The sequence below is a fragment of the Granulosicoccus sp. 3-233 genome (genome assembly GCF_052681095.1).
The window spans coordinates 148,909-196,375 of record NZ_JBQYLE010000010.1 but is presented as its reverse complement, the minus strand read 5'-3'; the positions used below and the strand labels follow the sequence as shown (position 1 = coordinate 196,375).

Annotated in this window: 38 protein-coding genes; 21 read left to right on the top strand and 17 right to left on the bottom strand. The window is 56.7% G+C overall.

Annotated features, from left to right (window positions below; genetic code table 11):
• Positions 1–365: 365 nt before the first annotated feature.
• The 7 genes from ACUNV4_RS23075 (at position 366) to ACUNV4_RS23045 (ending at position 9,525) form a co-directional block, all read left to right on the top strand.
• A complete protein-coding gene (locus ACUNV4_RS23075) occupies positions 366–1,415 on the top strand; it encodes a LacI family DNA-binding transcriptional regulator (protein ID WP_430880993.1) in 1,050 nt (349 codons plus the stop codon).
• A 99-nt stretch (positions 1,416–1,514) separates the two neighbouring features.
• Complete coding sequence (locus ACUNV4_RS23070) at positions 1,515–2,777, top strand: ABC transporter substrate-binding protein (protein ID WP_430880992.1); 1,263 nt, start codon at positions 1,515–1,517, stop codon at positions 2,775–2,777.
• 68 nt (positions 2,778–2,845) lie between these two features.
• Entirely contained in the window at positions 2,846–3,763 is a 918-nt protein-coding gene (locus ACUNV4_RS23065) for a carbohydrate ABC transporter permease (RefSeq protein WP_430880991.1), read from the top strand.
• Positions 3,760–4,590 carry a carbohydrate ABC transporter permease gene (locus tag ACUNV4_RS23060; RefSeq protein ID WP_430880990.1) on the top strand — a complete coding sequence of 277 codons (831 nt, stop codon included), beginning with the start codon at positions 3,760–3,762 and terminating at the stop codon, positions 4,588–4,590. Before ACUNV4_RS23065 ends, ACUNV4_RS23060 begins: the two co-directional genes overlap by 4 nt.
• Positions 4,591–4,671: 81 nt before the next feature.
• Positions 4,672–5,673, top strand: coding sequence for an ABC transporter ATP-binding protein (locus ACUNV4_RS23055; RefSeq protein WP_430880989.1), 1,002 nt, complete (start codon positions 4,672–4,674; stop codon positions 5,671–5,673).
• A gap of 25 nt (positions 5,674–5,698) precedes the next feature.
• On the top strand, positions 5,699–8,095 hold the full coding sequence (locus ACUNV4_RS23050; protein ID WP_430880988.1) for a glycoside hydrolase family 3 N-terminal domain-containing protein: 2,397 nt from the start codon (positions 5,699–5,701) through the stop codon (positions 8,093–8,095).
• Between the two features lie 320 nt (positions 8,096–8,415).
• Positions 8,416–9,525: a hypothetical protein gene (locus ACUNV4_RS23045; protein ID WP_430880987.1), complete on the top strand. Its 1,110-nt coding sequence runs from the start codon at positions 8,416–8,418 to the stop codon at positions 9,523–9,525.
• Positions 9,526–9,749: 224 nt separating this feature from the next.
• Here ACUNV4_RS23045 and ACUNV4_RS23040 read toward each other — a convergent pair whose 3' ends face one another.
• From ACUNV4_RS23040 to ACUNV4_RS23005, 8 genes are all read right to left on the bottom strand, one after another.
• Positions 9,750–10,598: a DUF1206 domain-containing protein gene (locus ACUNV4_RS23040; RefSeq protein ID WP_430880986.1), complete on the bottom strand. Its 849-nt coding sequence runs from the start codon at positions 10,596–10,598 to the stop codon at positions 9,750–9,752.
• Complete coding sequence (locus tag ACUNV4_RS23035; RefSeq protein ID WP_430880985.1) at positions 10,595–11,290, bottom strand: phosphatase PAP2 family protein; 696 nt, start codon at positions 11,288–11,290, stop codon at positions 10,595–10,597. The genes ACUNV4_RS23040 and ACUNV4_RS23035 overlap by 4 nt, the downstream gene beginning before the upstream one ends.
• Positions 11,291–12,196, bottom strand: a complete 906-nt coding sequence (locus tag ACUNV4_RS23030) for a diacylglycerol/lipid kinase family protein (protein ID WP_430880984.1) — start codon at positions 12,194–12,196, stop codon at positions 11,291–11,293.
• Positions 12,197–12,645: 449 nt separating this feature from the next.
• Positions 12,646–15,267: an aconitate hydratase AcnA gene (gene acnA, locus ACUNV4_RS23025; RefSeq protein WP_430880983.1), complete on the bottom strand. Its 2,622-nt coding sequence runs from the start codon at positions 15,265–15,267 to the stop codon at positions 12,646–12,648.
• 18 nt (positions 15,268–15,285) lie between these two features.
• On the bottom strand, positions 15,286–16,290 hold the full coding sequence (locus tag ACUNV4_RS23020; protein WP_430880982.1) for a TRAP transporter substrate-binding protein: 1,005 nt from the start codon (positions 16,288–16,290) through the stop codon (positions 15,286–15,288).
• Between the two features lie 82 nt (positions 16,291–16,372).
• Positions 16,373–17,695, bottom strand: a complete 1,323-nt coding sequence (locus tag ACUNV4_RS23015) for a TRAP transporter large permease (protein ID WP_430880981.1) — start codon at positions 17,693–17,695, stop codon at positions 16,373–16,375.
• Positions 17,692–18,231 (bottom strand): TRAP transporter small permease, encoded by a 540-nt coding sequence (locus ACUNV4_RS23010; protein WP_430880980.1) that lies wholly within the window; start codon positions 18,229–18,231, stop codon positions 17,692–17,694. Before ACUNV4_RS23010 ends, ACUNV4_RS23015 begins: the two co-directional genes overlap by 4 nt.
• Positions 18,232–18,368: 137 nt before the next feature.
• Positions 18,369–19,289: an SMP-30/gluconolactonase/LRE family protein gene (locus tag ACUNV4_RS23005; protein ID WP_430880979.1), complete on the bottom strand. Its 921-nt coding sequence runs from the start codon at positions 19,287–19,289 to the stop codon at positions 18,369–18,371.
• Between the two features lie 80 nt (positions 19,290–19,369).
• On the opposite strand from ACUNV4_RS23005, the gene ACUNV4_RS23000 reads away from it, so the two are divergent.
• A complete protein-coding gene (locus ACUNV4_RS23000; RefSeq protein ID WP_430880978.1) occupies positions 19,370–20,290 on the top strand; it encodes an amidohydrolase family protein in 921 nt (306 codons plus the stop codon).
• A 195-nt stretch (positions 20,291–20,485) separates the two neighbouring features.
• Positions 20,486–21,436: a GntR family transcriptional regulator gene (locus ACUNV4_RS22995; RefSeq protein ID WP_430880977.1), complete on the top strand. Its 951-nt coding sequence runs from the start codon at positions 20,486–20,488 to the stop codon at positions 21,434–21,436.
• A 127-nt stretch (positions 21,437–21,563) separates the two neighbouring features.
• Here ACUNV4_RS22995 and otnK read toward each other — a convergent pair whose 3' ends face one another.
• Positions 21,564–22,886: a 3-oxo-tetronate kinase gene (gene otnK / locus ACUNV4_RS22990; RefSeq protein WP_430880976.1), complete on the bottom strand. Its 1,323-nt coding sequence runs from the start codon at positions 22,884–22,886 to the stop codon at positions 21,564–21,566.
• A gap of 124 nt (positions 22,887–23,010) precedes the next feature.
• On the bottom strand, positions 23,011–24,075 hold the full coding sequence (locus ACUNV4_RS22985; protein WP_430880975.1) for an isocitrate/isopropylmalate dehydrogenase family protein: 1,065 nt from the start codon (positions 24,073–24,075) through the stop codon (positions 23,011–23,013).
• 379 nt (positions 24,076–24,454) lie between these two features.
• On the opposite strand from ACUNV4_RS22985, the gene ACUNV4_RS22980 reads away from it, so the two are divergent.
• From ACUNV4_RS22980 to ACUNV4_RS22970, 3 genes are all read left to right on the top strand, one after another.
• The gene (locus ACUNV4_RS22980) at positions 24,455–25,414 is read left to right on the top strand and encodes a Bug family tripartite tricarboxylate transporter substrate binding protein (protein WP_430880974.1); all 960 of its coding nucleotides are present in this window, start codon (positions 24,455–24,457) and stop codon (positions 25,412–25,414) included.
• An 83-nt stretch (positions 25,415–25,497) separates the two neighbouring features.
• A complete protein-coding gene (locus tag ACUNV4_RS22975) occupies positions 25,498–25,971 on the top strand; it encodes a tripartite tricarboxylate transporter TctB family protein (RefSeq protein ID WP_430880973.1) in 474 nt (157 codons plus the stop codon).
• 75 nt (positions 25,972–26,046) lie between these two features.
• A complete protein-coding gene (locus ACUNV4_RS22970; protein WP_430880972.1) occupies positions 26,047–27,582 on the top strand; it encodes a tripartite tricarboxylate transporter permease in 1,536 nt (511 codons plus the stop codon).
• A 347-nt stretch (positions 27,583–27,929) separates the two neighbouring features.
• Here the strand turns inward: ACUNV4_RS22970 and ACUNV4_RS22965 are convergent, their stop codons facing one another.
• The 3 genes from ACUNV4_RS22965 to ACUNV4_RS22955 form a co-directional block, all read right to left on the bottom strand.
• Entirely contained in the window at positions 27,930–28,691 is a 762-nt protein-coding gene (locus tag ACUNV4_RS22965) for a sulfotransferase family 2 domain-containing protein (protein WP_430880971.1), read from the bottom strand.
• A 443-nt stretch (positions 28,692–29,134) separates the two neighbouring features.
• Entirely contained in the window at positions 29,135–31,045 is a 1,911-nt protein-coding gene (locus ACUNV4_RS22960) for a TRAP transporter large permease (RefSeq protein WP_430880970.1), read from the bottom strand.
• A 72-nt stretch (positions 31,046–31,117) separates the two neighbouring features.
• Positions 31,118–32,089, bottom strand: coding sequence for a TRAP transporter substrate-binding protein (locus tag ACUNV4_RS22955; protein ID WP_430880969.1), 972 nt, complete (start codon positions 32,087–32,089; stop codon positions 31,118–31,120).
• 1,129 nt (positions 32,090–33,218) lie between these two features.
• Here ACUNV4_RS22955 and ACUNV4_RS22950 point away from each other — a divergent pair.
• From ACUNV4_RS22950 to ACUNV4_RS22920, 7 genes are all read left to right on the top strand, one after another.
• Complete coding sequence (locus ACUNV4_RS22950; RefSeq protein ID WP_430880968.1) at positions 33,219–33,401, top strand: hypothetical protein; 183 nt, start codon at positions 33,219–33,221, stop codon at positions 33,399–33,401.
• A 603-nt stretch (positions 33,402–34,004) separates the two neighbouring features.
• The gene (gene pqqA / locus ACUNV4_RS22945; RefSeq protein ID WP_088922039.1) at positions 34,005–34,079 is read left to right on the top strand and encodes a pyrroloquinoline quinone precursor peptide PqqA; all 75 of its coding nucleotides are present in this window, start codon (positions 34,005–34,007) and stop codon (positions 34,077–34,079) included.
• 108 nt (positions 34,080–34,187) lie between these two features.
• Positions 34,188–35,105, top strand: coding sequence for a pyrroloquinoline quinone biosynthesis protein PqqB (pqqB, locus tag ACUNV4_RS22940; RefSeq protein WP_430880967.1), 918 nt, complete (start codon positions 34,188–34,190; stop codon positions 35,103–35,105).
• 42 nt (positions 35,106–35,147) lie between these two features.
• Positions 35,148–35,900 (top strand): pyrroloquinoline-quinone synthase PqqC, encoded by a 753-nt coding sequence (gene pqqC / locus ACUNV4_RS22935; protein ID WP_430880966.1) that lies wholly within the window; start codon positions 35,148–35,150, stop codon positions 35,898–35,900.
• A gap of 43 nt (positions 35,901–35,943) precedes the next feature.
• Entirely contained in the window at positions 35,944–36,219 is a 276-nt protein-coding gene (gene pqqD, locus ACUNV4_RS22930; protein ID WP_430880965.1) for a pyrroloquinoline quinone biosynthesis peptide chaperone PqqD, read from the top strand.
• 1 nt (position 36,220) lies between these two features.
• A complete protein-coding gene (pqqE, locus tag ACUNV4_RS22925; RefSeq protein ID WP_430880964.1) occupies positions 36,221–37,393 on the top strand; it encodes a pyrroloquinoline quinone biosynthesis protein PqqE in 1,173 nt (390 codons plus the stop codon).
• Positions 37,394–37,582: 189 nt separating this feature from the next.
• Positions 37,583–38,143, top strand: a complete 561-nt coding sequence (locus ACUNV4_RS22920) for a prolyl-tRNA synthetase associated domain-containing protein (protein WP_430880963.1) — start codon at positions 37,583–37,585, stop codon at positions 38,141–38,143.
• A 28-nt stretch (positions 38,144–38,171) separates the two neighbouring features.
• Here the strand turns inward: ACUNV4_RS22920 and ACUNV4_RS22915 are convergent, their stop codons facing one another.
• The gene (locus ACUNV4_RS22915) at positions 38,172–39,041 is read right to left on the bottom strand and encodes an aldose 1-epimerase family protein (protein WP_430880962.1); all 870 of its coding nucleotides are present in this window, start codon (positions 39,039–39,041) and stop codon (positions 38,172–38,174) included.
• Positions 39,042–39,383: 342 nt separating this feature from the next.
• On the opposite strand from ACUNV4_RS22915, the gene ACUNV4_RS22910 reads away from it, so the two are divergent.
• A complete protein-coding gene (locus tag ACUNV4_RS22910) occupies positions 39,384–44,357 on the top strand; it encodes a hypothetical protein (protein WP_430880961.1) in 4,974 nt (1,657 codons plus the stop codon).
• Positions 44,358–44,405: 48 nt separating this feature from the next.
• Here the strand turns inward: ACUNV4_RS22910 and ACUNV4_RS22905 are convergent, their stop codons facing one another.
• Positions 44,406–45,164 carry a hypothetical protein gene (locus tag ACUNV4_RS22905; protein ID WP_430880960.1) on the bottom strand — a complete coding sequence of 253 codons (759 nt, stop codon included), beginning with the start codon at positions 45,162–45,164 and terminating at the stop codon, positions 44,406–44,408.
• Positions 45,165–45,262: 98 nt separating this feature from the next.
• Between ACUNV4_RS22905 and ACUNV4_RS22900 the strand changes: the two genes are divergently transcribed.
• Positions 45,263–46,162, top strand: a complete 900-nt coding sequence (locus ACUNV4_RS22900; RefSeq protein ID WP_430880959.1) for a LysR family transcriptional regulator — start codon at positions 45,263–45,265, stop codon at positions 46,160–46,162.
• 178 nt (positions 46,163–46,340) lie between these two features.
• On the opposite strand, the gene ACUNV4_RS22895 is transcribed toward ACUNV4_RS22900, so the two are convergent.
• Positions 46,341–46,577: a hypothetical protein gene (locus tag ACUNV4_RS22895; RefSeq protein ID WP_430880958.1), complete on the bottom strand. Its 237-nt coding sequence runs from the start codon at positions 46,575–46,577 to the stop codon at positions 46,341–46,343.
• A gap of 430 nt (positions 46,578–47,007) precedes the next feature.
• Positions 47,008–47,322 (bottom strand): hypothetical protein, encoded by a 315-nt coding sequence (locus ACUNV4_RS22890; RefSeq protein ID WP_430880957.1) that lies wholly within the window; start codon positions 47,320–47,322, stop codon positions 47,008–47,010.
• Between the last annotated feature and the right edge of the window lie 145 nt (positions 47,323–47,467).

Genomic DNA, 47,467 nt, shown 5'->3' with positions numbered 1-47,467 from the left:
CTCGGGAAGCTCGGGAAGCTCGGGAAGCTCGGGAAGCTCGGGAAGCTCGGGAAGCTCGGGAAGCTCGGGAAGCTCGGGAAGCTCGGGGTGATATGAATAGTCGACACTTCCTGCTGAATCGAATCGCCAGGATCTTCAATGAGGAGATCTACATCAGAAATGATGGGATCACATCATTTGAGGGATGTCATCGAAGAATCGACAGATAGATGTTCTAAAGGCCTGTTTTCAAGCCGCTTAACGTGTGTCTGGCAATGCAGTTATCAATTACTGATTGATAATTTGAGCTGAATCAATCAAAAAAAGATTTGATAACGTCAAATCGTGTGTTATGTTCGCATCACTCTCTGTAATCAGGCATCCCGATGTCGAAGCCCACCCTCCAGGACGTCGCTTCTCGCGCCGGTGTCAGCATGGCCACCGTGGACCGCGTGCTGCACGCACGCGACGGAGTCAGTGAACGAGCGCGTCGCAATGTTGCGGAAGCCGTTCGTGCGCTCGGTTTCGGCCGTCTGGATGGTATCGAGGTCGGCAAGGTTCGCGACTCTATGCGCTTTGCCTTCCTGCTGCCAGAGCACGACACGGGCTCGGGTTTCACCAAAGCCATGCACGCGGCCGTGGAGCACTCACCGGCGGCCGTCATGGACGTGGACGTACTGCCGCAAGTGCATGAATTGCCAGTCGGAGACGGTCAGGCGGTTGCAGCGGCGCTTGACGCGCTCGATCCACGCGAAGTGGATGGCGCAGCCGTATTCGCCGTCGATACGCCTGGCGTTCGCCAGGCCATCAACGCCGCCGTCGATCGCGGCATCCCTGTTGTCACGCTAGTCACCGACATCCAGGGATCACGCCGCCAGCGTTACGTTGGTGTCGACAATCTGTCGGCAGGTCGTGTCGCAGGCACCTTGCTCGGGCGCTTCGCCGGAGAACGGCAAGGACCGGTCGCACTGGTCACCGGCCCACGTCGCCAGCGCGACCAACTCGAGCGCCAGCTCGGCTTCGAGCAGGTCATCGAGGAGCGGTTTGCCGGGCTGAAGGTATTACCCGTCGTGCAGGGCGATGCGCGCGGCGACGTCAACCGCAAGCTGGCAATCAAGCTGCTCGAACGCCATGAAGATCTTGTGGGAATCTATTCGCTGGCCGCCGGCAATGCAAGCCTGCTCGAGGGCTTGAGCGACGGCATGGCTGCTTCGGGGGCCGAGCGCAGGCAGCCGCTGTTCATCGCGCACGAGCTGTCGCCGGCGATGCGCGCCGGGCTGCTCGATGGTCGCGTTGACGCGATCCTCGCCCAGAGTATCGACCACATCGCCAGAAGCGCCGTTCGAGTGCTGCGCGCGTGTTCCACCAACGCAAACATCATTGATTCTCAGGAACGTATTCGTATCGACGTCTACTTCGCAGACAACCTGCCTTGAACCAACGCGTCACGGCCTGATAGCCGAAGGGGTCCTGGATGCCCCGACTTCTTCCACCACCACAAGCCAGAACCTTTCCACAGAGGAGTACCAACTCGCATGAAGAAATGCAATTGCGCGATCGGCGTCGCCGTCGCTCTCACCGCTCTGACCCTCACTCCGGTCATGGCCGATACCGAAATCACGATTCTCGCCGTCGAGCTCGATGACCAGGCACAGAAGCAGTATTACGCCGATATCGCAAAGAGTTTTGAAGAGGCGAATCCGGGGATCAGCGTCAACCTCGAATACATCGCCAACGAGGCCTACAAGACGAAACTCCCGACGCTGTTGCAATCCGATGCTCGCCCCGATGCATTCTACAGCTGGGGAGGTCTGACACTGAGTGAACAGGCCGAGGCCGGCTTCACGAAGGACATCTCGACGATAGTGAGCGAAGATCTGAAGGCATCGATACCGGACGGTACGCTCGACGCGTTTCGGGTCGACGGTAAACTCGTCGGTCTGCCACTGTACGTCTCGGATGTACTCTTCTGGGTCAACACCAGGCTCACCGAGAAAGCCGGGGTTGACCACAAGGCGATCGAGACCTGGGATGACTTCCTGGAAGCGGTGAAGACACTCAAGGCCGCTGAGATCACACCGATCATCGTTGGTGGTCAGGACAAGTGGCCCCTGCACTTCTACTGGAGCTACCTGGCGTTGCGAATGGGCGGTGGTGATGCGTTGCCGATGGCAGTGTCCGGTGAGGGCGAGAACTTCACCAGCAAGCCATTCGTCGAAGCAGGCGAAAAATTCGTTGAACTGATCGAGCTCGAACCCTTTCAGCCGGGTTTCATGTCCGCGAACTTCGACACCGCCGGTACGCTGTTCAGCAATGACGAGGGCGCATTTCATCTCATGGGCGGATTTACCTACCCCGGCATCATCAAGCAGGCAGAGGAAGGTGCGCCTCTGACAGACGAGACGCTCGACGTGATCAGCTTCCCGACGGTCGAAGGTGGTGCCGGCGGTGATGTGACTCTCGGTGGTGTCAATGGCTATGTCGTGACACCGGGTGCACCTGATGAGACGGTTGCCTACCTCGAGTACATGCTCAGCATCGACAACCAGAGAAAAGGGGGAGCGAGCGGTTTCTGGCTGCCTATTGTCGAGGGGTCTCAGGATGCCATCGAGAACCCCTTCTTCCGTAAACAGGCCGATGATGTCGCTGCCGCGTCGCACCACCAGATCTATCTCGACCAATACCTCGGAGCCTCGGTAGGCGCTACGGTGAATGACATATCGGCAGATCTTGCTGCCGGTGCAACCACCCCCGAGGAGGCCGCAGAGCAGATTCAGGAAGCCTGGGACTTTCGCTAAAGGCCTGCTCGATGCGTTCGCCCTTGCGCCGAGCGCATCGAGCCCCCTTCGACTCAAGAGAGCCAGACATGTCATCAACAACAACGGAGTCGTTCCCCGAGCGACTGGGGCGTACGCTGCGAGACGGCCGCTTTACGGCAGTTGTCCTGCTGCTTCCGCCTGCACTTGTATTATTCAGTCTGTTTGTCATCGTGCCGCTCGCCGAGTCCGGCCGCTATGCCTTCTTCGACTGGAATGGCTATGGTGAGCCTGCAGACTGGGTGGGAATCGAGAATTTCGAGCGCATGTTCGGGCACTCGGTGTTCCATCAGGCTGTCTGGAACACCATCAAGCTGGTACTGGTGTCCTTGCTGGTGCAAATGCCGCTCGCTCTCGCCCTGGCACTCATGATCTACCGAAAGACACCAACCAATGCCGCGTTTCGGTTGATTTTCTTCCTGCCCTTCATTCTTGCAGAGATTGCCGCTGGTCTGATCTGGAGCTTCGTGTTCGATGGCAACTATGGGGTTGCAGCGGGTATCACACACGCCTTCGGCGGGGAGCCCTACTTCGTTCTGGGTGATCGCACCTGGGCGTTTGTCGCGATCATGACCGTGATCGTGTGGAAGTACTTCGGTTTCCACATGATGATCTACATCGCCGCCTTGCAGGGAGTACCGCACGATCTGGTGGAAGCGGCGAAGATCGAGGGTGCGAAAACGCTCGACGTCGTGCGCCACGTGCAGATCCCGCTGATCAAGCCAGCCATCATGGTCAGCGCCTTCTTTGCCATCATTGGCGCTCTGCAGGTGTTCGATGTCATCATCCCGCTGACCAACGGGGGGCCATCGAACAGCACGCAGACCGTGGTCACCTATCTCTATACCTTCGGATTGTCGCGCCTGAAGATAGGCTTCGGTAGTGCCGTCGGAATTGTATTGTTCGTGGCGGCGGTGCTGATTGCCGTGTTCTACCAGCGTTTTTCCAACCGAGCGGTGTCGACATGATGAAAGGCGGCTTGGCGCGCGAGCTCATGCGCTTGACAGTGTTGTGCATCGTGGCGGCCTTTGTGCTGGGCCCGCTGATTGCCACAGCACTGGGTGGCTTCAAGAGCAATCTGGAAATACGTACCAATCCGATGGGATTGCCTGCCTCCTGGGAGCTGACGCACTACCTCAGCATCATTCGCGATCCGAGCTTCTGGAGTTATCTGGGCAACTCGCTCGTGATATCGCTGTTGACTGTTTTGCTGACGCTGCTGGTCGGCGCGGCGGCTGCCTATGTTTTTGCGCAGATTCGATTCTTCGGCTCTCAGATGCTGTTCTCCTACCTCCTGCTCGGACTCATGTTTCCGTTTGCGACAGCGATACTGCCACTGTTTCTGAAGGTGCGCGATCTGGGCATCCTTGACACCTACTGGGCGGTCATTCTTCCGCAGACCGCATTTGGTCTGAGTCTTGCGATTCTGCTTTTCCGTACCTTCTTCGAACAACTTCCCAGGGAGCTTTTCGAGGCCGCCTATGTCGATGGCTGTGGATACGTGCGTTTCTTCTTTCGATTCACTCTGCCACTGTCCACACCGATTCTTGCAACGGTCGGCACCTTCGTCTTCGTGCAAAGCTGGAACAACTTCCTGCTGCCGCTTGTGGTGCTCAATTCTCGCGAGGCCTTCACCTGGCCACTGGGCATGATGCAGTTTCGCGGCGAGTACATGACCGCCTGGAACCTCGTGCTCGCCTTCGTGACGCTCACTATCCTGCCCGCGATCGTGTTCTTCCTTGCGGCCCAGAAGTACATCGTCGCGGGTTTGACCGGCGGCGCGGTGAAGGGATGATGTGCATGCACCGTTGTACTCAAGCACGTCAATCCCGTGCCGTTGTCCGCCTCTTTTCCACTCTCAATGGAGTCGCATTCCATGGCTGATGTACAACTGAGGCAGATCGCCAAGAGCTTTGGCTCTGTCGAGGTGATCCCCGGACTCGATCTTGATATTCCCGACGGTTCTTTTACCGTACTCGTCGGACCTTCCGGCTGTGGCAAGTCGACGCTGTTGCGCATCATCTCGGGACTGGAGCGCCCGACTGCCGGAAACGTCAGCATCGGTGGGCGCGACGTGACGCGTGATGAACCGTCGAAACGCGGCATATCGATGGTGTTTCAATCCTACGCCCTGTACCCACACATGACCGTTGCGCAGAACATCGACTTCGGGCTTCGTCTGGCAAAAATGCCCGCCGACGAGCGAGAACGACGGGTGGCCGAGGCCGCCCGGATTCTGCACCTCGAACCGTTGCTCGACAGGAAGCCCGCCGAGCTTTCCGGCGGTCAGCGTCAACGGGTGGCCATTGGACGCTCCATCGTGAGAGAGCCCGGTGTATTCCTGTTCGACGAGCCGTTGTCGAATCTTGATGCAGCGCTTCGAACGCAGATGCGCATTGAACTTGCTCAGCTGCACGAGCGCTTCGACGCAACAATGGTTTATGTGACGCATGATCAGGTCGAGGCGATGACACTTGCCGATCAGATTGTCGTCATGAATGGCGGCAGCATCGAGCAGGTTGGCGCGCCCATGGAGCTTTATGAGCGTCCCCGCACCGAGTTCGTCGCAACCTTCATCGGCTCGCCGAAGATGAACCTCCTGCCGGCGAGGGCAGTGGGCCGCAACGACGCCAGGAATGCGGGCGTGCGCCCCGAACACATCCGCCTCGACGAAAATGGCGGTGACTGGCTTGCCGAGGTTGTCGTCGTGGAAAATCTCGGCAGTGATACCGTCGTCTATCTGGAGTCCGAGGACTTCGGCCCCCTGACGGTACGGGTTGCGGGCCACCAGAGCCTTGCGACTCGCGCTCGCGTCTGGCTCACTCCCGAGCCCGGGCACGTGCACCTGTTCGACGCCAACGGCGTACGCTTACCATAACCTTTCCGAAGAGCTTCCGACAGAAATGACGACCTACACCTACCTTGACTCCGCACAACCAATCGAGGCGCGTGTGGAGGATCTTCTCGCGCGCATGACAGTCGATGAGAAGATTGCTCAGATGCATGCCCTGTGGCTGTTTCTTTCCGAAGACGGTCGCCATGAGATACGGTCGGACCAATTCACCGGCGCTGGTGGCTCGGACACGGCCGAGCGCATGCTCGAACACGGACTCGGCCAGATAACGCGTCCGCTTGGAACTGCAAGTGTAGACCCTCGGTCAGGTGTGCGTGCACTGAACCAGCTGCAGAAATTCCTCGTCGAAGAGACCCGGCTCGGCATCCCGGCACTCTCCCACGAAGAGTGTCTGACCGGGCTCATGGCGCGCGATGCAACGCTGTTTCCCTCGGCGCTTGCGTTCGGCGCAAGCTGGGATCCCGAGCTGATCGAGCGTGTCGGGGCTGCAATCGGCGATGAATCGGTATCGATCGGAGCGCACCAGGGGCTTGCTCCGGTGCTCGACGTGATACGCGACGCTCGCTGGGGGCGTACTGAAGAGGCGTTCAGCGAGGACCCTTGGCTCACGGGCGTGCTCGCGACTCGCTACGTGCGTGGTCTTCAGGGACCGGACCGGCGTCTGCTTGCCACGCTCAAACACTACGTCGGGCATTCGTCCAGCGAAGGTGGCAGGAACCACGCCCCCGTTCATCTCGGCCCTCGCGAACTCGCCGATGACTTCATGCTACCGTTCGAGATGGCCGTGAAACTGGCCGACGCGGGCTCGATCATGCCAGCCTATCACGACATCGACGGCGAGCCGGTGCATGCCTCCAGGCGCCTCCTGACCGAGGTACTCAGGGATGAATGGGGCTTTGATGGGATCGTGGTCGCCGACTATATCGGGGTGAGCCTGTTGCACAAGCATCATGGCATCTCTGCCAGCGAAGCAGAATCGATAGCCTTGGCCGTACGCGCGGGACTCGACATCGAGTTGCCTGGCAGTGACTGCGCAGTACACCTGAAGCATGCGCTTGAGCGCGGACTGATCACCCTTGAGGTTATCGATCTGGCAGTGTCGCGAGTACTGCGCGAAAAGTTCCGGCTCGGCCTGTTCGAGCACCCCTACACGGACGATACCGCTGTGTCATTCAGATCCCCTGCAACGCTCGAACTCGCGCGTGAGGTGGCCGCTCGTTCGATCACGATTCTCGACAACGATGGCACGCTGCCGCTGGCCACGTCTGCGCGCATTGCGATCGTCGGACCGACCGCCAATGATCCACTTGCGATGCTCAGCGATTACAGCTTTCCGGTTCATCTGATCGGACACGGTGGCAAGGAAGACGTTGCGAGCGTCGTGACGCCATTGGCTGGATTCGAGGCTGCGTTCGGCAAAGAGCAAGTCCGCTTTGCCCAGGGTTGTTTCGTGCTGGAGGAACGTGGAGAGGGTGGCGCAGTATTCCCTGGCGACATGGATGACAGCGTTGGTCTCGACATGCGTTCGAATGTATCGACCCGCACCGATCTGTTCGACGAAGCGGTTGCTGCGGCGAGCGAGGCCGACGTGGTCGTGGCCTGTCTCGGGGATCTTTCCGGTATTTTCCTGACCGGAACCGTCGGTGAGGGCTCGGACGTTGACACGCTCGAGCTGCCGGGTGTGCAACGTGAGCTGCTCGAAGCACTGGTGAATACCGGAAAACCGGTGGTTGCGGTGATCACCAGCGGGCGACCCTACAACCTCGGTGGGCTGGAATCCCGTCTCGCCGCCCAGGTCATGGCCTGGTTCGGCGGTGAGCAGGGAGGATTTGCCCTGGCAGATGTGCTGACAGGTGTCATTGAACCGTCTGGTCGTTTACCGCTGTCAATACCTCGCAGCGCCGGTGCATGCCCGTACTTCTACAACCACAAGCTCAAGAGCTCGGGTACACCCATCGCGCGTCACTTCGGTAGTGACTACCCCTTCGGCCACGGACTCTCTTACACCCGCTTCGAGTATGCGGATCTCGAGCTCGACACCGACTCGGTGGCCAACAATGACGCCGCCGATGTCACGCTGTCGTTCACGGTCAGAAACGTCGGAGAGCGGTCGGGATTCGAGCTGGCTCAGCTCTACATTCGCGACTCGGTGGCCTCGGTGGTGCGACCCGTCAAGGAACTCAAGGGCTTTGCTCGCGTGGAGCTCGCTGCCGGGGACGCCGCCAGAGTTGCAATCACGCTGCCTGTGGACATGCTTGGTTTCACGGGACTCGCTGGCCGGCGTATTGTCGAGCCCGGTAGCTTCGAGTTCATGATCGGGGCATCGAGCAATGACATCCGGCTGCGAACCGAATTCGAGATCACCGGCGAGGTACGAGAGCTCCCGCGTGACTGGCGCATGGAGAGTACTGCTCTTGTTCGACCATCAAGAGATGATGTTGCCTGACCAGGCGCTGTGCGAGGCGAATCCTGCTTGAGATTCCTCTTGCACCACTGAGATACCAGCAGCAGAATTCGCTGGCATTCCCGGTTTGTCCTGACATGGGCAGACCGGGTTCGAAGAAGGCCGTTACGGGAAACATCCCGGCGTAGCACCCGTTGTCGGTTTGCGTTTCCATCAGTCCGCAGTTTGTCGCGTTGCCGAAAGAGGAAGGTGTGATGCAGTGGAAATAATGCAGGCTTGGATATCGGTGAGGAGATAAGTCTGGATGTAAATCGACTCCATGGGGTATGGTAAGGATCAATCGGGTAACTGGGGATGGCGTTATGCGTCGTATCGTCAACACTCTGCTGCTGGTATTGCCGATCCTCGTTGTCAGTGCTTGTTCCGATGGGTCCTCCTCGGTGGTGGACGACGGCATCAATGGTGAGGACGGCGGAGATTCCGGGACCGTTGATGATGGTGTCAACCCGGGAGATCTTTCGAATCCGGAGCCTGTGACGGCGGATACTGCCGTTTTCCTCGACTTGCCATATCGGCAAGCGCTCTCAGAGCTGGACGATATCGTCACCGGGGATATTCATCCAGGGGGTGCTTCATTCAGCGATTACTTCGAGTTTGCCGTGAGTCCTGCGTGGATCGATGAACTGATGGCGAACGACGTGTCGGATTGTTCCGGTGGTGGTACCGTCGAGTATCTCTACGCGGCAGATGGCAGCGGTAACGAGAGCGGTGGGGTATTGTTCACTGAGCAGACCTTCCGATACGCCAACTGCGTGACGAATGCCGGATTCGTCAATGGTACGATCGTGATTCGGCAGGATGAAGTGACATCGGGCACGGACAGTGAGCGCAGAGCTAGCACCTCGTTCACTATCGAGTTTTCCCAGCCGGAGGCTGAAGGTACGTTGAACGGCGTACTGGTGATCGAGCAGCGTTCCACGTTTCTGTTTATTCCTGTCTGTGGCAGCACGGAGTCGAATGAGCGGACAGTCTCGCTGACGCTTGAGAACAGTTCTGTGGTGAATATTGCCGACTCTGAAACAACGCATTATTACGCCACACTTGATCACGCTCAAACGGATGAGACCGAGTTGATCTGTGAAGACGGTGTGGAAAGCTCCGAGGAGTCAAGCCGTTATGCCAGTGCGGCAACTTATACGAAAACTTCGGCAGACGAGGTGATCGCCTATCAGATCGACAAGACCGGAGAGGTCAACACCGCGACAGCCGAATCTGATGAAATCAATGACCTGGCACGATTTGTCGCCAGAGTTGATATACAGGATATGCCAACGCAGGTAATGACGATCACCGCTACCAGCCCCGCGGGGGAGGCCTGGAATGTCGTCATTCAGCAAGGAGAATCCAGCGTTCAGTTCACTGACGAGCAGAATTTCAGGGAGCTGACAGAAAGTGCTTTGCGCATCTACTGAGGTCTTTGCTGATGCTTCAACCAGCGACGAACAGGGGGAAGTCGAACGCCACGACATCGAATTGCCGGAAGCAGGGAAGGCGTGCGCCATGAAGTCAGGCGGTGACATGCAGGGAAGTCGTTTGCCACGCTGACATGAGGCGGCCTGTGTTGTCGGCTTCTACATTCACTGAGCAAGGGAGCTGGATGCCTGAAGTGGGTGCAACGCGTTCGCCATGATTGCTCTTATTCGAGTTGTTCCTCCATCTCGGCATCTTCCACGTTGATACGTCGCCATATGGCTTCAATGAAGGAATAGGCCGCAAACATCATCAGGCCGCATCCCAGCAACACCAGCAGAAAGGCGCCAAAGGGAAGCTGTTGTACGAATGCAAGGGCTTCATCCAGGCCGGGAGCCTGCGTCTCGCTGGGTGAGTAGGTCATGATCCGGTAGAACAGGAGTACAGCAATGATGGCGAAGACGGAACCCCTTGCCGTCAGACCAGCTATTGAAATCGGATGCACATATTCCATCGGTGCGTCTTCAGTGCGGAGATGCTTGGCATAACCGCAGGTCACGGCCTTGTACCAGTGTGACAGCGCAACCCCGGAGAACACCAGCAACATGATGATCAGCACTGGCTTGGTACCGATCACCCCTGCCAGGCGGTCAGCAATGCTCGGGGATGAGTCGGAGCGGGCAAATGCCAGCAAACCTACGAGTGACAGCGCATAGGTTGTCAGCAATGAGTAGGTAATGGCGCTGGCCAGCAAGCCGCCTCTGACGGCAAGACCCTTGGGTGACCAACCGTGTGAGTCGGTGTCCAGCAGGGACTGGATCAGCCGCCAGATCACCAGGCCGACCAGACCCAGTATCAGAATGCCGATCAGCACCTTGCCGAAAGGTTGTTCCAGGATGGTTCTCAATGCGCCGCGGGAGTCCTTGTTGCCTTGTGTTCCCAATCCGGACAAGACGGCGAAGAAGCCGATGATGACGTACACCACGCCTCTGGAAGCGTACCCGATGCGTGCCAATGGTCTGATCCAGTCGTGAGGTAGAAACGCCAGTCCCGGCTTGTCGCGTTTTTCCGTCACGTGGATCTCCCGTATTGTCCGATTCTGCGTTTGTTGTCAGCCAGATAGTGCGCGCACAACCAACTACCGCAGGCCCAGGCGACGCCCAGCAGCCAGCCCGCGAGTACATCGGTCGGCCAGTGCACACCGAGAAAGACGCGGCTGAATCCGATCAGTAATGACAACCCGATGGCAAGGCCAAGGAGTAGAATTCGCAGGCGATTCTCCTGAATGAAGCGCGTCATCACCAGTGCCAGGGTCAACCAGACCACCATGCTGACCATGGCGTGCGCACTGGGAAAACTCGATGTATAGATCTGGTCAAGATGAACGAACAGATCAGGTCTGGGCCTGTCGAATACCAGTTTCATCAGGCTTGACAGTGCACTGCCGCCGGCCACGCTCACCGTCAGAAACAGTGCCGCCTTTTTCTTGCCTACCGATACAAGTCCAGCGACGGCGGCGAACATGACCAGCACGATGATCGGATACCCTCCCAGCGCCGTGATCTCGATCAGTGATTCCCGAATCCATACCGGTCCGCTCGTTTCCCCATCCTCGTTTCTGAGCCAGCTCAGGACCGTGCGGTCGAATCCTGTCGTCATGTCCCGACTCACGATCAGGGACAGACCCGCGAATGAAACCAGGGAGAAAAGAGTCAGACACCAAGCCAGTGTCGTCGACGCGCTGATCTGGCTGCTATTGTTCGTCATTCATTCACCACTGGCCTGATCGGGCAAGAGAACTCTGAGGGATCGAGGGTGCGTCTGCAGGGTCATGGTGTTGCCGAGATTGATGATTTCACCATCCAGCATTCCCCAATTGCGCTTGCGCGGTAACTGCAGGATCACCTTCCTGCCAACCGTGTCATGCAGATAGGGATTGTCATTCGTGGCCCCCATCATGGTGTCCACGATCAAACGGATGGCAGCCATGAAGCGAATCGGGTCACTGTAGTAGACACCCAGTACGCCACCGTCAGGAATGTCCGCGTAGGGAATATGCCCTTCACCAAACACATTGTTGGTGACTGACAGGGCGGACACCCGGCGCGTGCCGAACGATTGGCCGTCGACCACCAGGCCGACCTTGAAGCGGGGCGGATGAAAGACCACGCGGCCGAACGCTCTGATGGAGGCGATGATCTTGGACAGTCGAGAACCGTACGCCATGGTGTTGCGCAGACGAACGGCCTGAGCATGCAGACCAACGGTGAACTGGTGCAGGAAGACCTGGTCATCGATCGTTGCCACATCCACCTCGGTCAGATGCGACGCCGAGTAGGCCGCTGCGCATTCGATGATGTCCTGAGGCAAGCCCAGCGTGCGCGAATAGAGGTTCATGGTGCCGCCTGGAAGAATCGCCAATGCAATCTCGTTGGACCATGCCATTTTCGCTGCCGCGGATACGCTGCCGTCACCGCCTGCGACCAGTAGGCAATCAGGATTGTGACGCATGGCAGATTGCAGGGACTCATTCACGGACCTCGCTTCGGTGTGCCACGATACGAGGTCCAGGCCCGCATTGCCGAGCGCCTGCCGCAGCGTGATTCTGAGCAGTTCAATATTCACGTTGCGCAGCGTGCCGCTTTGCGGATTCAGAATGACGCTGACCTTCATGACGCCCACAGAGACAGCACGCGATCCATCGAGAACATCTCTAGAGTAATCATCACAAGACCGAATCTCTGGCGACAGGCAGACTCTCGGTCGCGGGTTGGTTCCCGACATCAGATTCTGCGATAGCCTTGCCTGGCAACATGTTCCGGATCCTGAGCACTACCCATGGTTGGAAGAAACAGGCAGGATTCTTCACCCGCTGCTGAGTTGTTCAAGCGGGCGACAGGATGTCACTCGATTGACATGCCCATGTTTTCATCATTCCCGAAGGTCTGCCCGAGGTTGTAGTGTTTGCACACCTCGAGTGAGCAGGTTCCTTGGCTGGGGTGGCTGCGCTTGTCAGTCTGTCGAGTGGGCACCTCTGGAACGGCCATGGCGCTGGTGTGGCAGAACCGCTCCACCTGTCTGTTCGCCTGACGCGGAAGAAGTACCAACCATGATGCGGGTGTTCACGTTGGAAAGTGACCCATGGCCTGGTCCAGAACATGCGAAAACATGCCACCCTTCTGCAGTACCAAAGCCTCCATTCGCGTCTCGACGGCCGCTACCGCCGCGACCGAAGTGACTTGACCATTCTGGTGCTGTATGTCGATGTGGCAGGCGTTGCCAGGTGTGAGAGTCTCTCCGGCAAGCTTGACATGCAGACAACTGCTTTCGGTGAGTCCGTTGCTCAGGGCTTCCGACAGAACCAGTGGTAACACACCCATGCCGATCAGGTTGGTGCGATGAATGCGTTCGAAGCTCAGGGCAATCACGGCACGCACTCCCAGCAGGGCAATGGCCTTGGCCGCCCAGTCCCGGGAAGAGCCCATGCCGAAACGGTGCCCTGCAACAATGACAGTGGAACGGTGTTCAGAGCGATAGCGTCGAGCAGCTTCGGTCAGGATCACCAGTTCACCGGTTCCAGCATGGCGTGTATACCCGGCGGGAATGTCATGGCCCAGATGGTTGACCACGGACATGTTGGAGAACGCACCCCGCAGCATGACCTCCCAGTTTCCTCGATACGCGGCATAGACCGTCATTCCGGATTCGGTTTCCCCCGCAGCCCGCAGCCATTGGCCTGCAGCGCTGAGCGGGTCGACCCAGCCAGCTGGAGAGATGTGATCGGTGGTGATGTCGTCTCCCAGAGCGAGGAGCGGATTTGCCTCGAAATGGTGGTGATAGTCTCGATACTTGCGAGCCGCGAAGGGTGGTGGCCTGAGCGAGCTGGACTGCGCAGACCAGGGGAAGCACTGTGAATCCGAGACCTTCAGAGAATCCCAGGCGGGATGTCGTCTGGCAGCCAGGTATTCTGTCGTTACGTCATCCTTCAGGCAGTTTGCAAGCAGTGTCTGTTGTACAGCCTGCGCTGACGGCCAGATGTCATGCAGATAGACAGGCTTGCCATCGTTGCCAATGCCCAAGGCTGTTTCCTGGATATCCTCGAGTACATCGCCCTTGAGTGCATAGGCGATGACCAGGGCCGGTGAGGCCAGCAGGCCAAGGTTCAGTTTCGGGTGAACCCTGCCGGGGAAGTTGCGATTGCCCGAGAGAACGGCAACAACGGCTTTTTCCTGTTCAAGTGCGCTTTCGATGATCGCCGGCAAGGGGCCAGAGTTGCCGATGCAGGTTGTGCAGCCGAATCCCACGATATGAAATCCGAGCTGCTCCAGGTCAGGCAGCAACCCGGCCCGAACCAGATACTGACGTGCGGATGGCGAACCGGGGGCCAGGGAGGTCTTTACCCAGGGCTTTGACTGCAGACCTCGTTCACGGGCCGCTCTTGCCAGTAGCCCAGCGGTTATCAGCAAGGCGGGATCGGTCGTGTTGGTGCAACTGGTAATGGCTGCGATACCCACAGCGCCATCCGGCGGTGTATTCCCCGCTGATGGCTCATCCGCATTCAGCTTGCGTTGTAATACGCGTTCGATGGCGCCACGGGCTTCCTGGCTACTGAGCAGATCCTGAGGTCTTCTGGGGCCGGCAAGGCGTGTTCGGACCGAGGCGAGATCCAGCGTGAGGGTCTTGTCATATCGGGGGCTGGCCTGTGGGTCGAACCACAGGCCCATGGCGCTCAGGACCGTTCGCACGAGGTCAAGTTGATGGGCTGGTCTATTGGTGGCTGCAAGGTAATCGATGGACATGCCATCGACAGGGAAGTAACCCGTGGTGGCACCGTATTCGGGCGCCATGTTGGCGACGACGGCCCGCTCTCCAACAGACAGTCCGCTGACGCCGGGGCCGTGGAATTCGACAAAGTCCCCGGTGACATCCAGCATTCTCAACTCGTGGGTCAGGCGCAGAGCCAGATCGGTGGACTGCACGCCCGGCTTGAGTTTTCCAAGGAGCTTGACGCCTGTCACACGTGGCAGTTTCATGGTGATCGCCTGGCCCAGTGCGATGCCTTCCGCCTCCAGGCCTCCGATGCCCCATCCCAGCACACCCAATCCATTGACCATCGGGGTATGACTGTCTGTGCCGACCATGAAGTCAGGATAGGCCTGATGGTATCCATCGCTCCCCTTGGAGTTGCCTTCGAGGTGTACTACGGACGAAAGTTGTTCCAGGTTGAGGGTGTGCATGATGCCTGTCCCGGGTGGGTGTACCGTGATGTTGCCCATGCAGTTGGCCGCCCATTTCATGAAAGCATATCGTTCGCGGTTGCGCTCGTACTCATGTTCCAGATTCATGGGCAAGGCAGCCGGACTGGCGTAGTGATCGACGGCAGTGGAATGATCCACCGAGACATCCACTGGTAGAGTCGGCTTCAGTGAGGCCGGGTTCAGACCTTCATGAGCGAGTACATCGCGCATCGCTGCCAGATCGACCAATGCTGGTGTGCAAGTGGTGTCGTGCATCAACAGCCGGTTGGGACGCAGTGTCAGTTCATGCTCGCAAGGCTTGCCCTCCAGCCAGTCATCCAGTGCGTGAAGCAATCGTGGGATCACATCTGCGCCTTCCAGGCGGATGTGGTTCTCTACCAGAATGCGCAGTACCATGGGGAGTTGCACAAGTCGGTGACCCAACAGGGCCGGCAGATCGAGGAGTCTGACCGGCCCTGATTCGTGCTCTACATCGATATGCTTCATCGTGAAGAAGAGGCCGGGCTATTGGACATTGGCAATTTCCTTCAGGCGCGTCATGACTTCTTCGCCGACGAGTTGGTCGCCGAGCTCGTTCCACACCGGTTGCATGGCCGTGACCCAGGCCTGCTTCTGCTGTTCATCGAGCGTGTGAACCTTCACGCCTTCTGCTGCCATGAAGTCGACCGCGGCATCATTGATCAGAACCACATTCTCGATGTTCCAGGCGGTGGCCACATCCAAGGCGGCCTGTACTTCGGTTTTGATGTCTGCCGGCATATCGTCCCACCATTGCTTGTTGGCGCCAACGAGGTAAAAGGAATACTGGTGGTCTGTCATACTCAATTGGTCGATCATCTGATAGGTTCCCGAGCCTTTCCAGGAATTCGGCGTGACCTCCCCGGCATCGATGACACCCTGTTGCAAGGCAGTGGGTGCCTCACTCCAGTTGATGCCCACGGCGTTGGCCCCGACGGCCTCCCAGGTCTTGACGAAGATCGGTGCTGACTGGACACGAACCTTCATGCCATCAACGTCCTCGGGCAGAAGTACTGGCTTGTCACCTCGATAGCCGAGATCGCGGGGGCCATTCATCCAGACCGCGATGATTTCGATATTCTGCGCATTGAGCTCCGGCATGAAGGCACTACCCACGACAGGGTCGGCGATGGCATTGCTGATCTCTTCCGGAGTGTTCAGCATGAAAGGCAGATTCAAGGCACCGACCTTGGGAGTGACAGAGCTGTATATTCCTGTCGTGGGAGAGATGATATGAGTGCCGCCGAGTTGCAGACCCTGAATCTGGCTCTGTTGATCGAACAGAGTGCCACTGTGGTGCAACTCCAGATCGATGCGATCGCCCAGGCGCTGTCTGATTTCGCTGGCCAGCAGTTCGAATGTCTGTCCCTTGAGACCTTTGTTGTTGTTGTCATTGGACATGATCATCTGATAGTCGGCAGCCGTAGCCGGACCTGCAAGCAGCGCGCAGGTCAAAGCGCTGGCAAGCATGGGCAGATATCGTGGTTTCATGGTGGTTTCTCCGGTGGTTGTGGTGTCTTGTCGCGAAGCGGTCGAGTTCACGTATGGTTGGCTGAAGACGTTTCCGACTTCGCTACTGCATCAGCCCTGGCAGGTAGAGTGATATGGCTGGCACGAAAGTAACCAGCATCAAGGTGATCAAGGTCGCGATAGTCCAGGGCAAGGCCGCCTGGAATACCTTGAGAACCGGAATGCCGGAAACACTGCTGGCAACGAAGAGGTTCATGCCTACTGGCGGTGTGATGAGTCCAAGCTCGATGTTGACGACCATGATGATGGCGAATTGCACCGGGTTGATGCCCAGCGATTCGGCGGCAGGGACCAGCAGTGGTGAGAAGATGAGAATAGTGGGTACGCCTTCGAGAAAGAATCCGACGATCACGAGCAGGATATTGACGCAGATCAGAAACACGAAAGGTGAGAGGTTCAGGTCGAGCACCAGTTGGGCCAGTGAGGCTGGCAATCCGATCTTGGTGATGAAGAAGCCGAACAGCAGGGCATTGGTGGTTATCCAGAAAATCATTCCCACGCGAGGCACTGCATCGGCCGTGACAGCTGGAATATCGCGCAGGCGTATTTCCTTGTAGATGAACAGTCCGATACCCAGGGCCAGTACTGCAGCGATGGCAGCTGCCTCCGTCGGCGTGAAAATGGCACCACCGTCGTAGTTGAGGCCCATGAAGCCGAATGCCGGAAATCCGTAGATGCCAATGATGATCAGAACTGGCAGGGACAGTGCTGGCAGACTGTTGCGCAGTGCCGAAGTCAGCTCAGCGGCGGAGCTGCGAGAGCGCAGGCTGATGGAGGGTTCGCCAATTGCCAGTATCCGTGCGGTGAACAGCAACAATGCGCCGTAGATCAGACCCGGGATGATGCCGGCAATGAATAGTGAATGAATGGGTGTCTCTGTAACAAACCCGTAGAGAATCAGAGGAATGCTGGGTGGAATGAGAATACCGATGGAGCCGGAAGTGGCCAGCGCGCCTATGGCATATCTTTTCGAATACCCTTCCTTGAGCAGTGATGGATAGAGAATGTTGCCAACGGCGGCGACGGTTGCCGGACTGGAACCGGAAATGGCTGCGAAGAAAATGCAAGTCAGTACCGTTGTCATTCCCAACCCGGCCTTCAGGTGGCCAACCAGTGCCTGTGCCAGTTCGATCAGGCGTTTGACCAGGCCTCCTCGCTCCATGAAGCCGGCAGCCAGAAAGAAAAACGGTATGGCCATGAGTGTGAAATGGTTCAGGTTGCTGAACAGTTTCTGCCCGACGATGCCCGTCGGTATCGGGGAGAAGATCATGGCTGATACAACTGCGGAGCCACCCAGTGCAATGGCGATTGGAGCGCCGATGACGATCAATGCCAGAAAAAGCAGAGCCAGAGTTGCCACAATCATGGTGTCTGATCTCCGTCAGCAGACTGATTCAAGGAGGATTGGAAAGTCTTTTCCAGGCTGTGCGTGTCTGCTTGCTTGCGTATACCCCAAATGATCATCAAGTAGCGCAATGAGAAAAACAGCATGGTTACTGGAATGATGATGAAAAAGTAGATCTGCTTGAATCCGATTTCCGGGTGCAATGCTCCGATCCTGTTGATGAAGCGCGCATAGAAGATGCTGTCATACAGGTAGTACAAGCACAGCGCTGCGGTGACCAACAGCATCAACAGGTTCAATATCGCTCTTGCTCTGGCACCGACCATCCCCGGTAGCAGGTCTACTCGGGGGTGATAGCCTTCTCGAATGGCTCTGGATGCTCCGAACAGCATGGCCCAGATAAGCGCTGTAACCAGACCCGCTTCCAGCCAGTGGATGCCGGTATTGAAGACATACCGCAGTACAACCTGTACCACGGCCATGGTCAGACCGGCCAGTGTGAGAGCGATCATCATGAATCTCTCGACACTACTCAGTACACGATCAAGCATTCTCATTCGAAGACCCCTTGATGGGCTTCATTCTTCAGAGCGGTCTGGAGAACGGTGCATTGTCATGCGAGCCCTTGATTGGATTTTAAGCTCTAATAAGCCAATTAAGCAAGTTTTGCTTCCAATTCGCCTGCCTGATTCGATCAGGCGTGTGCAAACATGGGGGCGCCGCCGACATCCAACTCGATTTGAAGAATCGAACTGGATTCGGCTTCAGTGATGAACAGGGTTCGGTTATCCTTGCCACCGAATGCACAATTGGCCGTCAGCAGCCCGGCTGGTGAACGAATGCGAAGCAGAGGTTCACCAAGCCGACTCATGTGCCAGACTGTGCCCATCCCCATATGGCCGATCAGCAGGCTGCCATCACTGGCAAGAGCAAGACCGTCGGGGCCGGCCAATCCACCAGATAGCTGGATGAAGGTGCCACTCTTGGCAACTGTTCGCCCATCGGGTAGAAAGCGTATTCGCCATACAGAGTTCGAGCGAGTCACCGCCAGATACAGCTGCGACTCGTTCTCGTTGAACACCAGCCCGTTGGGACTGGCGAGGTTGTCGATCAGGCATTGCAGAACACCGTTCTCCTGCAACCGAAAGAGCCTTCCATACGGGGCGTGTAGTCCGCTTTGACCCTGGTCGGTGAAATACAGATCACCGTTGGATGCGAAATGCAGATCATTGACGCCATGGAACCGTTCGAGGCCCGGTCTGGTCAGCAACGGTTCCACCTTGCCATTGACAGGGTCCATGACCAGGATGCCGTGTGCATGATCTGCGATGAAGATGCGCCCATCTCGATGAATCTTCAGCCCATTGGGCTCGCCGTCATAATCCGCCACGATGCTGACATCGCCATCGGTGTCGAAGCGCAGGATTCGGCCATAGGCAATGTCCACGCAATAGAGCCTGCCTTCGCGATCAAAGGACGGGCCTTCGAGAAAGGCCTTGATAGGCTTGCCGGGATGTTGCACGGATAGCCAGTCGGATTTGGCGGGATTGCCTGCCAATTCGTCCGGAACAGTTGCAAACACAGAGGCAAGCCTGTCAGGTGGGGCTGCAAACATGGCGTTCTCCTTATTGTATTTATATATATAAATGTGCAATATTGTCATGATCCTTGAAATAACTCGTCGGTGCAACAGCAATGAGCGATGCCAATAGGCGTTGGGCCTTTGATGACGAAAATCCTGTCTGCGATACCCATGTGCATGTCTTCGACACCAGAAACCATGCAATGGCGGATACGCGCAGCTATACGCCGGGAATGGCGACAGTGTCGATGCTGCGGTCGATGCATCATGCCAACGGCATCGGGCGTACAGTTCTGGTGCAGCCCAGTGTTTACGGCAGTGACAACAGCTGCCTGCTGGAAAGCCTTGCGCGCGTAGGTATCGAGAAGGCGCGTGGTATTGCAGTGATCGACCCACAGCATGCAGACAGCAAGCTGCTGCTACGTATGCATCAGTCTGGTGTTCGTGGACTGCGTGCCAATTTCAAGACAGGTCATACTGCCGAGGTGGCTTCAGCGAGGGATTACCTTCAGGCTCTGGACGAACTGCCGGGAGAGCTTCCCTGGATCCTGCAGAGCTTCAGTCGGAGCGAACAGTTGCTGGAGCTTGCAGACTGCATTGCTGCCTGCAAGCGGCCCTTTGTTCTGGACCACTTTGCGGGACTGAAATTCGACGGCGATGACATCGGGAGGCAGGTTGATGGCATTGTTGACTTGCTGAACCAGCCGAACGTCTATCTGAAGCTGTCAGCCCCTCATCGTGCATTGAACTATGGTGGCTTTGATACGCGAATGCCCCTGTTTGTCGAACGTTGTCTGTCAGTGGCCCCGGACCGTATCATCTGGGGGTCGGACTGGCCCCATACCGGTCCATCTGCAGCCAGGGCCGGGCGCACTCTTGAACAGGTGGAGCCCTTCATGTGCATTGACGAGCATCGGGAGCTGCTGCAATTGTCGAGCTGGTGTGGTGGTGAGCTGTTGCAGGCGGTTCTGGTGAGGACGCCCGAGAGGCTTTTCGGCTTTGACGACCCAGGCGTCATGAGCGCAGGCTTCTGATGGTCCAGCAAACTGCTTTGACGAACGGCAAAAGCCGCAATGGCGGTACTCTGAACCGATGAGACTGCATTTGTTGCGTTGAGAAGAGCAGTGATATACTGGAAGCCAGGTTCGTGACGGATCGTGGATGTTACGTTTTCCAATCTTGCCAGTGATGGATTGATCCTTGAACTTTCCAATGTCGGGAATGCTTGCATGAAAACAAGAACGGGCGCGCTTGCGCTGGAGATAGCGCATGACATCTCCAGCCAGATTGCCTCAGGATCCATCGAGGTTGGTGCACATCTCAGTACGCAGCAGCTCGCCGACAAGTTCGGTGTGTCTCGATCGCCGGTCAGACAGGCACTGGTGCTACTGGCCGAACGCGGATTGCTCGAGCAACGCGCCAATCGAGGCTTCTTCGCCAATGAGCTCAGTGTTTCGGCCAAGTCGGAACTCGTTGGCGAGATTGCCCAGGCGGCGGTTCATCCGAATCACTATCATCAACTGGCCGATGACTGGTTGCATGACCGTATCCCGGCTGAGGTCACCGAACAGTTCATACGTGAACGCTACGAATTGACCAAATCCCAGCTCAATGATGTACTGGTTCGAGCTGTGCGTGAAGGTTGGGCAGAACGAAAGCAGGGCTATGGTTGGCGTTTTCTGCCAGTCGCAAAGACTCCCGAGGCTTTTGAACAGATCTACCGGTTTCGCATACTGATCGAACCTGCCGGCATGCTGGAGCCCGGGTTCCGTATCGATCATGACGTGCTGAATGAGCTTCGGCGTGAGCAGGAGCATGTATTGGCGTCGGATATCGACTCACTGCCTGCGGAGTACCTGCTCGACTGCGGAGCGCGATTTCATGAAGAACTCATGAGAATGTCGGGCAACCCCTTTTTTCACATGTCTCTGATTCGGGTCAACAGAATGCGTCGTTTGCTCGAGTATCGGGCGACGTTGAACCGCAAGCGTTTTGTTGGCCAGTGCGAAGAACATCTGGAAATCATCCACATTCTGGAGAAAGGCGACGTCACCGAAGCGTCCTTCCTGATGCGCCGTCATCTGGGTGGGGCGCTCTCCAGCAAATCACCGGTTGCCTGGCAGAATTCTACCGGCGAGGATAGCGTCGGTAGCGAGGAATTATTGTCGATCGAGCGTTGAACCGCCAGCGAATTTGCAAGGAGAAAGAAAGCAGTTGATCGCGATGCTTCTGATCCATGTATTGTATTTGTATCAATTCCGGGTCGAGCTGCGATACGGCTTGCCGGAGGGCGACCTGATGTTCCGATTACTGGTCAGGCGTTTCGTTGAGCATCCCCAGTGCCCTTTCAAAGAAATCCTCTTCACCGAAGTTTCCGGATTTCAGTGCCAACGCCACATTCTCGCCTTGTCTGCGTGAGAATGTCCACGGAACGCCGGGGGCGATTTCCTGACTGACTTGCAGTGTTGCCACACCAAGAGCTTTTACCACAGCTCCTGATGTTTCGCCACCAGCAGTAACCACTCGTTGCACGCCGTTGTTGCAGGCGTGGACTGCCAATGAGGCGAGCGATTTTTCAACAAGTTCTCCGCCTCGTTCTCGGCCCAGTTGCTCCTGTGTGGCACAGACACGTTCCGGGGCGGCTGTCGAGTAGATCATGACACTGTCATGCCCATTCTGGGTATCCAGCCAGCGCTTCGCCTGCTCAAGCTGATTTTCCGTGGCCAGTTTGAGCGGGTCCAGTTGAAATGACGGAACCTGCTGACAATAGCGGGCCACTTGTTTGCGAGTCATGGCTGAGCAGCTACCACTCAGAACGATACTGGCGTTGCGAGTCTTCGGCATGGCCTGTATCGATTCAGACTGATTCAGCCAACCGCGTTGTCGATAGAGTTCAGGAAGATGCAGTGCCAATGCGCTACCACCGGTGATCAGTGGCATGTCGATGGTTGCCTCCGCGATGGCGCGCAGGTCGCTCATGTCGATGGCATCAACGACCACATGCACAATTTTCTGTTCGGCAAGGCTGTGCAAATGACGACGGATGGCGTCGCTGCCATCACGAACGGTACTTCTTCTAATTGCACCGACGGCCATCGTTGTCTGGGGTTCCAGCAGCGCAAGCAGATTGCTGTTTCGCATGGGTGTCAGTGGATGGTCTTTCATGGGACTGTCGCTCAGCAAGCGGGTGCCCACAAACAGATGGGAGTTGTAGACAGAGCGACCATTTTCGGGAAATGCAGGGCAATAGACAGTCTGACGTTTTCCGGCATCATCGGCGGAAAGTTGCTGGAGTAGAGATTCGGCAACCGGTCCGATGTTTCCCTGGTCGGTGGAGTCGAAGGTGGAACAGTATTTCCAGTAAAACTGACGAGCCCCCTGAGCCTGCAACCAATGCAGTGCGTTCCGCGTTTCGCTCACCGCTTCCTTGACCGGAGAAGTGCGGCATTTCAAGGCAATGATCTCGAATGGCGCTGTGGCGAACGCAGCGACTGGATCGTCACCGACACTGCATTCCATGGAGGGGGTGCCCAGTCTGATGTTGATGGGAACGCCAGAGCGGGCAAGAATGCTTGCCAGATCGGTCGCCCCGGTGAAATCATCGGCGATGCATCCGAGTATCGTGTTCATGAAGACAGGTCCAGTTCGTATGCCGTTGTATGGGGTCGGTGCTGCATTTAATTTGTCAGGTCACTGGCAGGCGGCATGCAGGCATCTGTCACCTGAAACCGTCCTGCCAATACCGGTGGCTTGGTCAGATTGTGGCAGCCACCAATGCGGCGAATTCACTGGTTGACGTATTGCCTCCCAGATCCGACGTGTGGTGCCCGGGGTTGCTCAGTACGGTATCCACTGCGGCAGACAGTGCCGCGCCAGCCTCGTTGTAATTGCTGGCAGAGTGCTTGTCACCGAGCCAGGAAAGTAGCATCGATACCGAGAGAATCATGGAAACCGGGTTGGCAAGGTCCTTGCCCGCGATATCCGGTGCTGACCCATGTTGTGCCTGAGCGCAGCAGTGAGTGTCGCTGGCCATGATGGAACCAGCCAACCCGAGACTTCCGGACAGTTCGCTGGCCAGGTCGCTGATGATGTCTCCATAGAAATTGGTGGCTACCAGTACATCGAATCGCTCTGGTGAACGCACCATATGGGCGGTAGCAGCATCAACCAGCAGGTCATCCAGTTCAACATCCGGAAAATCCTTGCTGACATGCCTGACGCATTCCAGAAACAGGCCATCGGTCATGTGGAAACTGTTGGCCTTGTGGATGGCGGTCACTTTTCGGTTACGGGTCATTGCCAGCTCGAAGGCACGTCGCGCTATGCGCTCTGAACAATGGCGAGTGATCTTGCGGGTGGACAGAGCCATGTCCGGATTGGGCATCACCTCTCCCCAGCCGCGGCTCATGTTGCGGTCAGGATAGAACCCTTCGGTAGCCTCCCGCATGATGACAAGGTCCATGGTCTTGCCCTGTTTCATGTTGGATTCGAGAAAGGGGCGGGTGCGGGCTGGACGGACATTGGCATAGAGATCCAGACCGATCCGAAAACCGGCTGACACATTGCGTCCGCCTTCTTCAGGGGATGGGTAGTCGGCATGCGACTGCGTTCCCAGGATGACCCCGTCATAGTCTCTGGCACGTATCAGGACGTCTTCACGCAGGGTGGTGCCATGCTTTTTCAGGCTGTCGAAACCGACATCCTCGTAATCGAATGACAAATCGAGCTCGAAGCGTTTGTTGGCCTCGGTAAGCACCTTCATCGACGCCTCGACGATCTCGGGGCCAATGCCGTCACACGGCAACACCAGCAGTTTCATGTTTTTCACCTTGAAGTATCGATATCAATGGAAGAAAAAAGAATCCATTATTGAATTTTAATCACAATCTAATGCAATGTCTTTTTTCGGTAAGTTTTGTAAGTACTTGTTATTAAGGTTTTAAATATTTATTTGTGAAAATATCCAAATCCTAGATTGCATTTATACACCAAAAAAGACACTATGGCCATCAGTTGATCAATCCCGGACCGGCCGTAATGTGCGGTGACTGTCACCGATGAGTCAGGGTGAATTCGGGAAGGTCGACAGACATGTTCGTGAAGCCGTTCGGTGGCAGACCCGGGAGATGATTCCTTTCGGGCGCGTCGGCTGAACCTTCATCAATCAATATGGAGAGGAGCAGGTTGTGACTACAACGATGAAAAGCTATCTATACGGTTCGGTACTGGCGTTTTCGCTGGGATTTCCGCTGGCGCAGGTTCAGGCAGACAGTTATCCCGCTGAAGAGCTCAACTACACGGTTGCCTTCGGGCCTGGTGGCGGCAACGATCTGATGTCGCGCACGGTCGTGGATATTCTGAAGACGCATGAATTGTTCAATGGCCAGAATATTCGTGTGGAAAATCGCGATGGTGGCAGCGGCGCGATTGGATTCAACTACGTTGCTCAGCAACGCGGCAATCCCTACCACGCTACATCAACCAGTGGTAACTTCCTGGGAACACCCATCGTTTCCAACACTGGTTGGACTTACCGGGATTTCACACCCATAGGCTTGCTTGCACGTGATGCCATGGTGCTGGCCGTTCGCAGTGATTCGGGCTACGAGACATTGCAGGCATTCGTTGATGCCGCTGCTGAAAAGAACATGAAGATTGGCGGAACCGGTGCAGCTGGACCTGAACGGGTGGTTGCGGGTCTGTTTGCCAAAGCGGCGGACATCGACTTCACGTATGTGCCCTCCCAGGATGAAGGTGGTCTGGTGACCTCACTGACATCCAGTAGCATCGATGCCATCGTCGCCAACCCGTCCGAGGTCATCGGACAGGTATCTGCGGGCAATTTCAGGCTGCTGGGGTATTCAGAGCGTGAGAGAAGTACCGTTTTTCCGGATGTTCCCACATTTGCAGAACAAGGTTATGACTTCGAGTTCTCATTACCTCGCGGTGTGGTCATGCCCGCCGACATACCGGTCGAAGTTCGAGACTGGTGGGTCGAGACACTGAAGCAGGTTGTCGATACGCCGGAATGGAATGAATACCTGACGACCAAGGGACTCTCCGGCAATACCATCTGGGGTGATGAATTCGGTCATTACCTGGAAAGGACTGACGCAGACTTTCGCGGTGTTCTGACCGAGATCGGTGTCATCAAGTAGCTCCTGCAGCGGGCGAGAGCTGATCGTAATACAGCCCGTGATGGTTCAACGCCATTACGGGCTCCATTCTTTTCGAGGGTGTCATGCAACTACTGTTTTCCATCTCCTTTCTCGTGGCGTCACTGGCATTCACACTCCATGGCTGGACCACACTTGATGTTCTGGATTCACTAGGCAGGCCAGGAGCAGGTTTCTTCCCGGTTCTCATTGGTGTGCTGCTGATACTGACGACCGGATGGAACTGCGTCAAGGAATTGGAGGCAAAGCGCGCGCTTGTGAACGTTGACAAGTCGTCTGGTGCGGACAGTCACAACGGGTCGCATGGTCTCGATACCCTGGTGGTGGCTGCCCTGATTGTTGTCTTTCTGCTGGGTTTCAAGGCCCTGGGAAGTTTTCTGTCGATGGTGCTGTTCTGCCTGCTTTTTCTGTCCTGGTTCAATCGACAGAAGCTGGTCTTCAATCTGCTCTACAGCTTGCTTCTACCTGCGGGCGTCTATCTTCTGTTTGCCGTGGTTCTGCGCGCAGGGTTGCCAGCAGGAATTCTGGACTTTCATTGAGTCGATCGCTGGTTCCGGAGCGTCTGACGTAGTCTCTAATCGTGCTTATTTTCGAGTATCAAACAGGTCAGGATAATGGGTGACATATTTGCAAATCTGGGTTTGGGGTTGTCTGTAGCGGTATCGCCAGGCAATCTTGTATTTCTCATCATTGGTGTGTCCGTGGGCATGGTGGTCGGTCTGTTCCCCGGATTCGGACCAGCTGCCGGTATCGCCATACTCATACCGATGACGTTCGGGCTGGATCCAACTACCGCGATCATCATGTTGTCCGGTATTTATTATGGCGCCATGTATGGAGGAACCATTACCTCGATACTGATCAACACGCCAGGAGAGTCGGCCACGGTTGCATCGACACTCGATGGCTATCCCCTGGCCAGAAACGGACGTGCGGGTCCGGCGCTGGTGATGCAGGCCGTTGCATCGTTTTTTGGTGGAACCGTGGGGGTTATCCTGATTTGTGCCTTCACGCCGGCATTGGCAGGTTTTGCAGCCTCCTTCGGGCCATCGGAATATTTTCTCATCGTGGTTCTCGGCCTGCTTCTGCTGACAACGATGATGGGGGATAACCTGCTCAAGGGGGTCATCTCGGCGTTGTTCGGTTTTGCGATCGCGATGGTGGGTGTGGATGCCGTCAGTGGTGCGCAGAGATTCACGTTCGGTTCACCGGAGCTGATCGGTGGCATCTATTTCGTCCCGGTTGCCATCGGGCTGTTTGGTATCGGTGAACTTCTGCATTGCATACATATCGGGCAGCATCGACAAGAGGTACAGAAACTGAGTTTCTCCTTCATGTCGAAGGATTTCTGGCCGTCGATCAAGGATTACACCGAGTCGAAGTTCACTTTCATCAGGGGTTCTCTCATCGGTTTCATCGCCGGAGTTCTGCCGGGTTCCGGGGCGACAATCGGATCGATACTCGCGTATTCCATCGAGAAGAAGGTAGCAAAGGATCCGGAGAAGTTCGGTCAGGGAGAAATGCGTGGACTGGTCGCCCCGGAAACAGCCAATAATGCCGCATCAGCCGGTGCCATGGTGCCGCTCATATCGCTGGGTATTCCGGGTTCCGGAGCAACTGCAGTACTGCTGGGCGCATTGCTGATGTGGGGCTTGCAGCCCGGCCCCATGCTGATCGTCAACAAGCCTGATTTTGTCTGGGGACTGATAGCCAGCATGTATCTTGGCAATGTCATGCTGGTGATCATCAGCATTGTGGCCATACCGTTGTTCGTCAAGTTTCTCGATGTTCCCTATCGGCTGGTCGTTCCTGTGATAGTCATCCTGTGTGTCATCGGCACCTTCGCGTTGCATTCGAGCATGATCGAAACCTGGCTGCTGGTTGTCACTGGTGTCGTCGGCTTCGGCATGAAGAAGTTCGGATACTCGCCAGCGGCTACCGTTCTTGCACTGGTTCTGGGGGCGATGGCGGAAAACACGTTCCTGCAATCGCTGATCATCGGGGACGGCAGTCTGTCCATTTTCATCAGTCGACCCATTTCTCTGTTCCTGAGTTGCACCATTGCCGGGATCATCATCATGGCTGTGTTGCTCAGGGCAAGACGAGGCAGGATCAGAAGACAAGCTGTGGCTGCCGGGTTGATAGACTGAGGAGTTGATGGTATGACGGGCTTGCGGGCTTGCGGGCTTGCGGGCTGGCGGGCTGGCGGGCTGGCGGGCTGGCGGGCTTGCGGGTTTGCGGGTTTGCGGGTTTGCGGGTTTGCGGGCTTGCGGGCTTGCGGGCTTGCGGGCTTGCGGGCTTGCGGGCTTGCGGGCTTGCGGGCTTGCGGGCTTGCGGGCGCGATGAGTGGTCGGGGCACCTGTCATTCAGTTGTTGCCGCTGGTGGCAGGGGAGCCGGCGCTGATTCACGGTGCAGCCGCATCCACGAGGCTGTGCCTGGCATCAGTCGGGCGTCGCAAGATCTGCCGCTTCTTTTCGTGCCCGGATCGAGGGAAGGTCAGTTAGTCGTTGGCGGTTCCGAGGGGCCCGGCATGCGGCGGGAAGTTTCTCGACGCAAGAAGTTGCCGATCTGATCGTCTGGATCTTGAGCGTTTGATAGCGTGTCGGTGTAATCGAAGATGTCGAAATCCGCCTCGTACAGCTCATGTATCCTGACGGCACATTCCTGGCTCATGGGAGTGTCGTCAATGCGTGTTGTACCGGTATTGCGGTGTGGCAAGTCAGCTAGATTCCAGCCCTGTTCCTGCGCCAGAGCACTGAATTCCTTGTTCAGGTTTTCAAAGCGAAGTATGCGATCGGTCATGATGTGCCCAAGCTCGTCACAGACGAACCATGCCTGAGGCATGAACAGGTTATGCAGTACGAGGGAGCTACGCGACAGGTAATCCATGATGAAGGTCTCGAATGTCGGGGCGCGACGTCGGATGTCTTCGCATAACGCGCTGTCGTTGGCACCGCAGCCGCCTCGCATCAGGTAGTGATAGACCGACCTCAGCCTGTCATGTGGATGTCTGACGACAGCAAACTTGTAATATTTCTGGAAGCGGTATTTGTTGGCGTGCCTGTAGATGCGCCAGTTGAGATGCATTCTGTCGTTCAGTCCGGCGCCCAGTGCGTCGAGAATGCTGGTGCCGCCGGTTTTCGGTATATGAATGAATACAATGCGATGCCTGTTTGCATAGCGGCGGTAAGGGTAGCGATTCGAGAAGCTCCGAAAATCCTTCAGTCTCGCTCTCCACAAGGTGGTTGCAGTGCGCATGGGATACGTCTCTGTCGTCAGGGTGTGGACTTCACGAATCGAGACTCCAGCTGGTCTCGTGTCAATGGCAGGGCCTACAGTACAAGAGCTTGTGGCTTGTCGGGTTGCCACCGGCAGCTTTCCTCATAATCTGCACAATTGCCGAAGTGGCCCGGGGGGACGCTGTTTGGCTTGTTTGGCTTGTTTGGCTTGCTTCTCTCGCTGTGCTTGCGGGTCAAGACTGAGGCGTCTACCAGGCCAGGTTGTTTGCACGGCCGAGAACGCTGACGCCGGCTGAGGTGTCTACGAGATCAGGACTATTGCACCATCGAGGAAGGACTAGGCGGATTTGCCAGTTGCCGCCATTATTGTCTGTGCAAGGGGAGGCGGAATGCCACGCTTGTTGCCGCCCCCCTGAAACAATGGCAACCGGGAGTCCAGTACCAGCATATCCATGAACGCCGTCATTGCGCGAGCAGGCGTTCGGGAAGCCAGGTTGCCAGAGAAGGGAAGGCGACCATGATGGCGACCATCAGCACCATGATGGCAAACATGGGCAGTGCGGTCTTGGCTATATAGGTGATGTCGTGCCTGGTCATGGACTGCAGCACAAACAGATTGAAGCCGATGGGTGGCGTGATCTGCGCCATTTCGACCACGACGACGATGAAGATGCCGAACCAGATCAGGTCGATACCGGCTGCACGAATCATCGGCTCGATGATTGCCATGGTCAGCACGACCGCTGATATTCCGTCAAGAAACATCCCGATGATGATGTAGAACACGGTCAGGGCCGCTATCAGCGCAATGGGAGACAGGTCGAATTCGGCAATCCATGCGGCGAGTGCTCTTGGTAGCCCGGTAAAGCCCATCGACAGAGACAGGAATGCGGCTCCCATCAGTATCAGTGCAATCATGGCACTGGTGCGTGTGGCGCCAAGCAGGCTTGCCAGAAAGGTACTCCGGTTCAGTGAGCCCTGCATCGCTGCCAGCACCAGGGCGCCGACCACGCCAAAGGCAGCAGCCTCAGTGGGGGTCGCATAGCCTCCGTACATGGAGCCGATGACGACCACAACCAGAGCGATGACCGGAATCAGCAGTGTGGAATTCTTGAGGGCGTCTACAAAGCCCACTCTGGCTTCAGGCGCTGGCCTTTGTGAGGGACGCAGGTAGTACCAGGCCACAATGTAGAGCATGAACATGGCCGCCAGTACGAGGCCGGGAAGAACGCCAGCCATGAACAGCTTGGTGATGCTCTCCTTCACGGTAACACCGTAGACGATCAGAGTCAGTGACGGTGGAATCATCAGGCCCAGAGTAGCGGCCCCCGCCAGCGTGCCAATGGTCATGAACTCCGGATAGCCGCGTTTCTGCAGCTCTGGAATCGACATTTTTCCGACTGTCGTCAATGTGGCTGCCGAAGAGCCGGAAACCGCTGCGAATACCGTGCAGCCCACCACATTCGTGTGCAGGAGGCCGCCGGGTATGCGTGCCATCCATGGCGCGAGTCCCTTGAACATGTCCTCGGACAGGCGTGTCCGGTAGAGAATTTCACCCATCCAGATGAACAGGGGCAGGGCAGTCAGGGTCCAGCTACTGGAGCTGGTCCAGACCGTGATGATCATGGCATTGCCCGGATCACGGGAGGTGAATCCGATCATGCCGATATAGGCAACCCCCATCAGTGCCAATCCGACCCAGATGCCGGATCCGAGTAGAAAGAACATCACGAACAGGAAGATACCGATCTTCAGCGCTACCGCATCGCGATCAAAGCCGGTCATGGTCCGCAGGGACAGGTAAACCGCGATCAGCACAGCGGCAAGCATGATGGCTCTGCTGATTCTGGAATGCAGCAGGGCATCTGACCAGTCCTTGCCGTGTTCAGCGGCATCCACACCCTGGAAATCGCTCAGCAGAATTCGGGCAAGATTGTCGACAACGGCAATGGCGAAGATGACAGCGCCGATGGCCATGAATGTCTGTGGCATCCACAGCGGTGTTGCATCCTGGCCTTGAGAGATGTCATTGATGCGGGCCGATAGCATGGTGGCTTTCACGGCGTACCAGGCCAGAAACAATGCTGCCAGGCTGGCCAGTGTGTAGCACCAGACTTCCATCGCGCGCTGATATCGTCCGGCCTTGTTGACAAACAATGCAACCCGGATGTGGGCATTGTGATTGAACGTATACGCCATGGCCAGAAAGGATGTGGCTGCCATGGCATAGCCGGCATACTGGGCCCCGCCGGGGAACAGCAGCCCACTCCAGCGGGCAACCATCTGTGTGATGACCAGAATGAGAATTGCAACCAGGGCAACAGCTGCAGCCATTCCGGATGCATGGTAAAGACCGTCCAACAGGCGGCGCATGGGCGACTCCCAGGGGTTGTCAAGTATCGGTAAAGGGCGCCAACCTGCGGGAGGTCGGCGCCCGCAGGCAGATTACTGCTGGTAGGCATCCACGATGGCGGAACCGGCGTCGCCAGCTTCTTCCAGCCATTCCGCCGTCATTGTCTCGCCGATGGCTGCCAGATCGGCAGATAGCGCTTCACCCGGTTCGGAGACCACAAGACCATTGTCGGCCAGTGTCTTGACGAACTCGCCTGACAGTTCGGCCGCCTTTGCAGATCCGCGGGCTTCCGCTTCAGCGGCATTGCTCATGAGGCACTCCTGAGATTCAGCGGGCAATGAATCATAGGCATCGCTGTTGACGAACACGGTATTGCGCGGCAACCAGGCCTTGGCGTCGTAGAAGTTGGTGAGATCTTCCCAGACCTTTTCGTCGACACCTGTGGAGCCGGATGAGATAAAGGCCTCGACCACGCCGGTGGCCAGTGCCTGCTTGAGCTCTGCAGCTTCAATCTGCGTGGGTACCATGCCGCCCAGTTCAGCAACCCGAGCCGTGGCGGCGTTGTATGCGCGGAACTTCAGCCCCTCAGCATCAGCCAGGCTGTTGACCTCCTTGGCGAAATACAGACCCTGAGGCGGCCATGGCACGGAGTACAGCAGCGTCATGTTCTGATCATTCAACAGGGCATTGAGCGTGGGGCGAGCAGCGTCCCGCAACGCATCCGATGCTTCGAAGGACGTAGCGAGAAAGGGGACAGAGTCATAGCCGAAAACCGCGTTTTCATTGGCATGGGCCGACAGGAGACGCTCACCGATCTGGGCTTCCCCGACCTGCACAGCGCGTTTTATTTCATCTCCCTTGAAGAGAGAGCCGCCAGCATGAATGGTGATATCCAGTTCGCCGTTCGTGCATTCGCGAACGGCATCCACGAAGATCTGCGCGTTTTCCGTGTGGTAGTTGTTGGCAGGGTAGGCCACCGGCATATCCCAGTTCTCGGCTGCTGCCACGCCACTGAGGGCAAGCGTTGCAACGCTGGTGGCTAGCACGGTCTTCATCGTGATCATTGTCAGTCTCTCCTGGTTGGTAAGGAGCCGAGGTAGCCCGGCTCGTACGACATGGGAAAAGGCGTCGAGAAGGTATTGCCTACCTGATGATAAATTAACCCAGAAAACAATGTTGTGCTTCTGTGATTCGATCCATGACCGTGTCAGGAGGTGAATTCAGGCAAGCGACAGGTTGTCGACTGCTGCGTGTCGTTGATGGTGCAGCTGCTCCGCTATGAGGCAAATGCAGGCCGAGAGATCAGGCTGCATGGAACGCCACTGCCGGTTCGTTGAAACGGTCTGGCAGGCAGCCGTCGACCAGTGCCATTTGACTGGGTGGCGTCAATCATTCACAACAGTGTGCAATGAAAGTACAGGAGAGGACCGGTTATTGCCGCCGTGTCGTTGGCACGCGCGGGCCACCGCCAGCGCGGATTGACGAATATTCCTGCAAGACTTGATGCCCGCCCCTGGAACCATCAAGGCGTTGCTGTCGGTCATGCCAACACGGCTCGAGTGTCGGTATGGTCAATGACAGGTTCTGTTGCACACCGTTGACGTGGCGACAGATCAAGGTGGGCTTGTTCCAGGTGTCCGTTGGTAGTAAATAGAGCATCAGGCCGCACCGAAGGGTATGGTAAACACGTACTGCATGCTCTGACTTGTATTGATACCTGCAAACACTGCTGAAGTGATATTGGGCTGCAAGTCAGTCTGTGCCAGAGTGGTTTTTCAGTTTTATTGGTTTGTCGGGGAGTTCGTGGAATATTGGATGAATGCTGGTAACTATAGTTCTGGCTTGTATTGAGAGAATGAGTGTCAGCGTGACCACGAAAACCGATAGCTGATGGCTGATGGCCGATTTCTGATTTCTGATTTCTGATTTCTGATTTCTGATTTCTGATGGCCGATGGCCGATGGCTGAGTATCGAGTATCGAGTATTGAGTATTGAGTACCGAAAAGCGCTGACAACGGATGATCGAGACCCGTGTAGGTTCGGTAAACTGTTCTGAACCAGACGGTCTGATCGCCCTGTGAATATCGTGTCTTTGCGGGTGTGCCCGTTCGATGCTTATGTATTCACCGATATATCGTGTTTCCGGTTCGCGTCCACATGTCTCATTGAGATTGAAGAGTCACCAAGCCCTGGTGAAAAGTCTTGTGGGCCATGTCCGAGGGCTGCATACCCACCTGTCTCATCCATCACTGGTTCGGGGCAGTGTTGTCAGGCGAGACAACGATACCTTGCGCGCGGTAAATCGCCTGTCCTTGATGGCAGTGAAGGTTTGCGGAGCCACGGGTATCGCCTTGAATCTGCAGCCGTTCAACTGACATTACGCGGCGCAGTGTATGACTGGACGGTCTGTCGTTTTCATCCTCGTTGACGTTGAAGATCGTGCTCAAGTTCGGAGCTGTCAGGGTTGGCTTTGACGGCGAAGGTCGTGATCAAGTTCAGACCCGTCAAGGCTGGCATTGACAGTGAAGCGACACCGGGCCCGAGTGAAGGTTCGGATCGCCTCACCAGGTCAGGCAAAGAGGATACCGGCATGGCCGGATTCGTCCTTGGCGGTGCTCCGGTGGCGCTGTACCAATGGATTGCTCTTCGCGTTCGTTCTCCGAAACCGGGTATGGATGGGCGCATCGAAGATGAATCGCAGGTGTCAACGCGTTGGGTAATTGGTACCAGCGGGGCGGGTTGCCTGCGAAGACAAGAGCCTCTAAGGCGTTGTTTTCAATCGACTATACTGGCCGCTGAACAATAGCTCATAGGGCGTGTCAGGTGTGCCCGATCTAAAACTGGTGACGGCCGGGCTCAGGCACTATAAGATAAAAGTTCGCGCAGTCATTCGCGATCGGCGGGTAAATTTCGTTGATCGGATCATTCGAAGCTGGCGATACATCATCCGACGATCCTAAAGAGGAGATAAAGTCACCATGAAATGGGAAACACCTAAAGCGATAGACGTTCGATTCGGCTTTGAAATCACCATGTACTTCGCGAATCGCTGAAGCCTGTCGCGGTTTGTCGGTAGTCCGGCTAACACCGGCATCCTGCCGGCAAATTGACCAAACGTGAAGCCGGGGATTCTCCCGGCTTTTTTACAGGTAGAAAATACAGTGTTCATCAGAATTCTCGGTTCGGCAGCCGGCGGTGGTTTCCCGCAGTGGAACTGCAATTGCCCGATGTGCACAGGTGTCCGAACCGGCTCGATCAATGCGCGAGTGCGTACCCAGTCTTCCATTGCTGTCAGCCATGATCGCTGTGATTGGGTGCTGTTCAATGCATCCCCGGATATTCTCACGCAGATTCAGCAATGTGGCGTGCTGCAGCCCGCAAGACAGTTGCGTGACACCGGCATCCAATCGATTGTTCTGATGGACGCCCAGATCGATCACACCACAGGACTGCTGATGCTGCGGGAACACAGACAGGCTCTGTCCATCTGGTGTACCGCCGCGGTCAGAGAGGATCTCAGCGAAGGTAATCCGCTGTTCAGGGTGCTTGATCATTACAGTGGCATCGACTGGCATGAGCTGACCACCGATGGCAACGTCTGCCAGATCCCGGGAGCGGCTTCGGTGACGTTCACGGCATTGTCGCTGACCAGTAATGCGCCTCCCTATTCGCCACACCGTGACAAACCGGTGGACGGTGACACCATTGGCATGATGATGAGTGACACGGTATCCGGTAGATCCGTGTTCTACGCCCCCGGACTTGGCGAAATGGAGACGCATGTCTGGGAGGCCATGCAGAGCGCCGATGTGGTGTTGATCGACGGTACCATGTGGACTGATGACGAGATGATTCAGAGAGGGGCATCGAACAAGACCGCGCGATCCATGGGGCATTTGCCACAAAGCGGGTCTGGCGGCATGCTGGAGTGGCTGGACAAGTTGCCTGAGAGCACACGCAAGATACTCATTCACATCAACAATACCAACCCGATACTCGATGAAGACAGCGAGGAGCGATCGATACTCGACGACCATGGTGTGGAAGTGGCCCATGATGGTCTGGAACTGGAAATCTAGGCGCATGCAGGCAAACGGCAAGTCCAGGAGCATGTGAGGGTGATGAGCGAAGACAACAAACCATGGTCCAGAGAAGCGTTCGAACAGCAACTGCGTGAGCAGGGGCAGGCCTACCATATTCACCATCCTTTCAATGTCATGCTGAATACGGGAGAGGCAACTCCAGAGCAGATTCGGGGTTGGGTCGCCAATCGGTTCTGTTATCAGGTAGCCATCCCCATCAAGGACGCGGCCGTGATGTCCAACTGCACGGATCGTGACGTACGACGCGAATGGATCCAGCGGATGCTTGATCACGATGGGTACGAGATCAATGGTGTGCGTGACGAAGGCGGCATCGAAGCGTGGATCCGTCTGGGGCTCGCCGTGGGGCTGAGCCGGGAGGAAATCACGGACCTCAGACACGTCACACCCGGAGTGAGGTTTGCCGTGGAGGCCTATGTGAATTTTGCCCGCACGCGTCCCTGGCAGGAATCGGTCTGCGCCTCATTGACCGAGTTGTTCGCACCGGCAATACACAAACAGCGACTGGCGACCTGGCCGGAGCATTACCCGTGGATCGACAGTGAAGGGTTGATGTATTTTCGCAATCGCGTCACCCAGGCACGACGCGATGTCGAGCATGGTCTGGCCATTACGCTGGATTATTTCAGGACGCGGGAGCAGCAGCAACGAGCTCTGGATATTCTCAATTTCAAGCTCGATGTGCTCTGGCAGATGAACGACGCCATGGCTGTTCGTTATGGTTTGCCGGGTCAGGCCCCCATTCCTGACAGGCCGGCGGCCGTTCGATGAACGATTCAGGGTCAGAGTGGGGTCAGACGGGATACAGAATGCAATGTCAGCGATAGCGTCAACACAGGTGCCCAGGATTGCCAACGGTTACCGTCTGCAGTTCGAGGATGCTCAGGATATCTGGGTGTTGCTGTACCCGGAAGGCATGGTGAAATTGAACCCCAGCGCAGCACAGATACTGCAACGCTGCGATGGCAAGGCCAACGTGCAGGACATTGTCGATCAGCTGGAAAGGGCTTTCGAAACAAGCGGGCTGAGCGACGATGTTCAGGGTTTTCTCGCCATTGCACACGAACAACACTGGATCACACTGGGCTGATATGTCTTCGTCCATGCTGGAACACGGTCATAAACACGATTCGTCGGCTAACCGGCCGGGGCCGCCGCTGTGGTTGCTGGCTGAACTGACCTACCGCTGCCCCTTGCACTGTGCATTCTGCTTCAACCCGGTGGACTTCGCCACGCAGGAAGCGGAGCTGGATACCCAGGGCTGGATCAAAGCGTTGCGACAGGCGCGTGCACTGGGTAGTGTTCAGTGTGGATTCTCGGGTGGGGAGCCCATGTTGCGTGATGACCTGGAAACACTGGTTGGCGAAGCACACGATCTTGGCTACTACACCAACCTGCTGACCACGGGCGTCGGTCTCAACGCGAAACGGGCCAGAGCGTTGAAGGATGCCGGCCTGGATCACATTCAACTGTCGTTTCAGGACTCGACGCGGGAGATGAACGATTTTCTGTCCAATACCCGTACTTTCGATCTGAAGAACAAGGTGGCTGCTCTGATCAAGGACCATGAATGGCCCATGGTGCTCAATTGCGTCATTCATCGGATGAATATCGATCATGTTGACAAGATCATCGAGATGGCGCTGGAACTCGGTGCTGAAACGCTGGAGCTTGCCAATACTCAGTACTATTCCTGGGCTGTGGTCAATCGCGATCATCTGCTACCGTCGAAGGCTCAGCTGGAGAAGGCCGAGCAAGTGACCAATGAGTATCGCGAACGCTTTGGCGATCGGCTGCGCATTGTCTTCGTGGTTCCGGACTATTACGAGAATCGTCCCAAGAAGTGCATGAACGGCTGGGGCAATGTGTTTCTGACAATAGCCCCTGATGGCACGGCATTGCCCTGCCATACGGCGCGCATGTTGCCCGGAGCGGCCTTTCCGAATGTTGCCGAACATTCCATTGAAGATATCTGGTATGGCTCCGAAGGGTTCAATCGCTATCGAGGCAAGAACTGGATGAAGGAACCTTGTCGCTCCTGTCCGGAAAGTGATGAGGATCTGGGTGGATGTCGCTGCCAGGCTTTTCTGCTGGCCGGAGACCCGGCAGTTGCCGATCCGGTCTGCGACAAGTCACCTCACCGCGAGGTCGTGGATCAGGCCATCGCGAAAGCACAAGACAACAATGGCTTGCCGTTGAAGGATCAGCCATTGATTTTCAGGGATCCGGCGGAGTCACGTCGGTTGAGTGTTGACAAGAGCTGACCGATTCGGCTCCCGATCACAGAGCCGGTCAGTTGGCAGAAGCGTTTCTTCGAACACGCGGTTACACGATCTTCCACCATCAGGTATCCTTTCGGGCCAGCCAAGCCAGCCAAGCCAGCCAAGCCAGCCAAGCCAGCCAAGCCAGCCAAGCCAGCCAAAGGCGATCATTGACAGTATTCCCTGAAGATCATGAGCCACTCCGATAGACCTGACCCGGACGCGGTTGTGCTGGCCAATGGCGAGCTGGCTGCCAGCGTCGAGCAAGTACTCGCTGCCTTGCATGCCTTGCACATCGAGCAACAGACGATCAGTCATGAACCACTGTATACCGTCGATCAGGCCAAGGGCATGGTTTACCAGGAGCCCGGTGCGCACACCAAGAACCTGTTCCTGCGCAACAAGAAAGGCCGGATGTTTCTACTGGTGGTGGAGCAGGATCATACCGTTGATCTTCGCGGTTTGAGAAAATTGATTCCGGTAAGCGGCGGGCAATTCGCGTTCGCCAGCACCGAGCGACTGGGGCTCTATCTCGGCGTGGTTCCTGGCTCGGTCTCCCCGCTGGCACTGATCAATGATACACAATGCAAGGTGGGTGTCTATTTCGAGGCAAGCGTGCTGGAACATGAATGGATCTATCTGCACCCCTGTCGCAACACCCATAGTACGCGGCTGCGTACCGCTGATCTGATGCGGGCGCTCGAAGCCTGGAATCACCCTCCAACGGTTTTGAACTTCCAGGCGGAATCCTGACGAGACCGTTGTTGTCCGATGGCAGGTGTCAGGCTATGCCTTGCTCACCGGGGAAGACGATACCGATGCCGTGCTCGAAAGTGTGGCCCGGTGCAAGGGTTTTCAGGTCCGGCTTGTTCGCAAACTGCCCGTTCGAGTCGACAAAGTCGCAGGTGCCGAGCCATGGCTCGATGCAGACGAATGGTGCTGCCGGCTTGGCCCAGACACCCAGATGTGGAGCGCCACCCGTATTGACCGTCAGCATGGTTCGGCCATTGTGGCTGAGCCTGATGGACTCGGCCTTTATGTCCCGGAATACCAGGGCGTCATTGTCGAACAGGCTTTCGCTCAGGGGAATAACGTTGGGATAAGACTCTGAGTCCGTTTCCAGAAGTCCGGATTCGTTGAGGTCGTAGCGTTGCAGCGGCTCGCTCTGTTCTATCGCGACGGCATAGTTCTCGAGCTCCCGGGTGTCACCGATGTTCAAGGCGAAGGCGGGGTGTGAGCCCAGTGTGAACAGCATCGGCTTGTCGTCCTGGTTGATGACTTCATAACGAATGTCCAGGCCTGACTCATCCAGAGTGAAGTGCACAAGCAATTCGAATTGCCAGGGGTAGTGTTGCAGGGTGGTGCTGTCCGATTGCAGACGCATCGATACGACGTTGGCACTGGATTTCACGCGGTCGAAGCGAGCATGTCTGGCGATGCCATGTTTGGCCATCTCATAGCGAGTTCCCTGATGGATCATGTGGCCGTCCCTCAACGCACCTACGATGGGGAACAGTATGGGAGCTCTGCCGCTCCAGTAACGAGCATCACCCTGCCACAGGTATTCGACCTCGTCGACTTTCAGACTGCTGAGTTCAGCACCGACAGGGTTGATGGTCGCTTCAAGGTTCTTGTGGCTTATCGTGTACACGAGTGGCAAGGGTCCGCTATCCGGAAAGTGAGATCAGGGTTCCGTGCCCAGTCTACCCCAGACGGGCCTGGCATTTCGAAAGTCTGATTCCCATATCAGACACCCATATCAGACACCCATTTCCCTGCCTCTCGACAAGAACAGAAACAAGAACAGACACCCATATACCCACTTCGCACCCGACGTGCGTTCGTGAGATCCGGTGAAATCTGGTCGCTGACGAGCCAGGTGCGTTGTTCACAGGGTGACCGCGGTCACGTCTGCCGGGTGCACATCTAAAGACCAGACACATCCGGGCGATGTCAGGAAGACGAACAGCCAACCAGCTCGGACGCTTCACTGATGAACCGACGATCGATTTCCCCTGTGGCTCGACCGCTGCCCGGTTATGCCTTTATCCTGGCTGCCAGCCTGAGTTTCCTGCTGCTGTGGGCTGTTGCCTCGATCACCGATCATTCGGGGTTGTCGAGCAATCCGCGACTGGAGGCTGCGAACCCCGGAGAAGTGGGTCCACGGCTGGTGAGCAGCGTCACCGAGATCGATTTCGGCACGGTCGAGGTCGGAGAGCGTGATACCCGACGCCTGGTTCTGACCAACAGCTCCCTGGACAGGGAAATCACCGTCAGTGCGAACTGGCTCAGTGAGCCCGATGCGCTGGAATTCGCCAGTGATTTCAAGGGACCGCGCACCTTGTCGGCTGGTGATTCCCTTGTCATCGAACTTGTTTTCACACCAGCGGAAGCCGGTCATCGTGTTGGCGCCTTGTACGTGTCGCACGACGGCGAGTCCAACCTGGACATCTTCACGCTGAGTGGTAACGGCGCATTTGCAGAGGGCTCGGAACCCGCGCTGGGTAGCGCCATGCCGTCCAGTGAGCCGGCATTTGGCAAGGCCATTCTGACGGACCACTCCAAGGTCAAGCCAACATCCCTGCAGTTTGGCCCGGATGGTCGCTTGTATGTGGCCGACATGCTCGGATTGATCAAGGTCTTCGACATCGAGCGAAGCGGGGCCAACGACTATCGCGTGGTGTCGGAAGAGACAATCAACCTGATCAAGAACATACCGAATCATGACGACACCGGTGATGTCAATACCGCGATCAACAAACGTCTGGTGACGGGCTTGCTGGTTGCAGGCACCGCATCCAACCCTGTCGTCTATGTCGCCTCAAGTGACCCGCGCATCGGCGGTGGTCCATCGCATACGGAGACCGGTCTGGATACCAACTCCGGTGTCATTTCGAGACTGACGCTTGATGTAAACGGCAACTGGAAGAAGCTCGACCTGGTACGCGGATTGCCGCGTTCGGAAGAAAATCATCACGGTAACGGCATGGCGTTGAATGAGGCGACGCAACGGCTCTATCTCGCCGCGGGCGGCAATACGAATCAAGGGGCGCCGTCAAACAATTTTGCGAAACTGCCAGAGTATGCCTTGAGTGCCGCGATACTCGAGATCGATCTTGGTGCAATTGGCGAATCGACATATGATCTGCCGACGCTGGATGATGAAACCCGATCAGGGAAGAAAGACAAGAATGACCCCTTTGGCGGCAATGATGGGCTGAATCAGGCAATGCTGGTGCCGGGCGGCCCCGTACAGGTCTATGCCCCCGGGTTTCGCAATGCCTACGATATTGTGCTCACTGATGAAGGCAGGATGTACACCATCGACAATGGCTCGAACTCGGGTTGGGGTGGCTCGCCGGTTGGCGAGGGTTCGAATGGCCAGTGCAGCAATCAACAGAGTGAACCGGGCAAGACCTATCCGGACGCCCTGCATTTCGTCAGCGAACGCGGCTATTACGGAGGACACCCGAATCCGACGCGAGCCAGTCTGTCGAACACATTCAATACTACCAATCCACAGCCCGCGGTCAGTGAAGCGAATCCGGTCGAGTGTGATATGCGCGCCGCCGGCAGTGCCGCCAGCCAGGCTTTGACCACCTTCAGTTTTTCGACCAATGGCCTTGTTGAATATCGTGCATCGAACTTCGGTGGTGCCATGCAGGGTGACTTGTTGGCCGCGGGCTGGAACAACTCGATACAACGACTTGTACTGAATGGTTCAGGTAACAAGCTCCTGAAGAAGGACAAGTTGTTTGCCAATGTGGGAGGGCTGCCTCTGGATGTGAGTGCTCAAGGCGATGCACAGCAATTTCCCGGAACGATCTGGGTTGCCGACTTTGTGAAAAAGCAGATTGTCGTATTCGAACCCGTTGATTACGACGGTGCAGTAGCAGGCATTTGTGGCGGTACGCCCTCCAACGATGATGACAAGGACGGTTTCTCGAACGCGGATGAACTGGCCAATGGCACGGATCCCTGTTCACCTGCAGATCTTCCTGCCGATCTGGACGAGGACTTCCTGTCGGATCGCCAGGATACGGACGATGACGGTGATGGAATCGCAGATCTTGAAGACCCCTTCGTTCGGGATCCGGACAATGGGCGTAAAACGTCGTTGCCTGTCTCTTACGAGTGGGAGAATGACAGCGAGACGGCAGGTTTTCTGTTCAATCTCGGTTTCAGTGGCCTGATGAACAATGGATCCAGTGAGTATCTGGACTTGTATTCTCTGGCAAATCTGACGACCGGTGGAGCCGCTGGAGTGCTGACCATCGACGATATTCCGGATGGTGACCCGGTGGGGAAACTGAACAGCCAGGAGTATGCCTTCCAGTTCGGAATCGACGTGACGCCGGAAAGTGCTGCTTTCACCGTACATACTCGTCTTTTGAGCCCCTTCTCCGGTGCTTCAATAGGGGGTATCCAGTCGATGGGTTTCTATATCGGTACCGGAGATCAGGACAATTACATCAAGCTGGTCATGAATTCAACCGGCAAGACAGGTGGCGTCCAGTTTGCTGCTGAACGCAACGGTTCGTTCAAGGGTGTCGCCACGGTAGCGGCTCCCATTTTCGGACAGGAGGAGGTTGATCTGTATCTGTCGGTGGAACCCGCGACGGGTAGCGTCCAGGCCTACTATCGCAGTGGCGAAGACGGTGAGATCGTCTCCGTCGGTCCTGCCACATCCTTCCCGTTGGAGTGGCTCGAGGCGGACAGCGGATTGGCAGTCGGCATCATTGCGACCTCATTTCGTGGTCCCACTTTCGACGCTACCTGGGACTTCATACGCGTGCTGGACGGTGCGACAGAGGGATCACCTGAACCAGAGCCGAATGAGGAGTGGGTGGAACCTGTAGATCCTGTCCAAGCGGCGGCCAATGAGTTGATCGTGATCGAGGCCGAGCACGCCGTGACCAATGTCGCCGCTGCCGGTCATCATTGGAAAGCAGGCAATCGACAGGGGGCACGCGGCAACGCATCGCTGGTCACCACTCCCGACGACGGCCTGCTTCGTCGCAGTACTGTCGACACGCCCCATGTGAGTTATCAGGTGAATTTCCCGGCTGCAGGCAAATGGCAGGTCTGGGTCCGAGGCTGGGGTGATGCGCATGACGGCGAGGGCAAGAGTGACAGCGTCCACGTGGGACTCGATGGAATACTTGACGGGGCAGCTTCGGTGCAGGGCTTTCCTGCAGGTGGGTGGACCTGGTCCAATACAACTCGTGATAGTGGTACTGCCAGCGTGCAGGTTGACTCGGCCGGGGTGCACACGATCGATGTCTGGATGCGCGAGGACGGTTTCGAGTTCGACACACTGGTACTGAGCCGGGACAGCAGCTTTGTTCCCACTGGAATGGGGCCAGCGGACCAGCAGTCGAGCGGCGGAAACGATGAGGGAAGTGCCACAGACTCCGCTGCTGGAAGCACGGATGACGATGGCACCGGTATCGGTGATGAAAGTGGTACCGCCGACGACGGTGGTACGAGCGGGGATGAAGCTGAGAACTCGCAAGCGGAGAGCGGTGAGGATGCCGGTAGTGCCGATGACGCGACGAGCGATGGGGATGCCGGTGGCGGCAATGATACGGCAAGCGATGGCGGTGACGGTTCCGGCAGTAATGGCGATGATGCCGGCGAGAGTGTCGTAGACGCAGGTTCTGAGGGTTCTGAGGGTTCTGAGGGTTCTGAGGGTTCTGAGGGTTCTGAGGGTTCTGAGGGTTCTGAGGGTTCTGAGGGTTCTGAAGGCGATGCACAGGCGGCAACAGGCGGCGTCATTGTGATCGAGGCTGAACATTCTTTCGGTTCAGTCGTCGCCGCCGGTCACAGCTGGGCACCTGGAAGTCGCAGCGGTGCGCGTGGTAATGCCTCGATGATTGCCACTCCCGATTCCGGAATGATCCGGCAGAGTCATGTCGATACACCGCAGCTTCGTTATCAGGTGGATTTTCCCGAAGCCGGCAAGTGGCGAGTCTGGGTTCGCGGCTGGGGCGATGCTGTAGATGGTGAAGGCAAGAGTGACAGTCTGCATGTTGGTGTCAATGGCACGCTTGCCGATGCGGCGGCCTTGCAGGGCTTTCCGTCCGGCGGATGGGTCTGGTCGAGTTCGACTCGTGGCAATGGCATTGCCGCTGTGCAGATCGATTCTGCCGGGGTGCACACGATTGATGTCTGGATGCGTGAGGATGGCTTCGAGTTTGATGCACTGGTATTGAGCCTGGACCAGACTTATGTACCCAGCGGTTCAGGACCAGCCGAGCAGCAGGTGGGCAACACCGGTGAAAGTGAGGCGGAAGATCATGCTGGCCAGGACATTGATACGGGCACTGATACGGGCACTGATACGGGCACTGAAACCGCCGATGGTGGCGGGCACGGTAACGGCGAGGGAGATTCCGGCAGCGAGAGTGACACGGATACTGACAGCGCTAGTGAGCAATCCGAAGACAACGGTTCGTCGAGCTCTGTCAGTGAGGTGGTGCTCATCGAGGCCGAGTCGTTCTCATCCCGAAAGGCTGCTGGTGCACATGCCTGGGTCTCGGGGAAAAGAAGTGGGGCAAGCGGAGGGTCCATGGTTACCACTCCGGATACTGGCGCCCTGAAAAAGAGTACCAACGGGTCGCCGGTCATGCGCTACACGGTTGACTTCCCCACGGCAGGCAAATGGAGAGTCTGGGTGCGTGGATGGGGCGATGCCCACAATGGGGAAGGGAAGAGCGACAGCATTCACGTCGGCATCGACGGTACATTGGCCGGCGCAGCTGCAATGCAGGGTTTTCCATCTGGTAGCTGGACCTGGTCGAACAGTACACGTGGCAATGGTGTTGCCAGCGTGCAGGTCAGTTCACCCGGGCAGCATACGATAGACGTCTGGATGCGCGAGGATGGACTGGAAATCGATGCACTGTTGTTGACGACAGATTCGGATCTTGTGCCGGATACCAAGCTCTTTGACAATGGCGAATGATTCGGGAAGAGTCTGGGTTTTCCTGTTTCTGGTAACGGAGTACCTCGCTTATCCGGTTTTCATGTCCTCCTTTTGTCCGGAGTTGCATTTGTGAACTGTGGGCGGTGTGGAAACAGAACCTGAGTGAAGGAATGCAAGCGTCTTTCGGAGAAAGAGCAGACGGAATATCCAGTAAAGTGCAAGACAGACTACCAGTATCTGTGGGATCAGCAGAAGTGGGTTTCCTCGCAACGACTCCGGTAGCAGCACCGAACCTGGTCCGGTGAAGAGGGTAGAGGTTGCGAAAAACAGTGCACAGTGCATTCTCCAGACATGCCTGATGATTCTGTGCCTGTCTTGAACGCCACCGATGCGCAGGTTGTTGAGATCCAGTCCCATCGACAGAGTTGCCAGTATTGCGAAGAAGATACAAGCCTGTCTCTGAGTCGCTTGCGACGCATCAGCAAGGATACTGTGCGTGTGCAAGCCAAGGCCGAAACCCGCAGCGGCGATGGACAGTGCGACTACCGGCGCTGCATGATCCAGTACGGAGAGCCGATTTGCCTGGTGATTCACGCTCGACCAGGCGGAAATCACCAGGTAGCACATGAACGCGGTAAATAGAAGACCGGTTGCCGAGACACTACCCGGTAATAGCCAGGTGCTGGCTGCCACTACCAGTCCCATCAGCAGCATCGACACGGTGAAGATGCGACCGGAAGTTCGGTGCGGCCTGGATCCTTTGCGCAGTATCAGTGCTGCCGCTCCGCTGCACACAGTCGCCGATCCAGTCAAGGCATGCAGTTGCATGACAATTGATGTGTCCAAGAGAATTCTCCGGCTCGCAAACATCTGAGGGGCCAGTTTATGTATGCTTTGAAGCATAGGCAATATGAGTATTGCGTCTATTGGATATGCGTAAACGCATGGATTGGAGCGCGACACATTTCGATTGGAACCGGGCGAGAGCATTCCTGGTCACCGCTGAAGAAGGCTCCCTGTCGGCCGCTGGTCGAGCGCTGGGAATGGCGCAACCAACGGTGGGTCGTCAGGTGGCTGCCTTGGAGAAGGAACTGGGTGTCGTTCTGTTCGATAGAGTCGGCAAGCAACTCCGGTTGACGCCGAGTGGCCTGGAACTGGTGGACCATGTTCGACAGATGTTCGAAGCGGCCACGCGCGTATCCATGGCTGCCAGTGGTCAATCTCGACAACTGGATGGCGAGGTTTGCATAACGGCGATCGACAGCATAGCCGCACTGTGTTTGCCGCCAATGATCAGACAGGCGCGCAGGCAATACCCGGGTATATCAATCGAGATTCTGGCATCGAACGAGCTCAGCAATCTTGGTCGGCGAGAAGCTGACATTGCCGTGCGCAATGTACGACCCTCTCACCCGGATCTGGTTGCAAAGAAGGTCTGCAACGTTGCCGCTCGTCTCTATGGTTCACGAGACTATCTGGATGGTCTTGGCAGGCCGCTCACCACCGAGGTACTCAACAAGGCCGATTTCACCGGTTTCAACCGGGGGGGCGAGATGATCGATGCGCTGCGAGTATTCGGTTTGACACTGACTGCCGAAAACTTCCCCGTGATCTGCGAGAATCATCTGGTGCAGTGGCAGATGGTCAGGCAAGGGGTCGCCCTGGGATTGATGATGGAAGTGATCGGCGACAAGGATCCGCAGATGATACGAGTGCTGCCTGATACCGAGGCAATCACGTTCCCGATATGGCTGGTCGCCCATCAACAGCTCAAGAGCAGCAAGCGTATTCGGGCAATCTTCGACCTGCTTTCAGACTCGCTGGCGGAGCTGGCGGCGACGTGATATTCATGCTGACAGTCTCAGCGTGGAATCAACTGGCCATGTCGTCTGGCAAGATCGCTGGGCAAGCGTCGCATGGCAAGGTAATGGGGCGGGGTGTCTCGAACAGGCATGACGTGAATTGCCGAGTCGGACTGCACGGGCCGGGCGCCGTGCAGTCCGGTTTCTGACTTCGAGCGGCTCAGGCGGCTCGTCTTTTCGGGGTGGACAAGGCTTCCACGGCTTTCAGCTGCTCGCGAGCGATGTTCTGCGCATCTCTGGATCCCAGTGCGAAATCCTGCAAGGTCAGCAGCGGAGAGAGTTCGAGTAGCCACTTTGCATGCAGATCGTCGAGTGCGGGGAGCCCTCGCGCTGCGCGTTTCGAATTGATTTCCTGAAGTCTGGAGTGCTTCGCTGTGATTGAGGTAACGTTGTTCATGTTCAGAGTTTTCCCCGTAATCTCATGTGAACTCAGGCACTTGCCTGCTGTTGCCGACAAGGCGGCCGTTTTCGGGTTCTCGGCAATGATGCAACGGTATTCAGCAATATTATCGGTTATGTCGTACAGCTCACAGACCAGGGTCAGTTCGGATCAGAGGTCGAACGGCGGAGCACCTGGGCAGATACGGTAGAGACGTGGCGGTTGTGGCCGAAGCCGGACGCTCGTCAGCCTGGCTGGCTGGGGTATTGATCAGACAACAGTTCCCTTCTCGACCGTCTGAACACGGATGCAATGGACGCTCAGAACACGCGGCCACTGCAAGGAAAGCAGCGTCATGCTGCAGCTTTCCAGCAGATGATGATCTTGCTACCTGCATGTGCAATGTCACCCGAATGCCTGCGAGGCCGAGACAACGTGGGGTCCGCATTCAGCTTCTGCGAATTCGTACCACCTTCATTATCTCGAAATCCATGCCGGCAACCGTTTCCGTTTGAGGGTAATAGGTGAGATTGACGGGGGCTCCCTGCAGGCTCCGATATTGTTCCTTCCTGTTGTACTTGAACGGCACGTCGTATCCTTCGAGCATCAGGGTATTGACGATCCAGTCGCCGCTTTGTCGCTGTACATGGCTAACCACTTTCACTGAATCCAGCTGGTTGAGTTGTCCATGCTTTTTCAAGAGCTTGTCGGCGTCGGATTTCACGGTCTCCGGTTTCCCTTCATTGTCATGTGTGATGGTCATTGTAAGTCATGAGTAGTCCAGGAGATGTGTCAGCAATGTGAGCTCGTTCTCGTCTGGAAGCGCCGGAACGCTGCGTTACCGTGCTTTGGCATATTCGGGTAGATCGCATCAGCTGCTGCTTCATCTGGCGTATGCTTGACTGAAG

Excerpts from the sequence above, each read along its gene's own strand:
- ACUNV4_RS23075 (WP_430880993.1), top strand. The coding sequence starts at position 366 with ATGTCGAAGCCCACCCTCCAGGACGTCGCTTCTCGCGCCGGTGTCAGC.
- ACUNV4_RS23070 (WP_430880992.1), top strand. The coding sequence starts at position 1,515 with ATGAAGAAATGCAATTGCGCGATCGGCGTCGCCGTCGCTCTCACCGCT.
- ACUNV4_RS23065 (WP_430880991.1), top strand. The coding sequence starts at position 2,846 with ATGTCATCAACAACAACGGAGTCGTTCCCCGAGCGACTGGGGCGTACG.
- ACUNV4_RS23060 (WP_430880990.1), top strand. The coding sequence starts at position 3,760 with ATGATGAAAGGCGGCTTGGCGCGCGAGCTCATGCGCTTGACAGTGTTG.
- ACUNV4_RS23055 (WP_430880989.1), top strand. The coding sequence starts at position 4,672 with ATGGCTGATGTACAACTGAGGCAGATCGCCAAGAGCTTTGGCTCTGTC.
- ACUNV4_RS23050 (WP_430880988.1), top strand. The coding sequence starts at position 5,699 with ATGACGACCTACACCTACCTTGACTCCGCACAACCAATCGAGGCGCGT.
- ACUNV4_RS23045 (WP_430880987.1), top strand. The coding sequence starts at position 8,416 with ATGCGTCGTATCGTCAACACTCTGCTGCTGGTATTGCCGATCCTCGTT.
- ACUNV4_RS23035 (WP_430880985.1), bottom strand. The coding sequence starts at position 11,290 with ATGACGAACAATAGCAGCCAGATCAGCGCGTCGACGACACTGGCTTGG.
- ACUNV4_RS23030 (WP_430880984.1), bottom strand. The coding sequence starts at position 12,196 with ATGAAGGTCAGCGTCATTCTGAATCCGCAAAGCGGCACGCTGCGCAAC.
- acnA (WP_430880983.1), bottom strand. The coding sequence starts at position 15,267 with ATGAAGCATATCGATGTAGAGCACGAATCAGGGCCGGTCAGACTCCTC.
- ACUNV4_RS23020 (WP_430880982.1), bottom strand. The coding sequence starts at position 16,290 with ATGAAACCACGATATCTGCCCATGCTTGCCAGCGCTTTGACCTGCGCG.
- ACUNV4_RS23015 (WP_430880981.1), bottom strand. The coding sequence starts at position 17,695 with ATGATTGTGGCAACTCTGGCTCTGCTTTTTCTGGCATTGATCGTCATC.
- ACUNV4_RS23010 (WP_430880980.1), bottom strand. The coding sequence starts at position 18,231 with ATGAGAATGCTTGATCGTGTACTGAGTAGTGTCGAGAGATTCATGATG.
- ACUNV4_RS23005 (WP_430880979.1), bottom strand. The coding sequence starts at position 19,289 with ATGTTTGCAGCCCCACCTGACAGGCTTGCCTCTGTGTTTGCAACTGTT.
- ACUNV4_RS23000 (WP_430880978.1), top strand. The coding sequence starts at position 19,370 with ATGAGCGATGCCAATAGGCGTTGGGCCTTTGATGACGAAAATCCTGTC.
- ACUNV4_RS22995 (WP_430880977.1), top strand. The coding sequence starts at position 20,486 with ATGAAAACAAGAACGGGCGCGCTTGCGCTGGAGATAGCGCATGACATC.
- otnK (WP_430880976.1), bottom strand. The coding sequence starts at position 22,886 with ATGAACACGATACTCGGATGCATCGCCGATGATTTCACCGGGGCGACC.
- ACUNV4_RS22985 (WP_430880975.1), bottom strand. The coding sequence starts at position 24,075 with ATGAAACTGCTGGTGTTGCCGTGTGACGGCATTGGCCCCGAGATCGTC.
- ACUNV4_RS22980 (WP_430880974.1), top strand. The coding sequence starts at position 24,455 with ATGAAAAGCTATCTATACGGTTCGGTACTGGCGTTTTCGCTGGGATTT.
- ACUNV4_RS22975 (WP_430880973.1), top strand. The coding sequence starts at position 25,498 with ATGCAACTACTGTTTTCCATCTCCTTTCTCGTGGCGTCACTGGCATTC.
- ACUNV4_RS22970 (WP_430880972.1), top strand. The coding sequence starts at position 26,047 with ATGGGTGACATATTTGCAAATCTGGGTTTGGGGTTGTCTGTAGCGGTA.
- ACUNV4_RS22965 (WP_430880971.1), bottom strand. The coding sequence starts at position 28,691 with ATGCGCACTGCAACCACCTTGTGGAGAGCGAGACTGAAGGATTTTCGG.
- ACUNV4_RS22960 (WP_430880970.1), bottom strand. The coding sequence starts at position 31,045 with ATGCGCCGCCTGTTGGACGGTCTTTACCATGCATCCGGAATGGCTGCA.
- ACUNV4_RS22955 (WP_430880969.1), bottom strand. The coding sequence starts at position 32,089 with ATGATCACGATGAAGACCGTGCTAGCCACCAGCGTTGCAACGCTTGCC.
- pqqC (WP_430880966.1), top strand. The coding sequence starts at position 35,148 with ATGAGCGAAGACAACAAACCATGGTCCAGAGAAGCGTTCGAACAGCAA.
- pqqD (WP_430880965.1), top strand. The coding sequence starts at position 35,944 with ATGTCAGCGATAGCGTCAACACAGGTGCCCAGGATTGCCAACGGTTAC.
- pqqE (WP_430880964.1), top strand. The coding sequence starts at position 36,221 with ATGTCTTCGTCCATGCTGGAACACGGTCATAAACACGATTCGTCGGCT.
- ACUNV4_RS22920 (WP_430880963.1), top strand. The coding sequence starts at position 37,583 with ATGAGCCACTCCGATAGACCTGACCCGGACGCGGTTGTGCTGGCCAAT.
- ACUNV4_RS22910 (WP_430880961.1), top strand. The coding sequence starts at position 39,384 with ATGAACCGACGATCGATTTCCCCTGTGGCTCGACCGCTGCCCGGTTAT.
- ACUNV4_RS22900 (WP_430880959.1), top strand. The coding sequence starts at position 45,263 with ATGGATTGGAGCGCGACACATTTCGATTGGAACCGGGCGAGAGCATTC.
- ACUNV4_RS22895 (WP_430880958.1), bottom strand. The coding sequence starts at position 46,577 with ATGAACAACGTTACCTCAATCACAGCGAAGCACTCCAGACTTCAGGAA.
- ACUNV4_RS22890 (WP_430880957.1), bottom strand. The coding sequence starts at position 47,322 with ATGACCATCACACATGACAATGAAGGGAAACCGGAGACCGTGAAATCC.